The 57,671-nt window shown below is 41.6% G+C and carries 52 protein-coding genes (2 of these 52 only partly in view); 23 read left to right on the top strand and 29 right to left on the bottom strand.

The genetic code is table 11. The features are described 5' to 3' along the window. From Q0R88_RS19385 to Q0R88_RS19395, 3 genes are all read right to left on the bottom strand, one after another. Positions 1 to 1,069: the 5' portion of a sodium:solute symporter gene (locus tag Q0R88_RS19385; RefSeq protein ID WP_295719334.1), read on the bottom strand. Its footprint begins 587 nt before the window's first position; the window shows 1,069 of its 1,656 coding nt (coding positions 1-1,069); the start codon lies at positions 1,067 to 1,069; its stop codon lies off the left edge, out of view. 148 nt (positions 1,070 to 1,217) lie between these two features. After that, a complete protein-coding gene (locus Q0R88_RS19390; protein WP_295719337.1) occupies positions 1,218 to 2,447 on the bottom strand; it encodes an enolase C-terminal domain-like protein in 1,230 nt (409 codons plus the stop codon). 1 nt (position 2,448) lies between these two features. Continuing rightward, positions 2,449 to 3,261, bottom strand: coding sequence for an SDR family oxidoreductase (locus Q0R88_RS19395; RefSeq protein WP_295719339.1), 813 nt, complete (start codon positions 3,259 to 3,261; stop codon positions 2,449 to 2,451). Between the two features lie 362 nt (positions 3,262 to 3,623). Between Q0R88_RS19395 and Q0R88_RS19400 the strand changes: the two genes are divergently transcribed. The 3 genes from Q0R88_RS19400 (at position 3,624) to Q0R88_RS19410 (ending at position 8,279) form a co-directional block, all read left to right on the top strand. Continuing rightward, on the top strand, positions 3,624 to 4,526 hold the full coding sequence (locus Q0R88_RS19400) for an AraC family transcriptional regulator (RefSeq protein ID WP_295719341.1): 903 nt from the start codon (positions 3,624 to 3,626) through the stop codon (positions 4,524 to 4,526). A gap of 606 nt (positions 4,527 to 5,132) precedes the next feature. After that, the gene (locus Q0R88_RS19405; RefSeq protein ID WP_295719343.1) at positions 5,133 to 7,481 is read left to right on the top strand and encodes a glycoside hydrolase family 95 protein; all 2,349 of its coding nucleotides are present in this window, start codon (positions 5,133 to 5,135) and stop codon (positions 7,479 to 7,481) included. Positions 7,482 to 7,562: 81 nt separating this feature from the next. Next, a complete protein-coding gene (locus tag Q0R88_RS19410; RefSeq protein ID WP_295719345.1) occupies positions 7,563 to 8,279 on the top strand; it encodes a DUF72 domain-containing protein in 717 nt (238 codons plus the stop codon). A 61-nt stretch (positions 8,280 to 8,340) separates the two neighbouring features. Here Q0R88_RS19410 and Q0R88_RS19415 read toward each other — a convergent pair whose 3' ends face one another. From Q0R88_RS19415 to Q0R88_RS19445, 7 genes are all read right to left on the bottom strand, one after another. After that, the gene (locus Q0R88_RS19415; RefSeq protein WP_295719347.1) at positions 8,341 to 9,099 is read right to left on the bottom strand and encodes a hypothetical protein; all 759 of its coding nucleotides are present in this window, start codon (positions 9,097 to 9,099) and stop codon (positions 8,341 to 8,343) included. An 18-nt stretch (positions 9,100 to 9,117) separates the two neighbouring features. Next, positions 9,118 to 11,424, bottom strand: a complete 2,307-nt coding sequence (locus tag Q0R88_RS19420) for a family 20 glycosylhydrolase (RefSeq protein WP_295719348.1) — start codon at positions 11,422 to 11,424, stop codon at positions 9,118 to 9,120. 230 nt (positions 11,425 to 11,654) lie between these two features. After that, the gene (gene trxB / locus Q0R88_RS19425; protein ID WP_295719350.1) at positions 11,655 to 12,611 is read right to left on the bottom strand and encodes a thioredoxin-disulfide reductase; all 957 of its coding nucleotides are present in this window, start codon (positions 12,609 to 12,611) and stop codon (positions 11,655 to 11,657) included. A gap of 95 nt (positions 12,612 to 12,706) precedes the next feature. Continuing rightward, positions 12,707 to 13,603: an energy transducer TonB gene (locus Q0R88_RS19430; RefSeq protein ID WP_295719353.1), complete on the bottom strand. Its 897-nt coding sequence runs from the start codon at positions 13,601 to 13,603 to the stop codon at positions 12,707 to 12,709. Positions 13,604 to 13,630: 27 nt separating this feature from the next. Continuing rightward, positions 13,631 to 14,803 (bottom strand): dipeptidase, encoded by a 1,173-nt coding sequence (locus Q0R88_RS19435; RefSeq protein WP_295719354.1) that lies wholly within the window; start codon positions 14,801 to 14,803, stop codon positions 13,631 to 13,633. Positions 14,804 to 14,874: 71 nt separating this feature from the next. Continuing rightward, positions 14,875 to 15,300, bottom strand: a complete 426-nt coding sequence (locus Q0R88_RS19440; protein WP_295719356.1) for a DUF3592 domain-containing protein — start codon at positions 15,298 to 15,300, stop codon at positions 14,875 to 14,877. A 184-nt stretch (positions 15,301 to 15,484) separates the two neighbouring features. Next, the gene (locus Q0R88_RS19445; protein ID WP_295719358.1) at positions 15,485 to 17,113 is read right to left on the bottom strand and encodes an acyl-CoA carboxylase subunit beta; all 1,629 of its coding nucleotides are present in this window, start codon (positions 17,111 to 17,113) and stop codon (positions 15,485 to 15,487) included. Between the two features lie 303 nt (positions 17,114 to 17,416). On the opposite strand from Q0R88_RS19445, the gene Q0R88_RS19450 reads away from it, so the two are divergent. Further along, a complete protein-coding gene (locus tag Q0R88_RS19450) occupies positions 17,417 to 18,187 on the top strand; it encodes a C1 family peptidase (protein WP_295719360.1) in 771 nt (256 codons plus the stop codon). 351 nt (positions 18,188 to 18,538) lie between these two features. Here Q0R88_RS19450 and Q0R88_RS19455 read toward each other — a convergent pair whose 3' ends face one another. Continuing rightward, positions 18,539 to 19,123, bottom strand: a complete 585-nt coding sequence (locus Q0R88_RS19455) for a TIGR00730 family Rossman fold protein (RefSeq protein WP_295719361.1) — start codon at positions 19,121 to 19,123, stop codon at positions 18,539 to 18,541. A 132-nt stretch (positions 19,124 to 19,255) separates the two neighbouring features. Between Q0R88_RS19455 and Q0R88_RS19460 the strand changes: the two genes are divergently transcribed. Then, positions 19,256 to 20,020: a hypothetical protein gene (locus Q0R88_RS19460; RefSeq protein WP_295719362.1), complete on the top strand. Its 765-nt coding sequence runs from the start codon at positions 19,256 to 19,258 to the stop codon at positions 20,018 to 20,020. A 95-nt stretch (positions 20,021 to 20,115) separates the two neighbouring features. On the opposite strand, the gene guaB is transcribed toward Q0R88_RS19460, so the two are convergent. The 3 genes from guaB to Q0R88_RS19475 all read right to left on the bottom strand — a co-directional run bounded on the left by guaB (position 20,116) and on the right by Q0R88_RS19475 (position 24,446). Further along, on the bottom strand, positions 20,116 to 21,585 hold the full coding sequence (gene guaB / locus Q0R88_RS19465; protein ID WP_295719363.1) for an IMP dehydrogenase: 1,470 nt from the start codon (positions 21,583 to 21,585) through the stop codon (positions 20,116 to 20,118). Positions 21,586 to 21,835: 250 nt separating this feature from the next. After that, complete coding sequence (locus Q0R88_RS19470; RefSeq protein ID WP_295719365.1) at positions 21,836 to 23,119, bottom strand: pitrilysin family protein; 1,284 nt, start codon at positions 23,117 to 23,119, stop codon at positions 21,836 to 21,838. Positions 23,120 to 23,210: 91 nt separating this feature from the next. Next, on the bottom strand, positions 23,211 to 24,446 hold the full coding sequence (locus Q0R88_RS19475; RefSeq protein ID WP_295719369.1) for a pitrilysin family protein: 1,236 nt from the start codon (positions 24,444 to 24,446) through the stop codon (positions 23,211 to 23,213). A 132-nt stretch (positions 24,447 to 24,578) separates the two neighbouring features. Here Q0R88_RS19475 and Q0R88_RS19480 point away from each other — a divergent pair, with 132 nt between their 5' ends. Further along, entirely contained in the window at positions 24,579 to 25,031 is a 453-nt protein-coding gene (locus Q0R88_RS19480) for a hypothetical protein (protein WP_295719372.1), read from the top strand. Between the two features lie 293 nt (positions 25,032 to 25,324). On the opposite strand, the gene Q0R88_RS19485 is transcribed toward Q0R88_RS19480, so the two are convergent. Further along, positions 25,325 to 25,669, bottom strand: a complete 345-nt coding sequence (locus Q0R88_RS19485) for a phosphoribosylpyrophosphate synthetase (RefSeq protein ID WP_295719374.1) — start codon at positions 25,667 to 25,669, stop codon at positions 25,325 to 25,327. Positions 25,670 to 25,885: 216 nt separating this feature from the next. Next, positions 25,886 to 27,499, bottom strand: a complete 1,614-nt coding sequence (locus Q0R88_RS19490) for a hypothetical protein (RefSeq protein ID WP_295719376.1) — start codon at positions 27,497 to 27,499, stop codon at positions 25,886 to 25,888. Positions 27,500 to 27,742: 243 nt separating this feature from the next. Between Q0R88_RS19490 and Q0R88_RS19495 the strand changes: the two genes are divergently transcribed. Next, the gene (locus tag Q0R88_RS19495; protein WP_295719378.1) at positions 27,743 to 28,126 is read left to right on the top strand and encodes a hypothetical protein; all 384 of its coding nucleotides are present in this window, start codon (positions 27,743 to 27,745) and stop codon (positions 28,124 to 28,126) included. 93 nt (positions 28,127 to 28,219) lie between these two features. Further along, a complete protein-coding gene (locus Q0R88_RS19500; RefSeq protein ID WP_295719381.1) occupies positions 28,220 to 28,411 on the top strand; it encodes a hypothetical protein in 192 nt (63 codons plus the stop codon). 61 nt (positions 28,412 to 28,472) lie between these two features. Here the strand turns inward: Q0R88_RS19500 and clpB are convergent, their stop codons facing one another. Continuing rightward, positions 28,473 to 31,091, bottom strand: coding sequence for an ATP-dependent chaperone ClpB (gene clpB / locus Q0R88_RS19505; protein WP_295719383.1), 2,619 nt, complete (start codon positions 31,089 to 31,091; stop codon positions 28,473 to 28,475). A 155-nt stretch (positions 31,092 to 31,246) separates the two neighbouring features. On the opposite strand from clpB, the gene Q0R88_RS19510 reads away from it, so the two are divergent. After that, a complete protein-coding gene (locus tag Q0R88_RS19510; RefSeq protein WP_295719386.1) occupies positions 31,247 to 32,572 on the top strand; it encodes a HAMP domain-containing sensor histidine kinase in 1,326 nt (441 codons plus the stop codon). A 141-nt stretch (positions 32,573 to 32,713) separates the two neighbouring features. On the opposite strand, the gene ligD is transcribed toward Q0R88_RS19510, so the two are convergent. Next, positions 32,714 to 35,428 (bottom strand): DNA ligase D, encoded by a 2,715-nt coding sequence (gene ligD / locus Q0R88_RS19515; protein ID WP_295719817.1) that lies wholly within the window; start codon positions 35,426 to 35,428, stop codon positions 32,714 to 32,716. A gap of 208 nt (positions 35,429 to 35,636) precedes the next feature. Here ligD and Q0R88_RS19520 point away from each other — a divergent pair, with 208 nt between their 5' ends. From Q0R88_RS19520 to Q0R88_RS19530, 3 genes are all read left to right on the top strand, one after another. Beyond that, a complete protein-coding gene (locus Q0R88_RS19520; protein WP_295719389.1) occupies positions 35,637 to 36,188 on the top strand; it encodes a dihydrofolate reductase family protein in 552 nt (183 codons plus the stop codon). 58 nt (positions 36,189 to 36,246) lie between these two features. Beyond that, positions 36,247 to 36,630 carry a hypothetical protein gene (locus tag Q0R88_RS19525; RefSeq protein ID WP_295719392.1) on the top strand — a complete coding sequence of 128 codons (384 nt, stop codon included), beginning with the start codon at positions 36,247 to 36,249 and terminating at the stop codon, positions 36,628 to 36,630. Positions 36,631 to 37,142: 512 nt separating this feature from the next. Next, positions 37,143 to 37,466 carry a hypothetical protein gene (locus Q0R88_RS19530; protein WP_295719394.1) on the top strand — a complete coding sequence of 108 codons (324 nt, stop codon included), beginning with the start codon at positions 37,143 to 37,145 and terminating at the stop codon, positions 37,464 to 37,466. Here the strand turns inward: Q0R88_RS19530 and Q0R88_RS19535 are convergent. Continuing rightward, entirely contained in the window at positions 37,463 to 38,356 is an 894-nt protein-coding gene (locus Q0R88_RS19535) for an SMP-30/gluconolactonase/LRE family protein (RefSeq protein WP_295719397.1), read from the bottom strand. The two genes, Q0R88_RS19530 and Q0R88_RS19535, sit on opposite strands and share 4 nt — an antisense overlap. Before the next feature lie 228 nt (positions 38,357 to 38,584). On the opposite strand from Q0R88_RS19535, the gene lysS reads away from it, so the two are divergent. After that, positions 38,585 to 40,306, top strand: coding sequence for a lysine--tRNA ligase (gene lysS / locus Q0R88_RS19540; RefSeq protein ID WP_295719398.1), 1,722 nt, complete (start codon positions 38,585 to 38,587; stop codon positions 40,304 to 40,306). Positions 40,307 to 40,534: 228 nt separating this feature from the next. Beyond that, complete coding sequence (locus tag Q0R88_RS19545) at positions 40,535 to 40,756, top strand: hypothetical protein (RefSeq protein WP_295719400.1); 222 nt, start codon at positions 40,535 to 40,537, stop codon at positions 40,754 to 40,756. 87 nt (positions 40,757 to 40,843) lie between these two features. On the opposite strand, the gene Q0R88_RS19550 is transcribed toward Q0R88_RS19545, so the two are convergent. Further along, entirely contained in the window at positions 40,844 to 41,392 is a 549-nt protein-coding gene (locus Q0R88_RS19550) for a DUF2892 domain-containing protein (protein ID WP_295719402.1), read from the bottom strand. Between the two features lie 72 nt (positions 41,393 to 41,464). Between Q0R88_RS19550 and ung the strand changes: the two genes are divergently transcribed. Next, complete coding sequence (ung, locus tag Q0R88_RS19555; protein ID WP_295719403.1) at positions 41,465 to 42,142, top strand: uracil-DNA glycosylase; 678 nt, start codon at positions 41,465 to 41,467, stop codon at positions 42,140 to 42,142. A 145-nt stretch (positions 42,143 to 42,287) separates the two neighbouring features. Here the strand turns inward: ung and Q0R88_RS19560 are convergent, their stop codons facing one another. Beyond that, complete coding sequence (locus tag Q0R88_RS19560) at positions 42,288 to 42,758, bottom strand: Lrp/AsnC family transcriptional regulator (RefSeq protein ID WP_295719405.1); 471 nt, start codon at positions 42,756 to 42,758, stop codon at positions 42,288 to 42,290. Between the two features lie 129 nt (positions 42,759 to 42,887). On the opposite strand from Q0R88_RS19560, the gene Q0R88_RS19565 reads away from it, so the two are divergent. The 4 genes from Q0R88_RS19565 (at position 42,888) to Q0R88_RS19580 (ending at position 46,450) form a co-directional block, all read left to right on the top strand. Next, complete coding sequence (locus Q0R88_RS19565) at positions 42,888 to 43,541, top strand: metal-dependent transcriptional regulator (RefSeq protein WP_295719407.1); 654 nt, start codon at positions 42,888 to 42,890, stop codon at positions 43,539 to 43,541. Then, complete coding sequence (locus Q0R88_RS19570) at positions 43,538 to 45,442, top strand: Nramp family divalent metal transporter (RefSeq protein ID WP_295719409.1); 1,905 nt, start codon at positions 43,538 to 43,540, stop codon at positions 45,440 to 45,442. Before Q0R88_RS19565 ends, Q0R88_RS19570 begins: the two co-directional genes overlap by 4 nt. A gap of 97 nt (positions 45,443 to 45,539) precedes the next feature. Beyond that, entirely contained in the window at positions 45,540 to 45,992 is a 453-nt protein-coding gene (gene smpB / locus Q0R88_RS19575) for an SsrA-binding protein SmpB (RefSeq protein WP_295719411.1), read from the top strand. A 74-nt stretch (positions 45,993 to 46,066) separates the two neighbouring features. After that, positions 46,067 to 46,450, top strand: a complete 384-nt coding sequence (locus Q0R88_RS19580) for a hypothetical protein (RefSeq protein ID WP_295719413.1) — start codon at positions 46,067 to 46,069, stop codon at positions 46,448 to 46,450. 33 nt (positions 46,451 to 46,483) lie between these two features. Here Q0R88_RS19580 and Q0R88_RS19585 read toward each other — a convergent pair whose 3' ends face one another. The 3 genes from Q0R88_RS19585 to Q0R88_RS19595 form a co-directional block, all read right to left on the bottom strand. Further along, on the bottom strand, positions 46,484 to 47,143 hold the full coding sequence (locus Q0R88_RS19585; RefSeq protein ID WP_295719415.1) for a protein-L-isoaspartate(D-aspartate) O-methyltransferase: 660 nt from the start codon (positions 47,141 to 47,143) through the stop codon (positions 46,484 to 46,486). Positions 47,144 to 47,621: 478 nt separating this feature from the next. Further along, positions 47,622 to 50,111 carry a primosomal protein N' gene (gene priA / locus Q0R88_RS19590; protein WP_295719417.1) on the bottom strand — a complete coding sequence of 830 codons (2,490 nt, stop codon included), beginning with the start codon at positions 50,109 to 50,111 and terminating at the stop codon, positions 47,622 to 47,624. A gap of 123 nt (positions 50,112 to 50,234) precedes the next feature. Next, a complete protein-coding gene (locus tag Q0R88_RS19595; protein ID WP_295719419.1) occupies positions 50,235 to 50,624 on the bottom strand; it encodes a DUF423 domain-containing protein in 390 nt (129 codons plus the stop codon). An 85-nt stretch (positions 50,625 to 50,709) separates the two neighbouring features. On the opposite strand from Q0R88_RS19595, the gene Q0R88_RS19600 reads away from it, so the two are divergent. Both Q0R88_RS19600 and Q0R88_RS19605 read left to right on the top strand, forming a co-directional pair. Then, positions 50,710 to 52,299 carry a hypothetical protein gene (locus Q0R88_RS19600; RefSeq protein ID WP_295719421.1) on the top strand — a complete coding sequence of 530 codons (1,590 nt, stop codon included), beginning with the start codon at positions 50,710 to 50,712 and terminating at the stop codon, positions 52,297 to 52,299. A gap of 139 nt (positions 52,300 to 52,438) precedes the next feature. Continuing rightward, the gene (locus Q0R88_RS19605; RefSeq protein ID WP_295719423.1) at positions 52,439 to 53,878 is read left to right on the top strand and encodes a DUF5723 family protein; all 1,440 of its coding nucleotides are present in this window, start codon (positions 52,439 to 52,441) and stop codon (positions 53,876 to 53,878) included. A 160-nt stretch (positions 53,879 to 54,038) separates the two neighbouring features. On the opposite strand, the gene tsaB is transcribed toward Q0R88_RS19605, so the two are convergent. From tsaB to rpmH, 4 genes are all read right to left on the bottom strand, one after another. Continuing rightward, positions 54,039 to 54,731, bottom strand: coding sequence for a tRNA (adenosine(37)-N6)-threonylcarbamoyltransferase complex dimerization subunit type 1 TsaB (tsaB, locus tag Q0R88_RS19610; RefSeq protein WP_295719425.1), 693 nt, complete (start codon positions 54,729 to 54,731; stop codon positions 54,039 to 54,041). Positions 54,732 to 54,738: 7 nt separating this feature from the next. Further along, a complete protein-coding gene (gene yidD / locus Q0R88_RS19615) occupies positions 54,739 to 54,978 on the bottom strand; it encodes a membrane protein insertion efficiency factor YidD (RefSeq protein WP_295719819.1) in 240 nt (79 codons plus the stop codon). Continuing rightward, a complete protein-coding gene (gene rnpA, locus Q0R88_RS19620) occupies positions 54,978 to 55,379 on the bottom strand; it encodes a ribonuclease P protein component (RefSeq protein WP_295719426.1) in 402 nt (133 codons plus the stop codon). The genes yidD and rnpA overlap by 1 nt, the downstream gene beginning before the upstream one ends. 79 nt (positions 55,380 to 55,458) lie before the next feature. Then, a complete protein-coding gene (gene rpmH / locus Q0R88_RS19625) occupies positions 55,459 to 55,617 on the bottom strand; it encodes a 50S ribosomal protein L34 (protein ID WP_184542896.1) in 159 nt (52 codons plus the stop codon). A 134-nt stretch (positions 55,618 to 55,751) separates the two neighbouring features. On the opposite strand from rpmH, the gene Q0R88_RS19630 reads away from it, so the two are divergent. Beyond that, the gene (locus Q0R88_RS19630) at positions 55,752 to 56,630 is read left to right on the top strand and encodes a ChaN family lipoprotein (RefSeq protein ID WP_295719430.1); all 879 of its coding nucleotides are present in this window, start codon (positions 55,752 to 55,754) and stop codon (positions 56,628 to 56,630) included. Positions 56,631 to 56,782: 152 nt separating this feature from the next. Here Q0R88_RS19630 and mscL read toward each other — a convergent pair whose 3' ends face one another. Beyond that, positions 56,783 to 57,187, bottom strand: coding sequence for a large-conductance mechanosensitive channel protein MscL (mscL, locus tag Q0R88_RS19635; protein WP_295719432.1), 405 nt, complete (start codon positions 57,185 to 57,187; stop codon positions 56,783 to 56,785). 152 nt (positions 57,188 to 57,339) lie between these two features. On the opposite strand from mscL, the gene rpoN reads away from it, so the two are divergent. Further along, positions 57,340 to 57,671: the beginning of an RNA polymerase factor sigma-54 gene (gene rpoN / locus Q0R88_RS19640; RefSeq protein WP_295719434.1), read on the top strand. It continues 1,144 nt past the right edge of the window; only the first 332 of its 1,476 coding nucleotides appear in the window; it begins with the start codon at positions 57,340 to 57,342; the stop codon falls past the right edge of the window.

Genomic DNA, 57,671 nt, shown 5'->3' on the forward strand with positions numbered 1-57,671 from the left:
TCATCAAACCTGATAACAACGCGGCAACCAGTACGCCAATCAATCCTGGCGGGATAAGCTGGGTAATCATCAGTGTATAGATACCCTTACTGTTTACCACCTCTTTACCGTTCACCATACTTTTTAATGCCGAGATATCTAAATGGCCGCTTTGTGCCAGCGTATAGGCAAATAAACCGGGCATCACAAAAATAAAAACGGGCAGTATTTTTATAAACCCGCAAAACAGCGGACCAACCCTTGCATGATTTTCGTCCTTTGCCCCCAAAACCCTTTGAACTATGGTTTGATCGGCACACCAGTACCATATCCCCAGCACCGGGTAGCCTAAAAATACTGCGTACCAGGGCATTCCACTTGCATCACCATGCGGGCGCAGCATGGATAGTTTACTAAGCTGATCTGTATGTTTCAAAACATCAACCATCGGTTCCCAGCCCCCCATTTTAGTGTAAGCGGCAATACTCATGATAATGGCCCCTCCCAAAAGCACAACGGTTTGTATAGATTCCGTTACTACAACGGCAGTTAAACCGCCAACTACCGTATATATAGTAGTAATAATAGAGATCACGATTACGCTGGTGTACATATCAACACCAAACAAGGTATGTAAAACAATACCACCGGCTAATAAGGAGAATGCGATATGGATCAGCACTGCAGATACCACGGATATAATGGCCAGCCAATCGCGACTTGCACGATCATATCGTTTTTCAAGAAAATCGGGCAGGGTTGAAACTCCCGATTTAATATAGAAAGGCGCAAAGAAAAGCGCCAGCAATATCAGCGTAAATGCGGCCATCCATTCAAAATCGCCATTGAGCAAGCCAGTGTCAAAACCGCTTTGAGCAAGACTTACCAAATGCACGCAGGAAATGTTGGTGGCAAACAAAGCCAGTCCTATCATTGGCCAGCGTAGTTTTTTACCTGCCAAAAAGTACTCACCGGCCTCGTTGTTGTTATTTTTTGTTTTGCGCTGATGACGGATTCCCGACCATAAGCCAATAACAAAAATCACAATAATGTATAAGGCGCTAATGACTAAATCGGGTGTATGTATCATATTTTCATTTTAAAAATAACCTTTAAAAGCCAGAGCGAACTCGTGTGGTTTCTCTGTACAGTTTGGAGATTGCTTCGTTCCTCGCAATGACGCGTGGTGTTTTGGTTTTGATTCTTATCTCTTAATTCTTATCTCTTGATTCTTGACTCTAAAGCAATATTTTCAAATCACAGCTGCTGCCCGGTACCTGTGGTGTTTGGTAAACTCCGTTACTTATTTGAACCGGGTTAACAAAATGTTGTTGCAGATGTGGAATATGTTCTAAAAACAAAGCCTCATGCCCTACTGCTATATGGTTAAATAATACCAAATGCTGGTGCAATTGCCCCATATCACCCACGTGGGGAACAACCGGCACACCATACTTTTTACACAATAAACTCACGGTAATAAACTCGCTTACCCCACCTACCCTTACGGCATCAACCTGGATAAATGACGCGGAGCCAGTTTGCAGGTAATTTTTAAAGATGATCTTATTAGGAACATGCTCGCCCAGGGCCAGTTTCAATGGCGATACGGCATCGGCTAAAGTTTTATGCGCCAGTACATCATCCGGATGCGTTGGCTCCTCAATCCAGTAAGGGTTCATGCTTTTTAACTTATTGCAGATAGATATTGCCTGTGGTAAACTCCATTGCTGGTTGGCATCAAGCATAACTTTCACATTATCGCCCGCTACTTCCCTTACAATATGCGCACGGCGGATATCTCTTTCAGGATCTGTCGAGCCTACTTTCAGCTTCATCGCTGTAAAACCTTCGGCCAATGCTTTTTTGCAGTTTTCGCGCACCTTCTCGTCCGAATAATTGAACCAGCCAATAGATGTATCATAACCCGGATAACCTTGCTGCAATATACCTTCGCGGTTAACACGGCTATCTTGCTGCGAACGCAGCATTTGCAGCGCCTGCTCATGAGTCAATTCATCCTCGAGGTATGATAAGTCGAGCGTTGCCACAAGTTGCTCTGGCGACAGGTCTGTAAGCAATTTCCACAATGGCAGCCCTCTCTTTTTTGCCCACAGATCATAGCAGGCATTGGTAACTGAGGCAAGGGCTAAATGCACAACCCCTTTATGCGGTCCCAGCCATCTAAACTGCTGATCGTTGGACAAGTTTTTAAACAGCTCGCCAAAATTGGCCATCGTATCTTCAATATCCCTACCTTTTATCTTATCGGCATAATACTGGGCGGCCTTACAAACCAGGTCGTTTCCCTCACCCAAAGTAAATGCAAAGCCAACGCCTGTGTAGCCGCTGTCGTCAAATAAACGGGTTACAGCGTATGAGTATATCGGATCGGTATGTATGGCATCGCTGCCCGCGCTGCCATCAAGCTTGTACCTGATGTCATCAACTTTTATATTCTTAATCATGTTATATAAGATCTTTTTTTTCCTGGATAGATTGAACAGTTTGATGGATCACCCTGCGATAGCCCAACTCGGCCCCGCCGCTTACCGGCAAAATACAGCCGGTTATGAAACGCGCCTGGTCTGATACCAGGAATAAGCAGGCATCGGCTACCACGTCACCTTCGGGGCAATAGCCCAGCGCGTGTATATCATCCAGGTAATTTTCAATAGAATTAGCATCGGGTTGCTGCTGGCTCCAAACCCTTAACATAGGTGTCCATACCCCAGCCGGGGCCACCGCGTTAACCCGGATGCCATAAGGTGCATAATCAAGTGCCATTGATTTGGTTAATGCGCTTATAGCGCCTTTGGTAGCACTATATGCCGCGTGAATCTCCTGCCCAATTTCGCCCACCAGGCTACCGGTGTTCAGGATATTTCCTCTTGTTTTTTTTAATTCATCAATACCAAAACGGGTAGTATTAAAAACACCTTTTACATTAACATCAAACAAAGTGTTCCATTCCTGTTCTGTAGTTTCATGCACCGCTTTTGATGGGTTTGATATACCGGCATTGTTATGAATAACATCAATTTTGCCAAAATAGCCTACAGTTTCAATAATAGCTTGCTGTATATCTGCCGCCACTGCAACATCGGCCTTTATATATAATATATCATCATTCAGCAGTTTTAAGCGGGCCTCATCAATGCTTGCTTGTGTATTTGATATAATACTGAGCTTAGCCCCAGCCGCATGGTATATTTTGGCGCACTCAAAGCCAATACCTTCGGTACCGCCGGTTAAAAAAATCACTTTATTCTTTAGTAGCATATAATGTTATAGTTATTTAGGGCATAAAAAATTATGCGCCTAAACTTTAGTGTTTAAACCACAGGATTTCAATTAATGAAAAATCAAAAGCCACGGTTATATTGGTTATTACTGAATAGCCAAAAGTAGTAGCATGTTTTGGAGATTATAATAGTTAAAACATTTTTTTTAATGGATTATTCCATTAAAGCATAACCTAAAATAGGTTTTATTGGCATAATGCTGTGCTACGTTTGCAATTGGGTTTAAATGATTGTATTTGCAAATTGTTTTATCTAATATAGCGTTCTAAAAATGGAATGTTATATTAGCGATAATGTAGTATCCCACTATAATACCAATTTGGCCTAATATTAATTTAGATGAGTAACAGCTTTAAAAGACGGCAGGGTTTTGATGGTGAAAAATTTATTAGCATTCCTCAGAAAGTGTTGCGCGACGCCAAAGAGCGCGATCCCCAACTTTTCCATATCTATATAACACATATAGGCTATTTCCCCAAGGCTTCTTTTCATTACCGCGAACGGCGTAAGGGCTGCGAAGACAATATATTGATTTACTGCCTGCAGGGAAAGGGCCATTATATTGTTGATAACAAGCGCTATGAAGTAAAAAGCAATCAATTTATCCTGATCCCGGCTACAGATAAATATATGCGCTACTGGGCTGATAATGAAGATCCCTGGACAATTTACTGGGTACACTTTACCGGCGATAAAATAGATGCGTTTAACAAATCGCTTAATTTAAGTATAAGCCGGGGACCGGTACATATCCCCTTTAATGAAAATGCCATATCCATGTGGCACAACATTTACCAAACACTGGAGATGGGTTACAGCCTGGAAAACATCAACAGCGCGTGCTTTTGCCTGTACCATATTATAGCAACCTTTTTGATGCCAGAGCGCCATATTCAAAATGATAAGGACGACGAGGGCGATATCATCACCAAAACCATCCATAACATGCGCAACAACCTTAGTAAAAAACTGAGCGTTGAAGATATGGCTTGCAAACATAATTTATCAGTATCGCACTTTTCAAACTTTTTCCGTAAGGCTACCGGCATGCCGCCTATTGATTATTTTATCCATCTTAAAATGCAAAAGGCCTGCCAGCTGCTATACGCCAACGGTGATAAAATAAAGGCCGTGGCTGCCGATCTTGGCTATGAAGACCCCTACTATTTCTCGCGCATATTTAAAAAATACATTGGCTCCTCGCCAGAGCAATACCGCATCACAGCAAAAAATACAGGTTGACGATATTTTTATCCATCGTACAATTGGCAGGAAGATCGCTTTAAAAAAAACGACGTCATGCTGAATGATAAAATTTCGCGAAACTCTGAAGATAAAATGACGGAAACTAACCAAGGTTAAGACTCACCCCGTCGAGGCTACGCCCGACACCCCTCTCTTCAACTTCGTTGGAAAGAGGGAGTTGAAACTTAGAATTAACTTTTTTGACCCTCTTTCCGGCGAAGCCGAAGCGGGGCGAGTCGTTGCCAGCATACAGAGCCGATTGCCTGGTATGAAACAAACACGTCATGGGTAATTATTTCGGCACCCCACGTACAAGTAAGCACGGGAAAAGTCTGCAACAAACACGTCGGAGACCTGGCAGGTGTGAATGTCCTGTGGGATGCCGAAATAAATTCGACATGACGTACGCGTTTTAAATTTGGAAAATTTTAAACGCGTTTTTCCATAGTACAATTGTTATTTCCCTGAAATTATCCATCTTAATACAAGTTTCGTCTATTTCTATCCCCTGCTCACAGTTATAATTTTATCCATTATAAAAACCGATGCTTTGCCCGGATGAAGATGCAAAGCCGAAGATCAATTATAACCTGAGATAATTTTATGAATAAAAAACTATTGTTTAAACCGCTGCTGTTTTTAACCTGCGGCTTGCCTTTATGGTCATCGGCGCAAATAAAACCTTTAAAATTATGGTATGATAAACCTGCCGCCCAATGGGAAGAAACCCTTGCACTGGGTAATGGCCGACTGGGGATGATGCCCGACGGAGGTGTAAAAAAAGAGATTATTGTATTAAATGACATCACCTTATGGAGTGGCGCGCCGCAGGATGCCAATAATTACGAAGCCTATAAAAACCTTCCCGAAATTCGTAAACTACTTTTAGAAGGCAAAAACGACAAGGCTCAGGCCATTATTGATAAATCGTTTATATGTAAAGGTCCGGGCTCAGCTGGAGTTAATTATGGCTGCTACCAAATATTGGGTAATTTGTTGTTGAACTTTAATTACAAAGGCGCAGCGGATAGTGTTGTTCAATATGATAACTACCACCGCGAACTATCTATAAACAATGCTATTGCCGCAACTACCTATAAAGTTAATGGAGTAACCTATAAAAAAGAATATTTTACCAGTTTTGATGATGATGTGGATATCATTAAAATAACTGCCGATAAACCTGGTATGTTGAATTTCAGCATAGGCATCAACAGGCCTGAAAGGGCCGTTACCACCACTAAAGGCAATACCCTGCAAATGAATGGCCAACTGGATAACGGTATTAATGGTAAAGGAATGCAATATTTAACACAGGTTAAAGCCCAACTGAAAGACGGGAACATCAGATCAACCACCAACGCATTGGAGGTGAAGGATGCTACCGAGGCAATAATTTATATATCTACCGCAACTGATCTTAAAAACCCCACTTATAAAGAAACAGTGCAGCGCCTTATGACTGCCGCTATGAAAAAGCCTTATACCTTACAAAAACAACGGCATATTACTAATTTTCAAAAACTGTTTAACCGGGTTAATATCAACCTGGGCGGTACAGAGAGCGATCTTTCAACCGATAAAAGGCTTAGCAATTTTCATAAAAACCCATCATCAGATAATAGCTTCCCCGTATTATTTTACCAGTTTGGCCGTTACCTGAGCATTTGCAGCACACGTGTAGGTTTGTTACCGCCAAACCTACAGGGCCTTTGGGCCAACCAGTTAGTTACCCCCTGGACAGGAGACTATCACCTGGATATTAATGTACAAATGAATCATTGGCCGGTAGAGGTATCAAACCTGTCGGAACTTAATTTACCACTTGCCGAACTGGTAAAAGGCATGGTAAAGCCTGGCGAACGTACAGCCAAAGCCTACTATAATGCAGATGGCTGGGTGGCGCATGTGATCACCAATATATGGGGTTTTACCGAGCCCGGCGAATCGGCATCCTGGGGCATTACCAAGTGTGGTTCGGGGTGGTTGTGCGATAATTTATGGCAGCACTATGATTTCACCAACGACAAAGCCTATTTAAAAGATATCTACCCCATTTTAACAGGTGCTGCTAAGTTTTACAACAGCATGCTGATTAACGACCCTAAAACCGATTGGATGGTTACCGCGCCATCGTCATCGCCCGAAAACGGCTTTTACCTTCCGGATGGAAGCGGCAACCATGCGAGCATATGTATGGGCCCAACTATCGATAACCAGATCATCAGGGAGCTTTTTAATAATGTGATAACTGCATCTATAGTACTGGGCAAGGATCCCGAATTAAGGAAAACCCTGCAGGCACAATTAAAAAGGCTGCCTCCTCCGGGTGTGATATCTAAAACAGACGGGCGTATCCAGGAATGGCTGGAAGATTATAAAGAGATTGAACCGCACCATCGTTGCATATCGCATCTTTATGGGCTGTACCCTGCTGCATTGATCACACCCGAAAGCACACCTGACCTTGCCGAGGCCAGCAAAAAAACACTGGAAGCCCGCGGTGATGACGGTCCAAGCTTCTCAATCGCCCATAAAATGCTGTGGTGGGCACGCCTGCATGATGGTACAAGAGCATACAAGCTATTTAACCAGCTTATTAGTCCAACATTGGCCACTAATATGAATTATGGCGACGGCGGCGGCATTTATCCTAATATGCTATCAGCCGGTCCGCCGTTCCAGATAGACGGAAATTTTGGCGGCACCGCGGCCATTGCCGAAATGCTGATCCAAAGCCATGCCGGTTTTATTGACCTGCTACCCGCCATCCCCGATAACTGGAAAGCATTCGGCGAAATTAAGGGACTAAAAGCCCGGGGCAATTTCACAGTAAACTTTAAATGGGAAAATGGGAAGGTGATCAGCTATAAAATTACTTCGGTACAACCACGGTATGTTAACGTGAAGATCAATGGGGTAGTAAGGAAGGTTTTTGCAGCGAAAGCATAAGGAACCGCGGTTTTAAACCAGCAAGGAATTTATTTGCCCAAACAAAACCGGTTACCGCAGCATTTTATAATAAATACAATTATGAATTGGCACATCGGCTGTTCGGGATTTCATTATAAGGATTGGAAAGGCAGATTTTACCCTGAGGACCTGCCCCAGCGTAAGTGGTTTGATTATTATTGTGAGCATTTTAAAACACTGGAACTTAATGTTACTTTTTACCGTTTCCCGCAGCTTTCCTTTTTGCAGAACTGGTACACCAAAAGCCCGGCTGATTTCAGGTTTGCGGTAAAGGCGCCAAGGGCCATAACTCACTATAAAAAATTCGTAGAAGCTGCAGATCTGATCAGCAGCTTCTACGATACCATCAATAATGGTCTGCAGGAAAAGCTTGGCCCTGTATTATTTCAGTTGCCACCAAGCTATAACTATACCGAGGAAAGGCTTGACGGGATAATCAGCAGCCTTAATCCGACATTTAAAAATATAGTAGAGATGCGCCACGCAAGCTGGTGGAACGCCGATGTTTACCAAAGCCTTCGTAAACATAATATCAGCTTTTCCGGTATGAGTCACCCTAACTTACCAGATGATGTGATAAAAAATACGCCGGTTATATATTATCGTTTTCATGGAGTTCCCAACTTATATCGGTCGCCATATTCCATGGAATTCCTGCAAAAAGTGATCGACGCAGTACAGCACGATATAGATATAAAAGAAGCCTGGTTTTACTTTAATAACGATTATGATGCCGTTGGCGTGAAAAACGCGAAAGAAATGATCAGTTTAATTTAGCAGGTTAGAAACAAAAAAAGACGCAAATGATGCGTCTCCTTTAATTTCAATTTAAATCGGGTTAATCCCTATGCCGCCTATGCTTTTTCTTTTTACTTGATTTAGATGAAGAGCTTTTCTTTTCAGATTTGGAAGTGCTTGGTTTGGTTTCAGCAGGTTTGGCAGCCATACTCTCCGTAGCTTTTGAAGCCACGGATGTTGAATCCTTGCTCAATTGCTTAACTGTGAACTCATTTCTGCTTAAGCCGTATTCCAACTGGCGTTTGGCACCGGTTAATTTGGCTTGTTTGCCGGTACCATCATATATCGGAAACTCGCGGATCAGTTTACCATCGCGGATATAAAAATTATCATCGCCGCGATAGCCCTTGCGCTGAGATGAATTCAGCCTGGGGAAATCCAGTTTATTAGCTTTGTTATCATTAAACTCAAACGCGTAGATACTGGTATGATTGATGGTATCTTTTGATTTTGCCTGTATCAATATCTCGGGATTACCATCCACGTCCATATCAGCATTATAAACATCAATAATATTACCATCCAGATCGCCGGTAGTGGTGGTATACTTTATAGCCGATGAATCTGAATGCAGGATCAAAAATGCCCCGGCCTCCTGCGAGCCACGCCCCCAGCTAAATACATCATAGCTCTGTCCCGGCGATACCTCTATCATTTTATGGTAGCGGAACGGGCCCATCAATTGTGTCGCTTTAGAAGCCGGCTGTACACTTGTTGTTTTGGTTTGGTTACCGCCACAACTTGTTATGGCCGCGGCCGCAGCTATTAAAAAAGTTATATAATAAAGTCTCCTGATCATTACTTGTATATAGTTCTGTTAATTTCTCAGTACTTCGGGCGTTAATTCGGCAGCTGTTTTACCGGGTGCAGATATAAATACTTTTAAAGTATTGTTTCCACCGGCATCTACATATTTTAAAGTGAAACGGTGATACCCTTTCAATAAAGGCGCAGCACCAAATTGTTCGTTTATCGCATGCTTACCATCATTATCAACAACTACCTGGTCATCAATTAATAAAACAGATCCATTGGCTGATAGTATAGAGAAGCCATAATTCCCATCAGCCTCAATATTAATAAATCCATTGTAAATTACACCAAACTTTCCTTTACTTTTCCTAAAATCTGCTGTATTAAAGGTTTTAATTACACCGCTATCGGCAACAGGTAAATTAACCAGTTGACTGGTACTAGAAAATGCACCTGCAAATAATTGGAACTTTAGGCCGGGGATATCGCTTGTATTGTTAACGGGTGCAAAAGGCGCTTTATTATAAACCAGTGTACGGGTAACATTGCTCCGTTTACCAGATGGGGTAATTACTAAGGTCTGCAGTTCGCGATATTGATCAATGGGTACATTGTAGGTCATAGGCACATGATACTCCAGGTCGGTTTCGCGAGGGGTATACCCATCAATGGTATAGTATACTTTAGCACCATCAACCGGCGATTTCAGGTTTACAGTTAACTGACTGCCTATCATCACGGTATCTTTAGCTCCTATAGCCACCGGAACATGGTAATTTAAACTATTCCTATCCAACCAGGCCAGGTGCGATGGCAGACGTGTTTCTGAAAAATCTTTAAAGTTTTTATTTGCCAGTGGCGACCATGCTATTTCCGATAGCGCCATCAATCGCGGCAACAGCATAAACTCCACTTTGGCATCGGTTGCTACATACTCCGTCCACAGGTTAGCCTGCACGCCCATAATGTATGTCTTTTGTTCGGGAGTTAAAGCTTCCGGCGTTGGGTCATAGCTGTAGATTTTGGATAAAGGCTCATTACCGCCGATACTCAATGGTTCCTGGCTGGGTTTACCCTGCCCATGGTCGATATACAAGCCGTGGCTGCCAGGCGTCATCACCACATTATGTTTTTGCTGTGCAGCAGCTATGCCTCCTTCTTCCCCGCGCCAGCTCATTACGGCAGCGTTTGGTGCAAGGCCTCCTTCTAATATTTCGTCCCAGCCAATAATGTTGCGGCCTTTGGAATTTACAAATTTCTCAACTCTTTGAATAAAATAGCTTTGCAGCTCGTTCTCATCTTTTAGCTTTAATTTTTTAATAAGCTGCTGGCAGAATTTTGAATTTTTCCATGCGTCCTTAGGTGCCTCATCCCCTCCTATGTGAATATATTTACTTGGAAACAGCGCCATTACCTCTGTAAGCACATCCTCTATAAATGCAAAGGTTTTATCAGACGGGCAGTAGATATCTTTAAATACGCCCCACGTTTCCGCCGGTTTATAGGTTTTGCCCGGATCACAGCTCAATTCCGGATAGGCGGCCAAAGCTGCCTGTGAGTGGCCTGGCATTTCAATCTCGGGCACAATGTTAATATATCTTTCTGATGCATATTTCACCACATCACGAATTTGATCCTGGGTATAAAAACCACCATACGGCGTACCATCAAACTGTTGCGGTGTTTTATCGCGGTAACCTCCTATTAAGGTTTGAGCACGCATACTGCTAATCTGTGTTAACTTAGGGTATTTCTTGATCTCGATACGCCAGCCCTGATCTTCGGTTAAATGCCAGTGAAAATTATTAAGCTTATAGGCTGCTAACAGGTCGATATATTTTTTAACCATCTCCACTGAGAAAAAATGGCGACCAACATCAAGCATAGCTCCGCGGTAACCAAAACGAGGATAATCCTCCACCTGCACACATGGCAATTTAGCGGTGGCAGCCCTTGCGGCAGGGAACAACTGTATCAGGGTTTGTACACCATAAAACAAGCCTGCTCCATTACCTGCAACTGTAATTTGCTGCGGGGTAATGGTTAAGCGGTATCCTTCAGCGGGTAAATTATCGGTACCGGCAGATGTTAATGTAATTACGTTTGAAGCGGTACCAGCTCCCTTTAATACTATTGATTTATTGTATGCCTGGCTATTGGCCAGGTAATCTTTAAAAAACAGCACCGCTTTGTTAGATGGTGAATCGGCCTGAATACTGGTTTCCTTGCTTAGCACAAAGCTGCCGGGTACCTTTTTAAGTGATACAGGTGCCGGGATGATACCTGCATAAGGGTCAGTATCCTGCGCGTTAACAACAATAGTAAATGATGTAAGCAATGCAAACAACATTAAGGTAGCTTTTTTTAACATATTTATTATGAGGTTGGTACTAAGTGGTGAATATAGAAGTTTTTAAAAAAATACAAGAAGTTTTTGATTGTAACAAAAGTATAGCGGTTGCCAAATAATATCAGCCTTCCGCCTTTGCGTTACTGCGTGTATACAGAACTGAACTTAAAACAAAAAAGGCCATTTGTTACCAAATGACCTTTTTAATATCTATAAAAGCCCCCTTATTAGAAGAGGTTTTGAACGAAACTTTATGCTGTTACCACATGCTCTTTAGCTGCCAGGTAACGCTCAGCATCAATGGCCGCCATACAACCTGTACCTGCTGCTGTAACTGCCTGGCGATAGATGTGATCCTGTGCATCGCCGCAGCAAAATACACCTTCTACATTGGTTTCTGTTGAACCGGGATGGGTAATAATGTAACCGGTTTCGTCCATATGTAACCAGCCTTTAAAAATATCGGTGTTAGGGTGGTGACCTATCGCCACAAAAAACCCACTAACATCTAAATCCTTTTCTACGTTGGTTGCGTTATTAATTACTTTAACTCCGGTAACACTTTGTCCGTCGCCAAGAATCTCTTTGGTTTCGGTATTGTATAATATCTCGATGTTAGGTGTGTTCTTTACCCGGTGAACCATTGCTTTTGAAGCACGGAACTCGTCACGGCGAACAATCATATATACTTTACGGCAAAGTTTAGCCAGGTAAGTAGCTTCTTCTGCGGCAGTATCACCCGCGCCAACTATGGCTACATCCTGTCCTTTAAAAAAGAAGCCATCGCAAACCGCACAGGCCGAAACACCAAAGCCACTGTATTTTTGCTCAGATGGTAAACCCAGCCATTTTGCTGATGCACCGGTTGAAATAATAACGGTATCAGCCAATATTGTTTTCACTTCATCAACCACAACTTTATGCGGCAGACTGGTAAAATCAACAGAGCTTACATAACCAAAACGAATTTCGGTACCCAGGCGCTCGGCTTGTTTACGGAAATCTTCCATCATTTCGGGGCCCATGATACCTTCAGGGTAACCTGGGAAATTTTCCACATCGGTAGTTTGGGTAAGTTGTCCTCCGGCTAATAAACCAGTATACATTACTGGTTTAAGATCGGCCCTTGAGGCATATATTGCGGCGGTATATCCTGCCGGGCCCGAACCAATGATCAGGCATTTTACGTGTTCTAATTCTTGAGTCATTCTTTAAAAATGTATGCGAATTTACAAAAAAAGTCAATTGAATGGGTCAGTGACAGGTAAACAATTTAACTCACAGTCCCAATCCTGAGGGCCTATCAATTCATTATATCCACAATCCTCACCATATCCACTATATTAATAGTAAACCTGTAGGTTGACTCTATCTTTTCACCTTTGTATTCCGCCGGTTTCCATTTTGGCGATTCCATAAATGCTTTTACTAAAAGTTCATCAAAATCAATATCAACCGTCTGATCTACTTTTACATCGGTAACAATCCCTTTTTCGCTAATTTTTAAATTAAGAACAAGTGTACCGGCGTGGTCAGGAGTTTTAAAAAGGGGTGCTTTGCGCTTTAAATAGGTGTACAGATCAAATGGCATTACGGCGCTTTTAAAATCACTAACCGCGTTAACATGACTGATCATTTTTCCCTTTTTATAAGTATCCGTATAAAGTTCGGCACCTTCGGGCGTTTTCATACGCCATTCGCCGCTTTTTTTTCCGTTTACGTAATTCCCCTCCAACAAAACAGCGCCGGTGGTTGGTTCAAAAGTTTGGCTTAAGCCATTTGCTATATCGTCTTTATAAGTTTTAAGGTATTGTTTTTTTCCATTCAAAAACTCATACCACTCGCCGGTTTTCTTTCCGTTTAAAAAGTAACCACTGGCTTTAACATGATTCAATGTATCTCCCTGTATATCAAAACCATTTAGCGGCGTCCGCTTTTCATAGGATATATATTTGCCGGTAGGTATGCTTAACTTTTCGTCTTTATAAAATGCCGAGCTGAGGATGGTATCGCGCATATCAAACTCCTTCACCATCCAGGCCGAATCGTCAAACTTTTTTATAACCATGTATGAATTGGCTAATATCTTGTTATCAACCCTGTTGCCGGCTTTATCTATAAACATTAAATAAGGTTGCTGGGCACTTGCATTGAGCGAGATAAACAGGCCAAGAATGGCCATTTTAAAAAATTTCAACATGATAAAGTAAGTTTGGGTCAAATATAATTATTTACCCGTATTAGCCTTCAGCACCCGCAGCACATTGCCGCCTAAAATTTTATTAATATCCTTTTTACTATAATTAAGTTTCAACAGTTCTTCAGTAATTTTGGGATAATCGCTTACGCTGTCGAGTCCTAAAGGGTATGATTCGGCCCCATCAAAATCTGATCCTATTCCTACATAATCTATACCTATCAGTTTTACAATGTAATCTATATGATGAATCAGCAAACTCAAAGGCGGCCGAATTTTATCCGATTCGGCTTTATACATAGCATTCAACCTGATATTGGCCAGATCGCCGTCGTTATAAATTTTGGTAAGCGAATCCAGCTCGACCTTATGCTGTTGTAAAAACACCGCAACCTTTGGCGAATAGGTGCTATCCACAAAACCGCTATAAAAATTCAGGCAAACTACGCCCCCATTTATGGCCAACGCCTTTAATTGATCGTCTTTTAAATTGCGGCGGCTTGGATCAATACTGTAAGCACAGCTATGTGATGCAATTACCGGCTTTGTGGTGGTAGCCAGCACATCGTAAAAAGTACGCTCGCCAACATGCGAAACATCAACCATAACACCCAACTCATTCAGGTGCTTTACTATCTGCTTACCGTAATCTGTAAGCCCCAAATGTTTCAGACTGTCTTTTTTGGTGACCTCGTCGCGTGCAGATGTAGCCCATGAAGTACTATTATTCCAGGTAAGGGTTAAATAGTTCATACCGCGTTTGGCCAGACTATCAATATAATCCATCCTATCTTCAATCATATGTCCACCCTCAACGCCTATCAAAGCTGCCAGTTTTTTCTTCTTTACCGCTTTTTTTAGTTCGGCGCTGTTATGTACAAGGGTTATCCTATCCGGATTACGCTTTATAAGGGCATACAATGAATCTATCTCGCGGTTAGCAAAAGCGAAAGCTCTACCCTTACCATAATTTTCGCCACACCAAATGGAAAAGATCTGTGCATCCAAACCACCCTCTTTAGCACGAACAAGGTCAAAATCTCCCTCACTTTGCCTTTTGCCTAAATTGAATTTAGTGATCAGTTCATTGGATAATACATCGTTATGTGTATCTATCAGGATTGCTTTTTGATGGATTTTAGAAGCATCTTGTGCCGAAAGTTTTAAGGAAAACAACAATAAAAGGAACAGCAGTTTTTTCATGCCTCAAGATATGGAAAGCACAGTAGATACACAAATTAAGAAAAAACCTGGCACACCGGGAGTTTTTTGATTTATACCGCCTGGTATTGATTTAAAATATAGTAAATGAATACTCCTATAATTAATAAGGCCCCTACAGCTATTAATATAACGCCAAGGGCTATACTCATAAAATCATCTATTATGAAATGCTTGTAATCGGCGGGATCGTAAATAACTTTAACAATTTCCCCTTCCTTATAAGTTGAAGGATTGGTACCAACACCATATTTTTCTGTAATCCACTCTTTATCCAACGTTACATACCTTATTACAGGATAATATAATGTCGAAGGTTTTTTACCAAAGCTGGTTAGTTTCTCCAACTGAAAAACTACCCCTTCCACCTTCACCCCCGTTTTTACCAGTTTACGGCGTTCACTTATCTTTCCTATCCCCCAAACCGAAAGAAAAGCACCACCAGCAAGTATTATTAGTTCATCAATTGTGACATTCATGGTTTTGGTTATAGTAACGATTTTTTGTCTGAACCGGGATTAAAACAGATTAAAGGATTACAGGATTTTTGATTAAATTGTATGCCATTTTCTTTCAACACGCAACACGCAACACGCAACACGCAACACGCAACACGCAACACGCAACACGCAACACGCAACACGCAACACGCAACACGCAACACTACGTCTGTATCACCCCAACATTAAATGCTCTTTCAATTGGAGCATGATTGGCAGCCTCTATCCCCATCGAGATTACCTTTCGGGTCTCCAGCGGATCAATGATACCATCAACCCAAAGCCGTGCTGCGGCATAATATGGCGTGGTTTGTGAATTGTAACGATCTGTGGTTTGTTTAAGCAGTTCCTGTTCTTTCACGTCGTCCACCTCTTCGCCTTTTGCTTTTAGGCCTGCGGCCTGCATTTGAACCAATACTTTGGCCGCCTGACTGCCGCCCATTACTGCTATTTTTGCTGACGGCCAGGCATAGATCAGTCTCGGATCATAAGCCTTGCCACACATAGCGTAATTACCTGCACCGTAGGAGTTGCCTATTACTATTGTAAATTTGGGCACAACCGAATTGGCAACAGCGTTCACCATTTTGGCACCATCTTTTATAATACCGCCCTGCTCGCTCCTGCTGCCTACCATAAAACCGGTAACATCCTGCAAAAACACTAGGGGGATCTTTTTTTGGTTGCAATTCATGATAAAGCGGGTAGCCTTATCAGCAGAGTCGGAGTAAATAACGCCGCCAAATTGCATCTCTCCCTTTTTTGATTTGATCACCTTGCGTTGATTAGCTACGATACCTACCGCCCAGCCGTCAATACGACCCAAACCGCAGATGATGGATTGGCCATAGCCCGCTTTATATTCTTCAAACTCCGAATCGTCAACGAGGCGCAAAATGATCTCTCTCATATCATAGGCTTTCTCCCGGTTATCGGGCAGTATACCGTAAATATCTTTTGGATTTAATTTGGGGATAGATGGTTTAATCCTGTCGAACCCCGCCTTGTTATAATCCCCGGTCATGCTCATGATGTTCCGGATAGAATCGAGGCAGGCCTTGTCATTGGGTTGCTTATAATCGGTAACACCCGATATTTCGCAATGCGTGGTAGCGCCACCCAGGGTTTCGTTATCCACATCTTCACCAATGGCCGATTTTACCAGGTATGATCCCGCCAAAAAAACGGAGCCAGTACCCTCTACTATCATCGCCTCATCGCTCATGATGGGTAAATAAGCGCCACCCGCCACGCAGGATCCCATAATAGCCGAAATTTGGATAATACCCATACTGCTCATCATGGCATTATTACGAAATATGCGCCCGAAATGCTCTTTATCGGGAAATATCTCATCCTGCAAAGGCAAGTAAACCCCTGCCGAATCAACCAGATAAATAATGGGCAGGCGATTCTCCATAGCTATTTCCTGCGCACGCAGATTTTTTTTAGCTGTAATTGGAAACCAGGCCCCGGCCTTTACAGTAGCATCGTTGGCTACCACTACACATTGCCTGCCTGATACATAACCAATACCACATACTACGCCACCGGATGGGCAGCCACCATGCTCGGCATACATGCCATCGGCAGTAAAAGCGCCTATTTCAAGCCATGGTTTATCTTGATCTATAAGATAAGCTACACGTTCGCGGGCCAGCATTTTACCCTTTTCTTTTTGCCTGGCTGCGGCCTTCTCACCACCACCCAGGTGTACTTTTTTTAGCCTTGTGTTCAGCTCATAAACAAGCTGTTTGTTTATATCCTCATTAATGTTAAAACTGATATCCATAATTGGTTTTTATAGAAAATGTAATTTAGAGAAAATTACCGGCGCAAAGCTAATGATATTTTTTTTGGCGATTTTAAGTCAGCAGTTCCAGTTAATAGCAGGCAGTCATCTCCTAAATTGAAACTATTACTACAGTGGAGATTTGCAATTCTCTATCAATCGGCCACAGCCTTTTCTATAGAAAAAAAAAACATAATACACACGTATACAGTAGCCTTACGTTTAATATTACGTAAAAACACGTATACTTTTTTAAAAGAAACAGCATAGCTTTACTATATCATTTATTAGCAAACCTTTATTATGATACAACAAACCAAACATTATGGCTGGACACCCGACCTGCCAGATCACCGCGATTTAAGATATGCCCTGGTTCGCCCGGAAGCTTTAGCAAAACCTTTACCCGCGTTAGTTGACCTGCGCCTGCAGTGCCCACCTGTTTATGACCAGGGTAACCTGGGTTCATGTACCGCTAATGCCATTGCCGGGGCTTTTGAATTTGAACTAATGCGGCAAAAACTGTCGGTATTTAACCCCTCGCGTTTATTTATTTATTATAATGAGCGCGTGCTGGAAAATCACGTTAAAGACGATAGCGGCGCCCAGCTGCGTGATGGCGTAAAATCTGTAGCCACACAAGGTGTTTGTGACGAAACTAAATGGCCATATATTGAAAGCAAGTTTGCCAAAAAGCCTTCGAAAACATTATATACAGCCGCCAAAAAAAATCTTGCTATTCAATACACCCGCTTAAATAACACGAATATCAGCGAGTTAAAATCATGCCTTGCAACCGGCAATCCTTTTGTTTTTGGATTTACAGTATACCAAAGTTTTGAAGGCACTACAGTAGCCCAAACAGGAGTACTCAATATGCCCGGCAAAAACGAAAGCGTTGTGGGTGGCCATGCGGTAATGGCGGCAGGCTATGATGATAAGAAGAAAGCTTTTATAGTACGAAATAGCTGGGGCAGCACCTGGGGACAAAAGGGCTATTTTTATATGCCCTACGATTACCTAACCAGTACAGATCTGGCTGATGACTTTTGGACCATAAGTCAGGTAGAATAAGCTTCTTGCGAGCAAGGATTTTGGGAGCAAAGAGCAAGGATTTTTAGATCAAGGATAAAAGACTGGGTATATTCGCTCACACCTTTAATCCTTGAACTTTGCTTTGTTCCATAGGTGTCTGACGAGTTGCTAACGGTTTTTTAATTCCCTCCCAACGGGAGGGGTGCGGTTGTAATGCGCGCGATAGCAGGGAGGGGTTTCGCCGACATGCCATCTACAACAATACTTGAACGCCTGATTTAACCCCTACCTCCTCCTTCCCCGAGGAAGGAATCGCACATTGCCCCTATCTTTTATACCTTTCGAACACCTATAATCCTTTGCTCCATCAATATTTACTCTCCTTTCGGCTTAAGTAAGGTTTCTGTCTTTAAACCAAACTTCATCAGGGTTTGCATTAAAGCTCTCCATCAGGGTTACCAGTTCAATGGCATCGCCGGATGTTATAACCAGCTCGCGGTTGGCGGGTTTAAGAAATTTTTGCTCAACCATTACGTCCAGTTGCTTCAGTAATGAATCATAGTACCCCCCAACATTCAGCAACCCTGTGGGATGACTGTGCAGCCCTAATTGTAGCCATGTTAGCACCTCAAAAAACTCTTCGAGTGTACCTAAACCACCAGGCAGTGTGATGATACCATCGCACAGATCGTTCATCATTTGCTTGCGCTGATGCATGTTCTCTACAATGTGAAGTTGCGTTAAACCGGTATGACCAACCTCTTTATCCATTAAAAACCGGGGGATCACTCCAATCGCTTTACCGCCACGACTCAAAACTGCATCAGCCATTAAACCCATAACCCCAACCTTGCCCCCGCCAAATACCAGGGTTATATTACGGTTAACCATCACTTCGGCTAATTGCTCAATAGCTTGTTTTAATAAAGGGTCGCCGTTAAAATTGGCACCGCAGAATACGCAGATAGCTCTCATATCGCAAATATAAAATTTACAGTAGCCAATTGCAGGGCAAGGCCGTATTATTATCCATTAGTTTGAATGGTTTATCTATTTAAAATGTATTATTACACATCTATATTTACCTAACCTTAAAAAATATATTTCATGAAAAAAATCCTAACCTTGTCTGCCATGTTGATGATGGCCTGTCTCACGTCCCTTGCACAAGTTATTGTTAACCCCAGAGTGGAAAGCAGCGACGACTATAACACGATTATCACTAAAGTAGAAAGTGATGCAAAATTCACCGTTATAAACTTTGAGTACACCGCCAATTCTGATAATTCCTGGGTACAGCTCAATAAAGAGATCTACATTCAAACCGACCAGGGTAATACACATTACAATTATGTAAAATCCGAAAATATAGCCATGGTGCCGGCCAAACACACTTTAGCAAAAGCCGGCGAAAAGCTTTTATTTAAAGTATATTTTCAAAAAATACCACAAGCTGCAAAATCAATTGATATTATTGAACGCGCAGGCCGACGAAGGGATGGTATAAACTTTTTCAATTTTTATAACGTAGATATTACACACTCCTACCCCGGCGAGCAACACGTAAAAATAACTGATGTTGTTTTACTTCCTCCTCCGCCACCTGTTAATATGATGGGTCAACCTTCAACTGGCACAAATGAAATGGCAAATGCCATGAACGCGATGGGCCCAATGTACTCCACATTGGCAAAAAGCATGCTTGATGCACAATTGGATTACTACAAACAGCCGGGTAAGTTAACAGAGCTTGCCAAGTTGACCAAAGAATATTTTGATGCACTTACCAAAGTAGGTTTTACATACGATCAGGCATTAAAAATAATAACTTCCAATAGCTTAATTCCAAAGTCGGGATTAAACGCCCAGTAAAATACCGGTCAAAGCAAAAGCCTGTAAGGTTAAAAGTAAAAACTTATTAACCTTACAGGCTTTGCTATAATTTGTAATGCAGTATTTTAAAAGAATTACCTGGTATAATTAGGAGCTTCCTTAGTAATTGTAATATCGTGTGGATGGCTTTCGCGCATTCCGGCTGCTGTGATACGTACAAATTTGGCACGTTGCAGATCTTCAATATTGGCAGCGCCACAGTAGTGCATACCTGCACGTAAACCACCTATGTATTGAAAAATCACTTCGGCCATATTGCCTTTAAATGGCACGCGACCAACAATACCTTCTGGTACAAGCTTTGTAACTACATCAGTTTCATCCTGGAAGTAACGATCCTTAGAACCTTTCGCCATCGCTTCAACTGAACCCATACCACGGTATGATTTAAACTTACGGCCTTCATATATGATAGTTTCGCCCGGTGATTCTTCCACACCTGCAAATAACGACCCAGCCATGATAGAGCTTGCACCGGCCGCTATAGCCTTCACAATATCGCCTGTTTGTTTGATACCACCATCGGCAATTACCGGGATACCGCGGCCTTCTAAAGCTTTAGCACACTCGTAAACGGCATACAGTTGCGGAACACCAACCCCGGCAATAATACGCGTGGTACAAATAGAACCCGGACCAATACCTACTTTAACAGCATCCGCACCGGCATCAGCTAAGGCAATTGCGGCATCGGCAGTGGCAATGTTACCTGCAATAACCTGCAGGTTGGGGTATAATTTTTTTACGGCTTTAACCATATCAATAACCCCTTTTGAGTGCCCATGAGCTGTATCAACAGTGATAACATCAACGCCGGCATTAACAAGGGCTGTAACCCTGTCTATATTATCGGCAGCAACACCAACTGCTGCACCTACGCGTAAACGGCCAAATTCGTCTTTACAGGCGTTGGGGAAGTTTTTAACTTTTTGGATATCTTTATAAGTAATTAAACCTACCAGTATTCCGTCTTTATTAATTACAGGTAGCTTTTCAATCTTATTTGCCTGTAATATGGCAGCGGCCTCGGTAAGGTTTGTGCCTTCGGGTGCAATAACCAGGTTTGTTTTGGTCATCACTTCGCTAACAGGCACTGTCATATCTTTCTGAAAACGCAGATCGCGGTTGGTGATGATTCCCTTTAGTTTATGATCTGCATCAATTACCGGGATACCACCAATCCTGTATTCTTTCATGATCTGGAAAGCATCGGCAAGCAGGGCATCTTCCAGTAAAGTTACCGGGTCCTGGATCATGCCACTTTCTGATCGTTTAACCTTGCGTACTTCATCGGCCTGCGCCTGTATGGTCATATTTTTGTGCAGCATACCAATACCACCAGCCTGGGCAATGGCAATTGCCAGGCCTGCTTCTGTAACGGTATCCATAGCGGCCGAAATAATGGGAATGTTTAAACGGATGCTTTTTGTTAAAAAAGTACCGGTATTAACATCGCGCGGTAGTACTTCAGAATAAGCGGGGAGTAGTAAAACGTCGTCGTAGGTTAATCCTTCGGCAACAAATTTGGATGGGTCTAACTGCATAGCAAATAATTATTTTGGAGTTATTATTTGCCGGGCAAAGGTAATAAAAATTTAGGTAATCAGAAATGCTTTGTAAAATAGAGGCAAGAATTAGAGTCAAGAATCAAGAATTTTACATTTCGCAGAAAAATGAACTTTGTGAAGCCCATTTGAAGCAATCTTAACTCTTGATTCTTAACTCCTGGCTCTTTTTCAATTGCAGCCCATTTAAAGCTGTCTTAACTCTTGATCCTTAACTCTTGACTCCTTTTCAATATTTGCCTACAATCACTTTATAGAAACTCTCAAAATGAAAATATTTATTAGCCAGCTCCTGTAGCTGTGGGCTTGTGATACTTTTTATTGTGGCAGCATATCTATCGTAGTAGTCATAATCAAGATCGGCAAAATAGATACTTTTAAACTTATCTGCATGCGAAAAAACATTCTCCAGGCTACCCAGCAACGAACCTAACATGTAATTGCGTACCAAATCAAGCTCTTCATCGGGCACCAGTTCGGTTTTCAACAGGTTAATCTCTTTTTCAATTTCAGTAATAGCCGCTTTGCACACATCGGCCCCTACTTCGGTAGCTATAAAAAATGACGCGCTTTGTTTAAACGGCCCCAGGCCCGATCCTATACCGTAGGTATAACCTTTATCCTCGCGAATATTGGCCATCAGTCGCGATCCGAAATATCCACCAAAAACAGTGTTCAAAACCTGTAAGGGCTGAAAATCCGGATGACTTCGCGTAACAATCGGTATCCCTATCCTGATAGCAGATTGCAGGGCATCAGGCTTTTCGGTAAGGTAAAACAAATCTTTAGCCGATTCAATTTCCGGCTGGGTAGTATCGGCGGGGGTATCACCGTTAGTCCATCCTTTATCAAAAGTATTGGTGATGAGCGTTAAAGTTTCCGGCTCAATTTTCCCGGCAATAACAATAGTACAGTTTGATGGCTGGTACTGTTCTTTGTAGTGAGCTATCAAATCATCGCGATGCAATGCTTTATAATTTTCAAAGCTGGCTCCTAAACCATAAATGGTATTGCCGTAAATAGCCTTGTTAAAATCTCTGCGCGCTACTATATCATTTTTTTGCAGGCTAACCTGCAGCTTTTGCTGTTGGTTGCGCTTAAACGTTTCCAATTCCTTATCGGGGAAAATAGAATCGGTAAGCAGATCCATGATGACCGGTAACGTACTATGCAAATGTTTATTTAAGCTATATAACGTAACCTGCGAGTTTTCGTAACCATAATCAACCTGCAAAAATGCGCCATAAAAATCAATCTTATCGGCTATTTGAGCTGCATTTAAGGTACCGGTTCCCTCGGTAAGCATCGAGTTAACCGCCATATTTAGCAGTGGTTTCAAGGCATCAAAGCGCAGGTTTCCAAAAATCCATTCAATACGCACCAGTTCCTGATCGCCGGAGTTAAAGCAATAAATATTGCAGCCGTTATCAAGCTTTTTATGCTCGGGCCTTATCAGGGTTATATTATCGATAGCCTTAAAATCGGGGGCTAATGTTCTATCTAAGTTGGTCATTTGTGATATTTTTCCTGGACCTGAATTATCGAATTAAAGAATGCTGACAATTCCGGTTCAGGCAGATTTAATCCTGTAAATCGTGTATAACTTATTCTGCCAAATAAATCAGCGTTGATGAATTATCTTTTCTAAAAATCTTATTAGCTGCTTCCTTGATCTGTGCCGCTGTTACAGCCAGGTATTTCCCAGTTTCCTGGTTAAGGAGGTCGGCATCACCAAGCAACTCAAACGAGGCAAGGTTCATGGCTTTATCCAGCAATGACATTTCAGAAAACACCATGGTTGATTCTGTTTTGTTTTGCACCTTGGTTAATTCATCTGCCGGAATTTCGGTGTTCTTAACTTTTTCCAGTTCTTCCCATAAGGCTGCTTCCGCCTGTTCAATACTGATGTTCTCCAGTGGTTTACCTTCAAGCACAAACATTCCTTTATCTAAACTGCTGGTAATATAAGCATGTACCTCGCTAAAGATCTGTTTATCCTGCACCAGGCTCCGGTACAGGCGTGATGAATGGCCGCGCGAAAGTATATCGCTCAATAACTCCACAGCGTAATAATCCTCATCTAAACGGGCTCCCATCTGGAAAGCTATATAAACATCGTTTAATGGCACTTTTGCAGTGACTGTTTCGCGGCGCTCTTCGCGCTGATCAGGTTCCTGCGGCAGGTTACGGTTGTATTTTTCACCTGCGGGTATTGGCCCAAACCATTTTTCTGAAAGCGCTTTTACCTCGCTGGTAGTTATGTTTCCGCCCACAACCATAATTGCATTCTGAGGATTATAGTGTTTCTTGAAAAACGCTTTTACATCCTCAATCCTTGCCTCCTCAATATGCTCGATGGTTTTGCCGATAGTAGCCCACTTGTAAGAGTGCTCTTTGTAAACCAGCGGGCGAAGCTTTAACCAAACATCGCCGTATGGCTGGTTAAGATAACGCTGCTTAAACTCTTCAATTACCACATTGCGTTGCACCTCCAGGCTTTTCTCGCTAAAAGCAAGGTTAAGCATCCTGTCACTTTCCAGCCAGAAAGCGGTTTCGATATTGGTTGATGGCAGGGTGATATAGTAGTTGGTAATATCGTTGCTGGTGAAGGCATTGTTTTCGCCGCCTACCCTTTGCAGGGGTTCGTCATAGCTGGGTATATTTACCGATCCGCCAAACATCAGGTGCTCAAACAAATGGGCAAAGCCGGTTTGTTCGGGATTTTCGTCGCGGGCGCCAACATCATACAGAATGTTGAGCACCGCCATAGGCGTAGTATTATCTTCGTGAACAATAACCCGCAGGCCATTATCCAGTGTAAATCGGTTGAACTTAACCATGGACAGTTATATTTAAACAAAAAGCAAATGTAAAAATTTTGTTGGTATTGGTTTGAAGAATCGGGAAGCCCTTTTGTTTGATTATGTAGTAAATTTTAAATTTCCACTGCTATCATTTACTTTTATATCACCATGACCCAATCCGAGCTCATCAAAAAAATCACCAGTATTATTGGTAAACCCAAGGTGCTTGAGCTTAGCAGGATATTGAAGGAACAACAGTTTGCTTTACGCGATTTAATTGATATTACTTTTCAACAGGATAAGGCTGTTGCATTCAGGGCGGTGTGGATACTCGAAAATGTCTTTCTATCTGATCCCGAAATTTATCTTGACGATTTGCACTATATGATCTCGCGGTTTGGCGAAGTGAAGCACCCAGGATGCCAGCGTCATTATGCCAAAATAATAATGCACATCACTGATGCAAAAGCCTCAAAGTCGCTACAATTAAAGCTTAAGGAAATCAACTTTGAACCAGTGGTTGAGCAACTGTTTGATTGGATGATAAATCCCAGGGCAAAAGTTGCTGTAAAAATATTTGCAGCTTATGCCCTATTCAATTTAAAGGATTTATTCCCCTGAGTTAAAGAAGAGCTTACCGCTCAAATGGAGTTTTTAATGCGCAATGGCAGTGCAGCCATACAAGCAGGTGGAAAGAAAATTTTGAAGGAATTGTAGATTTTAGATGTGCAGATTTTAAATTACAGATAGGCAGATGATTGTCTGAACCAGAATTCATCGAATTTGTAGAATTCTTTGAATTTTGAAATTCTGTTAATTTATTAATTCGATAAATTCGGGTTCAGACATTTACCTATCTAAAAATCATCTGAAGCACATCTGTAATTTAAAATCTGCATATCTAAAACATCTGATTACGCGTGCGGCCTGTCCTGGCCGTGCAAATTATCGCTTACCTGGCCATGGCGCAGCTTGGCATGTATGGCTGATGAGCTATCATCTGCATAAGTGCCATAGGCATTCACCAGCACTCCTTTAAGGTTATATTTTTGCGATGATACAGCATAAACTATTGACATATCATCGGGATTACTGGCGCCTTCAAAACGGTAAAACTCATCAATTACAAAATCTTCTTCACCCATATGTATACCCTGGGCTTTATCATCTATTGTATCACCTTCCAGGCTAAGGTTAGCTGTGTATCCTCTTGTGAAAAGATCATTAGTGGCGTCTATTAAACTTTCGTAAGTTTTCATAATGGTGATGTTTTGTTTAAGTGTGAGCAGTTGATAATTCACTGCTTTGATATAACTGTTGAAGTATGAATCTTGTTTCGATTTAAAACTGATTATTAAAAAATACCGGTTTAACTGCATACTCTTTGAATCAAATAAAAACGCCCCGATACTACAGTAACGGGACGTTTTTATTTTCAAAGCATTTTCTTAGTAGAATACCTGGTGCAAGGCTATTTATTGCGCCTTAGCCAACCACAACGAAGCATTTAAATGCAAAGCCGGGTGCGAAGTATAGCCAGAAGGCGCATCGCCAGACCATCCATTAAACAAACTATCGTTGGTATCGCCTGTACCATCATCAGCCGGTGAGCTATCACCAATAAATACAACGCGACCAGAGCCATATGTTGCTAAAAGCGCCATGGCATTGGCTGTACCACCATTAGTAGCGCTGTTACGCCAAAATAAGCCCTGTACACTTGAGTTGTCTGCAGGGTATAAAGTGGCGGTTGATCCGTTATAAAAAGCCAGTTTTGAAGCTGTGCCAGCCGCGCCATTTAATACTATTTGCGCGTTGGTGTTAGTACCTGTATAAACATTAGTTGACGGCCCTTCGCTGATATCAACATAGTTGATATTGAAACCAAAAGGATTGCTGTTATTGATACCGTTATTGGTCATCAAATCGTTCCAAACGCGTGGCGAATCGTAACCATCACCGTCCCTGTCAGATGGGTTATAGCCATTGGCATCAGTACCGGCAGTTGTAGCTGCGGTATGATCGGCTATCATAAATAAGCCTCCACCGTTGGCAACAAAGTTCATTAGGGCTGTTTTCTCGGCAGCTGTAAATAAACGGTTGGGCTCAACAACTACAAATACATCATAATTACTCAAATCCTGTGCACCTGCAGTGCCGTAGGTAATTGTTGATCCGCTTGGCAATGACTCAACCAGCTCACCGCGTTTTACCAGTTCAACTGCCCATGAAGAAATAGCGCCTTTCCAATAGGTTTCGGCAGTAGTAGCTGTAATACCTGTGTATGATGGTGTTGGTATACGCTGCGCTTTTGTTTCAACAGTTGTACCACCTGTATACATAGGTACATTTTCGGTACCATCGGCATCAATCTGCCAATCGGCGCTGCCTGCATTTTCAAGGTGACTTGCATCAAACAGGAATTTTTTACCTGTAAGTACAGTACCGCCACCACCACCTGTGCCACCATCATTTATGGTGACATCATCTATATCAATACGGTTGGTACCGCCGGTTAATTTACGAATCTCTAACCGTGCTGTACCAGTTACACCACTAATAGTAAACGTTGAAGTAGTAAGTGTTGTGGTAGTAGTTATAGTCGAACCTGCCTGCGCCCAGCTGGTGCCTCCGTTAACAGAATAAAATAAACCCCATGTGCTTGCCGCATCCGAGCCATAAGTGCCACTTTTTATAGTAACGCTACTTATGCCAGTAGTAACATCAAATAACATGGTAATTTTCCCGGTGTTACGAATACGGCCTGCCCATGAACCAGCTTTTAGATCGCCGGCCAGGTTGCCTATTAACGCATCATACATATTCCATGAGCTGCCGGATAAGGTTACGTTATCGCCACTGGCCGAGCCTGTAGGTGACACATCATAAGCCGTTTTAGGACTGGTTGCACCAACCTCAAACCCTTGCGTAAGTGATACCGTCTGAATTTTAAGTTTTGTTACCGATACAGCTTTGTTATCGGCAGCATTTTGAACGGGCTGACTTGAATTTTTTTGACATCCTGAGGTTAGGGCTCCGGCAAAAGCTAAGGCAGCAAAAAGCAGCCTCGAATTTGTAAATTTTAGCATAGTGATTTTTTAGGGTGTTTTATGTATAAGTTTATGTTTATTAACTGTATGTCAAACTTCAATAAAAATACATGGCTATATATTGCCAATATATTAACTTATTATTAAATATAGACGTTTTAGTTAATAGTATTAATTGGAATTAAATTTTATCAGTTGCCTGGTACCGCAACGGATAATCCATATAATCAATGAGATTTCAATAACAGTAATTGATTATATTTACACGTGATAAATGGCAACATGATGTTTACTAATTTGAAAAAACAGGCAAGGCAGAGCTTACTGGCATTTTCCTTATTGATCAGTTTTTTCGCCGTATCCGGTTATGTAAGCAGTAATCTGCCAAGCAGCACAACTACCAATACAGAAGTGCTGGCGGCTAATTCAGTCGCCTTAAAACATGGCATAAGTTATAAAAGAGCGTTCTGCTCTTTTTATAGGATCAGGCTACTCAATATTCAACTCAGCAATAATTACTATCAACGGGTATTATTGCATAATAAGCTTACCATAAGCAGATACCATCATTTGGCGCAACTTTTTTCAGCTTATAAGTCCGCTCCTGATTATCAATTCATGAACATTCCCCGTGTTTCCTATCCAGATGCAGGCCTGATAGGTTAACGAACCCACAATTCCCAATTTATTGAATTAAGTAAAATTTATTTAACGGTTTAACTGTGCCTTAAAGCCAGCTAAATGTTTATTGCCTGCTACATGAAAAAGCTTAAAAAGCTATTGAGGCTTATTTGCCTTGCTGTATTTTTATTATTGGCCGTAACCGGAATTTCCATAGCCGGGGCCGCCCCTATTCTTGCCAAAAACGAAGAGCGTTTTAATAACACTGAAAGCCCCGTAGAGATGGTTGACAAGAAGAAGGAGGAGGAGGAAAAAGATGATGTTTTTTAAGTTCAAAAAAAAAAGAGCGGCCCGGCGGGTCGCTCTTTTAATTATATGATGGAGTTAAATATTATTTAACAGGTTCAGAAACCACCTTAGGTATGTTCAAAAACACAAAATTATTATCAAACACATCAACCTTGATGGTGCTATCCTTATCTACCTTGCCAGCCAGGATCTGCTTCGATAACTCGTTGAGGATCTTTTTCTGGATGACACGTTTTAGCGGACGGGCACCAAACTGAGGATCGTAACCTAACTGGCCCAGCCAGTCAAGCGCTTCGTCAGAAGCTTCCATGGTAACGCCCATTTCGGCCAGGGTTTCTTTCACATGATTAAACTGCAGTTTCACAATATCATGAATCTCATCGCGACTAAGCGGGGTAAACATGATGATCTCATCAATACGGTTCAAAAACTCCGGACGAATAGTTGCCCTTAACAGGCTAAATAATTCGTTCTTTGTTTTAGCAATCAGCTCATCACGGTTTTCATCCTCCAAAGTCTGGAAGTTTTCCTGGATAATGTTTGATCCTATGTTTGATGTCATGATGATGATGGTGTTCTTAAAGTTTACCACACGGCCTTTATTATCGGTCAGCCGGCCATCATCCAACACCTGCAACAGGATATTAAACACATCCGGGTGTGCCTTTTCAATTTCATCAAGCAGCACTACACTGTATGGCTTACGACGCACAGCCTCTGTTAACTGACCGCCTTCATCATAACCCACATAGCCCGGAGGCGCTCCTATTAGTCTTGACACAGCATGACGTTCCTGGTATTCGCTCATATCTATCCGCACCAATGCGCCTTCGTCATTAAACAGGTACTCGGCCAATGCCTTTGCCAGCTCGGTTTTACCCACCCCGGTTGTACCTAAAAATATGAACGATCCAATTGGCCTGCGTTTATCCTGCAAACCTGCGCGGCTGCGGCGTATAGCATCGCTTATAGCTTCAATCGCTTCCTGTTGGCCTGCTACTCGTTTATGCAATTCATCTTCCAGGCTCAGCAGTTTTTCACGTTCGCTCTGGATCATTTTACTAACCGGGATACCTGTCCAGCGGCTTACTACTCCGGCAATATCATCGGCAGTAACTTCTTCTTTCAGCATGCGGCTGTCACTCTGATTTTCCAGCAGGGCAGCTTTTAGCTTCTCAACTTCGGCCTGTGCCTCTACAATGGTACCATAGCGTAGTTCGGCTACTTTACCATAGTCGCCTGCACGCTCCGCCTGTTCAGCTTCCTGTTTGTAGTTTTCTATCAGTTCAACTTTTGTGTTGATACCGTCAACAAGATCTTTCTCACCTTTCCATTTGGCTCGTAATGAATCGCGCTGGGCCGATAGATTGGCAATCTCTTCGCTTAAATCGGCAACCTTCCGGTCGTCCTTTTCACGCTTAATTGCTTCACGCTCAATTTCCAGCTGCATAATACGGCGTTCCAGTTCATCCACAACCTCTGGCACTGAATCCATTTCAAGGCGCAATTTTGATGCGGCCTCATCCATCAGGTCAATAGCCTTATCGGGCAAAAACCTATCAGCTATATAACGTTGCGACATTTCAACCGCTGCGATAATAGCCTCATCTTTTATCCGCACCTTGTGGTGTGTTTCGTAACGTTCCTTTAAACCCCTTAAAATTGATATCGCATCGGCAGTATCCGGCTCTTCAACCATCACTTTCTGAAAACGGCGTTCAAGAGCTTTATCTTTCTCTAAATATTTCTGGTATTCATTAAGCGTGGTAGCGCCTATTGATCTTAATTCGCCACGGGCCAAAGCAGGTTTTAATATATTAGCGGCATCCATAGCACCTTCGCCGCCACCGGCACCTACAAGGGTGTGGATCTCGTCAATAAACAATATGATCTCTCCATCGCTTTGTGTTACTTCTTTGATAACTGCTTTCAAGCGTTCTTCAAACTCGCCTTTGTACTTGGCGCCTGCAATGAGCGCTCCCATATCAAGCGAGTAAACCACCTTGGTTTTCAGGCTCTCGGGCACATCGCCCTTGATGATCCTGAAAGCTATACCCTCGGCAATGGCGGTTTTACCAACACCAGGCTCGCCTACCAGTATCGGATTGTTTTTGGTACGGCGCGAAAGGATCTGGATAACCCTGCGAATCTCCTCATCCCGGCCAATAACCGGATCAAGCTTGCCCGATTCGGCATACTCATTTAGGTTACGGGCATATTTATTAAGGGCATTGTAGGTAGCTTCGGCGTTTTGATCGGTTACCTTGCTATCACCGCGTAAGCTGATGATCGCTTTTTTAAGGTCACTTTCGTTCACCCCAAAATCTTTAAGGGCTGTACTTACCTTGCCGCCTGCTGCCAGTAAGCCTAATAATATATGTTCAACAGATACAAACTCATCTTTAAATTCCTTTAAATATCCCTGTGCTTTTTGCAGGGCCGAATTGCTATCTGAAGATAAATAACCATTGCTGCCGCTTACTTTAGGGAACGACGCAATCTGCGTATCTAAAGTATCGTTTAGGCGTTTAAGGTTAACATTTAGTTTTTTTAATAAATACGATATAACATTTTCATCAACCAGCAACAAACCCTTTAACAGGTGCGCTGGTTCAATTGCCTGTTGCTGGTTACCAGTGGCAATTTCCGAAGCCTTTTGAACGGCTTCCTGGGCTTTTATTGTAAAGTTGTTAAAATTCATAGTGATTTATATTAGTTAGATCCAGTCAAATCCCTTGCCAGTTGTTAATACATGTTAAAAAGTCATGCAAGAATAAATTAAAACGCCATTTTGACACCACCCGCATGATTCTTAGTAATTTTTGATATTTTTGATGAGCCCTAATAAGTTCAATTTTGAATACTCATTTCTTTTTTAATAGCCTGCCTGTAAAGTACCGGGCATTATACAGGGATTTTTACACCTATCAAAATTTAGTTGCCATAAGGGCAGCCAGCATCATTTTTTTATTACTTAACGTAATCATAAGGGCAGTATACCTTGCATTCCCGGCAAGCCTTACCAAGGCTCAAAATTTTCCTGAATTTAATACAAGCAACTGGGTATTTATATGCATCACTCCTATTTTTCTGATAATTAGCAACGTGCTTATTGCCGATTATAAAAAGCGTAAAAAAGGCACCCAGTTAATGGCGTTTGTTGTGTTTTTATTTTCACTATACATTATTACATGTGGCATGTATTCCAGTTTTATTGCCACATCTGATCCAGGCGACGCCCTTATCCTTTACCTGATTGCTTTATGCCTTATTAGCGCCATTTGCGTATTTGAGTACTATGAAACCATTATATTAATTATTGTTATTGAATTGTTTTTTACGGCATTGCTGTTATATAGCCAAACATCGCCAACCCAAATGCTTTATAACCAGCTTACATCATTAATACTGCTATCGGCCTTTTATTTAACATCGCGGTACTTTTTCACTTTTAAAGGCAATAGTTTTAACCAGGTTATTCAAATTAAAGAAAAAAACGAGCAGATTGAAAAAGCAAATGGGTTTAAAAACCAGGTACTGGGCATGGTAGCTCATGACCTGCGTAACCCAATAGCAGCCGTTGAATCCATTGCCATGATAATGGAATTGGATGAGATAAATGAAGATACCCGCGACAACCTGGAAATGGTAAAAGCCTCATGTGCAAAAGCCCGGTCAATAATTGATGATTTACTGGAGGCCGCCCGCAATGATAACAACAATGTGATGGTTACTGAAAGAACCGAACTGAACCAGCTACTTAAAACAGCGGTACAAAGCTGGAAAACCCAGTTAAAGGCCGATGTATTATTCACGAGTAGTGTAAACCCCGTTTACGCACTGATTAACAAAGAAAAATTCTACAGGGTTATTGATAACCTGGTAAGCAATGCTGTTAAATTTTCAAAGGATAATGAACGCATTGACATCAGGCTTAGCAAAATTGCTAACGAAATAGTGATTGAGGTGCAAGATTACGGCATGGGTATCCCCGAAGCTATTTTACCCGAAATATTTACCCGTTTTACAAAAGCCGGCCGTACCGGTACCAGGGGCGAAAAATCAACCGGTTTGGGCCTTAGCATCGTTCGGCAGATAGTTGAAAGCCATAATGGCACTATCAATGTTGAAAGCAATGAAGGCAAGGGCTCTATTTTTGTGGTTAAACTGCCTGCGGGATAATATTAACTGCAGGGCTCAGCAACAAACTTGTCATAGTAAATGTCCAGATCACTATGTAACGTTCGCGATTGCCGCGCTGCGCTCGCAATGACATAAGGGATAATTGCTAATTGCAAACTACCAACTGCGAACTGCGAACTGCTAACTAAACACCCCCTGCGCCTTTTTAATAGCTTTCTCCAAATCAATGGCTTTACCTAAAACGCCTTTAAAAAGGTCACCTTCAGTTTTTAGCCTGTCGATAGAGTTAAAAATAGTAAAATGCTTCATGGTAAGGCCGGGTTTAACTTCATCCCAATGCAGTGGCATTGATACTGTGGCGCCTACCTTTGGCCGCAGCGAGTACGGACCGGCAATAGTTGCACCGGGGCGATTTTGTAAAAAATCCAGGTACATTTTCCCCTTACGTTTGGCTACCATGCGTTCCAGGCTGGTAAAATCAGGAATTTGTTTGTGCACAATATCTACAATGATACGGGCAAACATTTGTGTTTGGTCATAACTATATGCTGCATTCATTGGTATATAAATATGCATCCCGGTGGAGCCGGAAGTTTTGCAGTAAGAAGGCACATCAATAGCATCCAAAACCTTTTTTACCTCAAGCGCGGCTTCTATTACCTGGTCAAAAGTATTTTTGTCAGGGTCCAGGTCTATCACACAGTAATCCGGGTTATCCGGCGATTGCACACGACTGAACCAGGGATTCATTTCTATGCAACCCAGTGAAGCCATCCATAACAAGCTGGCCTCATCCGTGCCAACTAAATATTCTTTATGCTCACCCTCGCCGTTGGTGTAGGGGAAAGTTTTAGCCCAATCAGGCGCTTTGTCTTTTACATCCTTTTGGTAAAAGCTTGGCCCATGGATTCCGCCGGGAAAGCGGTTAAGTGACATAGGCCGATCTTTAAGGTAGGGTAAAATATACTCAGCAACCTGGTAATAATAATTAAACATGTCGCGCTTTGTTACGTTATCTTCGGGCCAATAAACCTTGCTCAGGTTGGTAAACTTCAAATCGTGACCGCAAATTTTGCGCACCTGCGTTTCGTCGGTTGGGTTTAGCAAGGTTTTTCTTTCCTTACCCTTTGGCGGCTTAATTGCTGTTGCATGTACATCTTTTTGTGCATCTGGTACGTCCTCAACAGCTGCTTTGGTATGTTCGGCTATCTCTCGTACCACATCTTTTGCTTTTTTGTCGATCCGCATACCCTGGAAAGATGGATGCCTGAAAACTCCATCACTCGTAACTTCGGCAAATGCCACCTCACAAACCAGCTCGGGTTTAAGCCATGTAGCTTTTGCTTTGGGTGGATTTGGCCTGAAACGTGAAGGCTTGTTTACATCGGGTATCAAATCAAACGGACTTTTATCAGTAATAAGCGGCTTAAACTGTTCCATCATTTCCTTTTGTACTTTATCAGAAAATCCTGTACCAACTTTACCCACATATTGAAGAGCTTTGTCTTCATAAACACCCAACAATAAAGAGCTGAACTGTTTTGAAGTATCTTCATTTTTGGTAAAACCCGCAATTACAACTTCCTGCCGTTTGTGCACCTTGATTTTAAGCCATTCTTTCGATCTGATATTTGCCGAGTAAGTACCGCTGGCTTTTTTGGCTATAATACCCTCCAGGCCCATTCTCTCGGCGGCCTTAAAAAATTCAGTACCGCTGGCATTAAATACTTTGCTTACGCGGATGCGATCATCATCAGCAGGTAAAACATCTTTTAAAATAGCCTGGCGCCCGGTAAGGGGGATATCCATGAGGCTTTTACTATCGTACCAAAGAATATCGAACACATAGTAAATCAGTTCGCCATCGGCCTCGCTGCGCCAGTTTTGCAGGTTGCCGAAGTTGGAGATCCCTTTATCGTTCAAAACCAATATTTCGCCGTCAAGCACAGCATTAATCTTCCAATCCTGCAGCAGTTTATAAATAGGGTAAAATTTTTCGTTAAACGTTTTGTTATTGCGGGACAATAGCTCCACCTCGCCCTTATTGATAAAAGCAAGCGCGCGGTAGCCATCCCATTTCACCTCGTAAACCCAATCAGCGTCATCAAAAGGCTCATCAACCAAGGTCGCCAACATAGGTTTTATCCCCGTTGGAATTTTGGCTTTGGGTGCTTTTTTCAACAGGGCGGCAGTATTTATATCCGCTGGTTCAGCTATGCTTACTTCGGGTTCAACCGGTTCCGGTTTTTTTTCTTTTGATAAAGTTTTTTTAGTTTTTCCAAGCTTCTCTTCGTGCCCATCTTGCCAAACCTTTTCACCCGTTTTCTCCATATTTTCGATAGTTTTGCCGGATATCACTGATTTGTCTTCCCTGTTGATATCTTTTTTAGATGCAAAATCATCATCGTGTTTAATCAAGAGCCAGGCATTATCGCCCATGCCATGGGTTTTAACCAGCGCAAACTCCCCTTCCAGTTTTTCGCCATGTAGCTTTATTTTGAGTGAACCCGATTTAAGCTGTTTTAACAATGCCTTTTCCTGTTCTTTTTTGCCTTTTATTTCTTCAATAGGCTCATAGGTACCCTCGTCCCACACAATTACAGTACCGCCGACATATTCGCCCTCCGGAATGATGCCCTCAAAGGTGCGGTAATCATAAGGGTGATCTTCTACCATCATAGCCAGGCGCTTGGTTTTAGGATCTGTGGATGGACCTTTGGGCACCGCCCAGCTTTTGAGCACGCCATCCATTTCCAGCCTGAAATCATAATGCAGCCGGGATGCGTCATGTTTTTGAATAACAAAAGTCAAGCTGTTTTTGTCCTTGCTTTTTCCCGCTTTTGGTTCGGCGGTTTTGTTAAAATCCCGCTTTTCTACATATTTTTCCAGGCTCATGGTAAATGATGTTTTGTAGGATAACATCGCCATTGGATGGAAAGTTTTAGAAAAACAAAGCTTCGGGCTTCTGTGAAAATGTTTTATAAATGATCGATAAACTACAATAATTTTCAAAAAACGATCAATTCTTTAAAACCCGTTGTCCAATATTTGTTATTTCATTTGATATAGGTGTAAAAGTCAAATTTTAAAACATCTAAATATCATGAGAAAATTAACCGCATTCAATTTTGTAACCTTGAATGGTTTTTATAAAGATGCCAACAACTCCACCGCATGGCACATACACGGCGAAGAGGGCGCAAAGTTTTCCGAAGATAATATGCAGGCCGGTAACATTTTACTTTTCGGGCGTATAACCTATGAAATGATGGCCGGTTTCTGGCCTTCGCCAATGGCTATGGAAAGCATGCCCGGAGTTGCCAAAGGAATGAACGAGGCCGAAAAAATTGTTTTTTCGAAAACCTTAAAAAAGGCAGACTGGCAAAACACCACGGTTATCAATAATATGGTTGCCGAGGTAAAAAAACTGAAACAAACACCCGGCCATGACATGACCATATTGGGCAGCGGCAGTATCATTACCCAACTGACTAATGAGGGCTTGTTGGATGGCATCCAGCTTATGGTTGACCCGGTAGCGCTGGGCGCCGGCATACCGATATTCGGCGGCTTAAGTAAACAGCTCAACCTGAAGCTAAGGGATACCAAAACTTTTAAAAGCGGGGCTGTAATGCTTTCTTATCAATTGTTGTAGATTAGTGCATTAAACCAATCGTTAAAGCCCAAGTCATACCAGCACAAAATCATAAAACATGAAAAAGTTACTATTTACAATTATGCTTTTAGCCGGTTTAGGCCTGTTTGCAAATGCGCAAAACAAAACTCCCATAACTCCTGCATTAAAAGCCGCAAAACAAACCAAGGAGTTAACCAAACAACTAAGCCTAACCAATAGCCAGATTACAAAGGCAAACGCTGTGTTGCTGGAACAGGATAAAAGCCTTGATAGCTTAAAAGCGCTTAAAACAACCAATGATAAAAAAGAGCAAAAATACGCGCATAAGCTGATCCGCGATAAGGCTGATGCCAAATTAAAAGCGATACTTACTCCCGAGCAGAAAACTAAGTATGATGCCTTAATAACAGCTAAAAAAGAAAAAAAAGCGGCCAAGAAAAAAGCTGAACCGGCCAATTAGTACCAGGTTAATTAGTTTTCCTGTTAAATAGCCGCAAATAAGGCATATCAAATCCTGTAAACTTTGTAATATTTTTTATAAAGTTTGCAGGATTTTCAATTTTACAAACTTTATTGGTATCATTTTTGCCTTGCATAAATATATTGATATACAGGCATATAACATGTTATAACAACATTTATTTATTTACCAATATCGCATATAAATACTTTTTAAATTATCAAATTGTTAATATTTGATAATTTAACTTAAAACATTTGCAAAATAAAAGATGTGTTGTATATTTGTAGTGTAATAAATGTAAGGCGCTGAACGGCAGCACCAGATGGTTCGAGACCTCCCTTACAGCTCTTCTCATAATTTAGGTTTATAATTGGTTAGAACGCGCCCCTGCCCATCAGAGGGCGCTTCTTGTTTCTATAGGTTTTTACAAAACACCGCGAGCCAGGCAGAATACAATTTTTCACAAACAAAGCCGCCAGCACATTGTATTATCATGAAAATAATACTTTATGAAAAATCCGGTTTATTTAGCTTTGAAACACGCTGATGGCAGCTTACGGAACATTATTATTGAACCGGTTTTAAAACACGATTTAAGCGATAAAGGAATTTACAAAATATATAAAACAAGCATCGATAATGAATCGGCATTATTTACCGAAACTTTGGAAATAGACGAAGGGCAATCCAACCTGGCCGATAAAAACAATCCCGACTATTTAGGCACCCTCACTTTTGGGCAGGCCGACCATCAACAATGGCAATACGAGGGCGATCTGTTAACCCGCAATGAGCAAAAACAAATAGCAAATTACCTGCAGCAAAAAACTTAGTCTACCCCTTTAACTTTCATTTGAAGAGTATAAACCGCCTTAGATGCGGTAATAAAAAGCATATCCTTGTTTTTACCACCAAAGCAGATATTGGCTGTCCAGGGTTCATCTATATCTATATGGGCAACTTTTTCGCCCTTGGCATTAAATATGGTTACACCTTTTCCTGTAAGGTAAACATCTCCTTTTTCGTCTATCGTCATCCCATCAGATCCTTGGGCTGTAAAAAGGGTCCTGTTGGTTAATGATCCATCTTTATTGATATCATAACGGTAAGTTTTGTTGTCGCCAATATCGGCCACGTACAAATATTTGCCATCGGCAGTACCTACAATACCATTGGGTTGTTTCAATTTATCGTCAACAATAACAGCTTCATGTTTCCCTTTGGGCAGGTAATATAATTTTTGACCATCAAGATCAGATTTTTTACGGGTCCAATAATCGCGTTGGTAATATGGATCTGTAATGTATAAACCACCATCCGGGCGTACCCAAACATCGTTAGGGCCATTAAATTGCAGGCCCTTATAATCTTTCAACAAAATTTCAATTTTTCCTTTTGGGCTGATAGACCAAAGCTGGTTCTTCGCATCGGCACAGCTAATGAGGTTGCCTTTCCTATCAAAATACATCCCGTTACTGCGGCCTGCGCTATCTAAAAAAACAGATAGCTTTCCGTCGGTATCGTACTTCCAGATTTTATCATTAGGCTGATCGGTAAAAAAAACATCACCTTTTTTATTAACTGCCGGCCCCTCTGTAAACAGAAATTGTTTAGATACCAATACCGGCTTGGTTGCAGCACCATATAAGGTGGCCGCATCCTGGCTAAATACTTTAAAGGTTGCTGCTATCAGGCATAATAAGATCAAAGAAAGTTTTTTCATGGTTAGGCATAAATTGGAGAGCTAATGTAAGTTGTTTTTTGGGGAATACAAACAGCCCGGCTAAATACTCCCCCTCCATATAAATACGCAATATTTTGTGTCTCAGCATACAAATACCATCACGCAAATTTCCGCTGAACAGACGAAGACGCAAAATATTGCATCTCTACAGCCTACAACTCATTAAAAACGCTATTTTTGCACCTTTATTAAAATACCGTTCAAAACATGAGTATTGCACTATCCGAACAGGAAATTATTCGCCGCGAATCTTTAAAACAATTAAGGGCACTGGGCATTAACCCATACCCTGCCGAAGCTTTTGATGTTAACGCCTGGGCACAGGATATTACCGATAATTTTGCAAATAAACCCGAGGCCTACCAAAATGTAGTTATCGCCGGCCGTATCATGACGCGCCGCATCATGGGTAGTGCATCATTTGCCGAGATCCAGGATTCAACCGGGCGGATCCAGATCTACCTGAAACGCGATGATATTTGCCCTGATGAAGATAAAACTTTATACAATACCGTATTTAAAAAATTGCTTGATCTGGGTGATTACGTAGGTGTAAAAGGCTACGTTTTTTTAACTCAAACCGGCGAAATTTCTGTTCACGTACGTGAGCTGATCGTACTTTCAAAATCCTTGAAACCCCTACCTGTTGTAAGGCGGGATGATGAAGGGAATATATATGATGCATTTACCGATCCCGAAATGCGTTATCGCCAGCGTTATGTGGATTTGACGGTTAACCCGGCATACAAACAAATTTTCGTCAACCGCTCCAAAGTTATCAGCAGCATGCGTAACTATTTTAACGCGCAGGGCTGGATGGAAGTGGAAACCCCAATATTGCAGCCGGTGCATGGTGGCGCAGCGGCCCGTCCGTTTGCTACGCATCATAACACGCTGGATATGCCGCTGTTTTTACGCATAGCCAATGAGCTTTACCTTAAACGCTTAATTGTTGCCGGTTTTGATGGTGTATATGAGTTTGGTAAAATGTTCCGTAACGAGGGTATGGACCGCACCCACAACCCGGAATTTACTGCCATGGAAATTTATGTGGCCTATAAAGATTATATCTGGATGATGGCTATGGTTGAGGAATGCCTGGAAACTGTTGCCAAAGCGGTTCATGGTATCCCGGTTGTACAGGTAGGTAATAACGAGATCAACTTTGCAGGCCCATACGAAAAACTATCTATGTATGATTCCATCCTGAAATACACAGGTATTGATGTATCTGCTATGGATGAGGCGGCATTGCGTGAAACCTGTGCCGAACTTAAAATAGAGGTTAACCCAACCATGGGTAAAGGAAAACTGATTGATGAGATCTTTAGCGCTAAGGTGGAGCATAACCTTATCCAGCCAACATATATTACTGACTACCCTATAGAAATGACCCCGCTGGCCAAAAAACATCGTACAAAAGATGGCTTGGTTGAGCGTTTTGAGCTGTTTGTAAATGGCAAGGAGATAGCTAACGCGTACTCAGAATTAAATGACCCTATTGATCAGCGTGAGCGTTTAGAGGAGCAGCTGGTACTGGCCGGCCGTGGCGATGATGAAGCTATGGCGATGGACGATGACTTTTTACGCGCACTGGAATACGGTATGCCACCAACGTCGGGCTTGGGTATCGGTATCGATCGCCTGGTGATGCTGATGACCAATCAAAGCACTATACAGGAAGTATTGTTTTTCCCGCAGATGCGCCCCGAGAAAAAAGCCAGGGTTGCTACCGCAGATGACTTCATTAATGCAGGTGTACCTGCAGAATGGGTGCCTGTACTAAATAAAATGGGCTTTAACACCGTTGAAGAACTAAAAGCCGGCAATCCCAATAAAGTATTTAATGACCTGGGCGGAATGCGCAAAAAATTAAAACTTGATATTACCATGCCTGCTAAAGAAGTGGTGATGGCTTGGTTTGAGTAAGAAAAATTCATCTGAAACCGGAATTTATCGAATTAAGGAATTTATCGAATTGAAGTTATTCATTCTGTTAATTCTTTAATTCGATAAATTCCGGTTCAGACAATTCATAGCGTAATCAACGCAAATACCCTGCATCATCGGTAACAATTTGTTAATGAAAGCTTAAAGCAAATACTACTTTGGGTTTAATAATGATGGTTATACTTGTAATAAACAATAATTACAAAAATGATGACGAATTCAATTCTGGAGATTACCGAAAATGAATACTTGATAAAGCTGAACAGGAGCAATTTTAACCTGTCGTTTATCAGGAGTTTATTGAAAATGGTTGAAGTGTCAAACCCAACCGAAGAAAACGATTACACCTATAGCGACCATGTGGTAGTACACCCCTACCAAAATCATTCGGCCACTGCTGATTATTTTAGCGCTATTGACGAAAAATAAAAGGGACCCATTTTTGGGTCCCTTTTATTTTTTTGTTCTTTTATCCTTATCCCGGTATCTTTCCTCAATAAGCCTGTAGTTCTTTTCTTAGAACTGGCGATATCCGCCTCTTACTACCTGCTTATCCATCTGTGCCAACTGGCCTTTCATCATCTTTATCTGATCGGTAAGTAATTTATTCTTATCATCTTTTGATGCTTCGGACAGGTACATTTGCGCTTCACGTTTATTCCGTTTTGCCATGGAGATACCTGCCAGGCTCAATTTAGCCAAAGCTATATTGTGCGACATTTTCATGCCCAGCTGTAATGATTTCTTGAAATATTTTTCAGATTTCATCGGCGCTTTGCGCGATTCGATTAAACCGATCAACAGATTATAATAACCATGCTGATTTTTGTGTAATTGCTTTTCGTAATCGGTTATCTTCAATAACCACGCTTCGGCTTTAGCCGAATTCTCTTTACGCAGAAAATACTGCGATATGATCATATTCTCATTAAAAAAGAAGCTTAGCAGTATGATACCGCCAAACAACAATACCAGGATGCCCCAGCCCCAAAAGCTAAAAGCACAAAGCGCAACCGCTGCTCCGAAGAATACACACGCTACAATTAAACGAACTATATTTGACATAATTTGTGATACATATATTAACTGCAAATATCTGTTTATTTGCACGCTAAACCAACATCTATATAAATATTTATGGCGAATGCATTACACCCATCATGGCTTGCAGTATTAGAGGAAGAATTTGGCAAACCGTACATGGTAAAACTGAAACATTTTTTACAGCAGGAGAAAGAAAGCGGGCAGGTAGTATACCCCAAAAGCGCTGATATCTTCAACGCTTTTAACACCACGCACTTTGAGGATGTGAAAGTGGTGATATTAGGGCAGGATCCCTATCCTGGCGCTCACCAGGCGCATGGCCTCTCGTTCTCAGTACAAAAGGACATTGCGATACCGCGGTCGCTTAAAAACATCTATAAAGAGCTGGAGGCCGATATTCCCGGTTTTAAAACCCCAGCCCATGGCAACCTGGAAGAATGGGCCAAACAAGGCATACTATTATTAAATTCAACACTCACGGTAAGAGCCGGCGATTCGGCCTCACATCAAAAAAAGGGATGGGAAGAGTTTACAGATGAGGTGATTAAAACCATATCTGATAAAAAGGAAGGAATTGTATTTATACTATGGGGTAACTTTGCCCAGTCAAAAGCCGTCTTGATAGACGAGAAAAAACATTTCATCATCCGGTCGGCCCATCCATCCCCCTTCTCTGCCGAAAGAGGCTTTTTTGGCAGTAAACCATTTTCAAAAACCAATGAAATATTAAGAAAAGAAGGCAAGGCAGAGATAGATTGGCAAATAAGTTAAAAAAGAGTTAAGAAATTAGAGTCAAGAATCAAGACACCTTCAAAAACAAAGCGCGAAAGATTTTGATCTTTCGCGCTTTGACCCAAAGTCAAAACAAGATGGATTTCTCTTAATTCCTGACTCTAATTTCTTGATTCTATCTTACCTAATACTCTAACGGTACAATCGGCTCTTTTTTACTGGTCGACATGATCATCATCGTCTGGAATGTTTTTACCACGGTGATGCGGCTTATTTTTTCCATGATCAGTTGCTCGTATGATTTAATGTCGCGAACATAAACCTTAAGTAAAAAATCGCACTGGCCGGTTACGTGATGACACTCGGTAACTTCTTTGATAGTTTTTATTTCATCCAAAAAGGTTTGGATGGTATTTTTTTGATGAAAATCAAGCGAAATCTGGATAAAGGTTTTTATGCCCAGGCCCAGTTTCTCCTCATCCACCAACGCATGATAACTTTTTATATAGGCCGCGTTTTCCAATTTACGCACACGCTCAAGCGTTGGTGCCGGTGAAAGCCCTATTTCGTTTGATAGTTGAAGGTTGGTTATTCTTCCGTTTTCCTGTAAAATCTTGAGTATCTGTAGGTCTATTTTATCTAATTCAGCAGCCATAGTACTTGCAAATATAATATTTTCCGCATTTCACGAAATTAAATTTCACTTAAAACGCGTAAAACAAAAATATATTTCCTAACACTTCATATTTTAGATAAGTCTAAATTTTTTATTAGATTTGTATAAATGAACACATTAGCCGAGGAGAACTATTTAAAGTGCATTTATCACCTGGCAATTGATGCCGGCGTAGTGAGCACCAATCAAATTGCAGCTTCCTTAAATACCAGGGCTTCTTCGGTTACAGATATGCTGAAAAAGCTGGCTGATAAGGCTTTAATTAACTACACGCGTTACCAGGGCGTAAGCCTTACAGATGCTGGCGAGAAGATTGCAATAGGCATTATCCGCAAGCATCGCCTTTGGGAATACTTTTTGGTTGAAAAACTTAATTTTAAATGGGATCAGGTGCATGAAATGGCCGAAGAAATGGAACACATTTCATCAGAGGAACTGATTGACAGGCTTGACGAATTTATGGGCCATCCCAAACATGACCCCCACGGCGACCCGATACCTGATTGTAACGGCAATTTTAAATCAGTGGAGTTAAAACCTGTCTCGGCTTTAGCAATTAACCAATGCGGCGTTATCTCGGGCGTACGCGATCACTCATCTCCTTTTTTGCAGTATCTCGAAAAACAGCAACTAACCATTGGCAAAAAAGTGACAATAACCGATATTATTGAATACGACCACTCCGTGGCCTTAAAAACCGAAACCGATAAAGAAATATACATCAGCCGCGAGGTTGCCAATAATTTACTGATATCCTTATGAATACAAACGAACATAACCCTTCATTAGGTAACGTACATAGCTCAGTTAACCCCGAAAATAAAACCGGTTGGCGCAGAATCATGGCCTTTTTGGGCCCGGCGTACCTGGTTAGCGTAGGTTATATGGACCCTGGTAACTGGGCCACAGATATTGCCGGCGGCAGTGCCTTCGGCTACAAGCTTATTTGGGTACTGTTTGCATCAAACCTTATTGCCCTGCTGCTGCAATCATTGGCTGCAAGGCTGGGTATTGTGCGCGGGCTCGATCTTGCACAGGCCTCTAAGCGTGCCTACCCGCGCTTTGCAAACTTTTGCCTGTATATGCTGGCCCAGATAGCCATTATCGCCTGTGACCTGGCCGAGATCATCGGTATGGCTATCGGTTTAAAATTATTATTTAACCTGCCGCTCATCTGGGGCGTGTCCCTCACCATAACCGATACCGTGCTGATGCTTTACCTCATGAACAAGGGTATGCGGAAACTCGAAGGCTTTATAATATCGATGATTTTCATCATCGGCATATCGTTTTTGGTAGAGATGTTTATAGTATCGCCCGATGTAGTAGATATAGCGAAAGGTTTTATCCCATCCAACCTGTTTAAAAACGATGCTATCAGCCGGCAAATGCTGTATATAGCTATTGGTATAATTGGGGCCACCGTAATGCCGCATAACCTTTACCTGCATTCATCGCTGGTACAAACCCGCAAGATAACCCGTACAGATGAAGGTATGAAATGGGCCATCCGGTTTAACCTGTTTGATACAGTAATTGCACTTAACCTTGCTTTTTTTGTAAATGCTGCTATACTCATCCTTGCTGCAACCGCGTTTTTCAAAAACGGTTATTTTCAGGTTGCCGAGATCCAGGATGCTTATAAACTCCTGGAACACATTTTTGGACGAATTGCCCCGGTGCTTTTCGCCATTGCGCTAATAGCGTCCGGCCAAAGCTCCACAATTACGGGTACCCTGGCCGGGCAAATCATCATGGAAGGTCACATTAACCTGCGTATTGAGCCATGGTTAAGGCGTTTACTTACCCGTGTGCTGGCCATTGTGCCCGCCGTGTTTACTATACTTTATTATGGCGAAGATGCATTAGGCAGCCTCATTATATTAAGTCAGGTGGTGCTAAGTCTTCAATTGGGCTTCGCGGTGATTCCGCTTATTCATTTTACATCTGATAAAAAAAGGATGGGAAATTTTGCCATCAGTCTTAAAGTAAAAATAGTGGCCTGGGCCAGCGCTATATTGATAGTAGGACTTAATGCTAAATTGGTATATGATCAAATTGGCGATTGGTTAAAGGAAAACAAGCAATCGGATATATACATCTATATTTTTGTGGTACCCATAGTACTTGGCATTTTTGTGTTACTTATATATGTTTTCCTGAGGCCGCTGCTTTATAAACATACTACCCAGGTTGCCTATGTTGTTCCGCATGGTATTGCAACCGCCATTAATGAGCTGGATGCCATCACGTATAAGCACTTAGCAATTACCATTGATTTTTCAAAGAATGATAGCGATTGCCTTCGCCATGCCATTATGCAGGGCGGCAAACACGCGCATTATACACTCATCCACGTTGTTGAAACCGCCGGCGCACGCTATTATGGTGGGCAAGTGATGGATAACGAAACCCAAAGCGACGTTGATAATTTAGATAAATACGTTGAAGTAATGAAAAAGCTTGGCTATAAAGCCAAAGCGGAAATTGGTTACGGCAACCCAGCCAGTGCCATTGCCGACATAGTGAATAAAGACGGGATAGATTTTATAGTGATGGGCTCGCACGGGCACAAAGCTATTAAGGACCTTATATTTGGCACAACCGTTAATTCGGTGCGGCACAAGGTGAATGTTCCTGTACTGATAGTGAAACCGCAATAGTCCAAAGTTAAAAAGCGGAGGTCATGCCGCCCCCTCCCTGGTGATTTAGCGGGGGCCAATTTTTTATGTAAGTTTGCAGCTTTAGCAGCAGAATATAATGGCCGAGGATAAAATATATATTAAGAACAAGAAAGCTTATTTTGAATACCACGTACTGGATAAATACGTTGCCGGTATTAAATTGCTGGGCACCGAAATTAAATCCATCCGTGAGGGTAAAGCAAATATCAATGATGCTTTTTGCACCTTCATTAATAACCAGCTTTTTGTGCGTAACCTGCACATAGCCGAATATTCTTACGGTTCGTTCTATAATCATGAAGCCAAACGCGACCGCGTGCTGCTGCTCAACAAAAAAGAACTCAAAAAACTATTAACCCGGGGCGAAGAAAAAGGATTGACCATCATCCCCCTTGCCCTATTCATCAGCGAACGCGGTTTTGCCAAGCTGGAAATAGGCCTTGCCCAGGGTAAAAAGACTTTTGACAAACGCGATACCATGAAAGAGCGTGATACCAAGATAGAGATGGACAGGGCGATGAAACGGTAGAGCCCCTCAATCTTCTAAAGAGAAAGCTTTTTTATTCACTCTGCATTTCTTAAATTTGATATTATCTCAATTATATGATCTACAGGGAAAAAGCTAAAATATATAAGCCTCAAACAGCAAAAGTAGTTCCCTGGGAAGGTATAGAAAAATTTTACGCTGATTTAGTTTCCAACGGTTTAAATTTCCAAGACATGCTTTTATTGATAAGATTTATCAGAAACAGCGGACTTGAGAAAAAACTATTTGGTTACACATCTGTACACAAACTTGTAATTACAATATACGACTCTCCGGAATGGAACAGGGAAGCCTTACATATTGAGTTTAATCATGATATCCAAAAATTCCATTTTGCATATCGTCCAGAACCATATGCTCCAGTAGAAATGGAGAGGCATTATCCTGCAGAAAATATCAGCACCAAATTTACCCGGTACATTGGGTGGTTAAGGTGGTAATTCAAAAACTCCATTCAGGGGGCTGGGGCCCCTCTACCAGGCCTTATCCCCTACCAAAGGCACAAACCTAAACGTGTCCAGCACTATCTTTTCGTAATCGTGCTCGCCAACTTTAAGAATGGTAACCATTTTCTGGGTGTCTTCATCGCCTACCGGTATAACTAATATACCGCCAATATTCAATTGTTTTAATAACACATCCGGTACTGTGGGGGCGCCGGCAGTCACAATAATTTTATCATATGGTGCATGTTGCGCTATACCTATGGAGCCATCACCACAAAAAAAGTGGGGCTTATAACCCATCTTTTCGGGTAGCACATATTTAGTTCTTTCGTACAGCTTCTCTTGTCGTTCGATGGTGTATACGGTAGCACCCATTTCTAATAAAACACAAGTTTGATAGCCCGATCCTGTACCAATCTCCAGCACCTTATCGCCCTTGCGGATATGCAATAGCTCGGTTTGGTAAGCAACAGTGTAGGGCTGTGAAATGGTTTGACCCTCACCTATCGGGAAGGCAATATCCTGGTATGCCTTGTTCCAGAAAGTTTCAGCAAAAAAGTAATGGCGCGGTATTTTCCCTATTGCCCTCAGCACTTCTTCATCCCGGATACCTTTTTTTTCCAGAATATCCACCAATCGCTTACGGGCACCTTTTTCGCGATAATTATCAATATATTTCTGAGCCATTACACAGTAAAGTTAGCAGGATTTTGGGGATTTTGGGAGAGCTTTCTTACCTTGAACGGATAATCCATTAACTGTTAGCAAGAAAAAAACTTTAAGCTGTTATAATCCGTCGGTTAACAAAAAAACCGTCATCGCGGGTGATAAAATTCCAGGAAACCCTGAAAAGGAAATGTAATTTTAAAAAGTTTGTCATCGTGAGTTTTAAAATCCGCGGCCTCTGAACATGGAAATGACAAAGCGATTTAAATCTAATGTCGTGCTGAACTTGTTTCAGCATCCCACTTGCTAAGTATATTACATGTGGGCTACCTGTCCTGTGGGGTCCTGAAACAAGTTCAGGATGACTTCATTTTTATAACTTGTCATAGGTAGAAACGAAGGATCTATTCGCAGACTTTACAGGGCGAAGAAGCATGGCGAATAATAGATCCTTCGTTCCTCAGGACGACAGACCTTTAAAAGGATTCAGAGAGCAATATCAATAAGGATCCACATCAGGCTGTACAATACTGCCCTTGCTCAGTTTGGTAGTTTGAAATTGTACAATCACATCTTTTAAAATAGCTTTAGCTTTTACAATGGAGATGCCATCCTTTTCAAACTTAAGCATGATAGATTTGATGTAGAAGTTACGGATCCTGCTGATCAGGGGTGCTTCCGGGCCAACCACCCGGTCGCCAAAATGTTTGCGCAGTTCATTGGCCAGGTATACAGCCTGGTTATACAACACTTCGGGATTTTTATGCTTAATATCCAGGTTGATGATGCGGTAAAATGGTGGATATTTGAAGCTTTTACGCTCGGCCATTTCGGTAAAATACAAATCGCTGTAATCGTTTGCTATTACCTGTTTTATCACCCGGTGAAAGGGATCATAGGTTTGGATAACCACTTTCCCCTGCTTACCCCGCCTGCCAGCCCTGCCACTCACCTGCGCCAGCATCTGGAAGCTACGTTCGTTGGCCCTGTAATCAGGAAATTTAAGCAGGCTATCAGCATTAATGATACCGATTAGGGTAACATCGCTGAAATCCAGGCCCTTGGCAACCATTTGTGTGCCTACCAATATATCTATCTTTTTCTCTTCCAGATTATTCAATATAGTTTGCAGCGAATTACGTGACCGTGTAGTATCCAGGTCCATGCGGGCAATGCGGGCCTCTGGTAATAAAAGGCTTAGCTCATCTTCTATTTTTTCGGTACCAAAGCCTTTGTACTCCAAATGGGTTGAACCACAGGCCGGGCAAATGGAAGGCGAATCTTCTTTATAACCACAATAATGGCAATGCAGTTTACCGCTGCTTTTATGATAGGTAAGGCTTACATCGCAATTGATGCATTTAGGCGTGAAAGCGCAAATTTTACACATCAGTACCGGGGCATAACCACGGCGGTTTTGGAAAAGGATCACCTGCTCTTTGTTGGCCAGTGCCTCGTTTATACCAGCCATCAATACACTGGTAAAATGCGATTGTATGGTTTTTTGCTTGGTTTCTGTAGCTATGCTCACTACCTCAACATTGGGCAGCTCTACTCCGCCAAAACGTTCAGTTAGTTCGGCAAAACCATATTTGTGAATCCTGGCATTATGATAACTCTCAAATGATGGCGTGGCCGAACCTAATAATACCTTACCCTGGTGTGTATTGGCCAAAAAGATGGCCGCATCGCGGGCGTTGTAGCGTGGCGCAGGATCAAATTGTTTGTAGGAGGTTTCATGCTCTTCATCTACGATGATCAACCCCAGATCATTAAACGGCAGGAACAATGATGACCGGGCGCCCAGTATCACCTTGTAATCGTTATTCAAAACCTTTTGCCAAACCTCCACCCTTTCGTTATCATTAAAACGGGAATGATAAACACCAATATCGGCACCGAAATAAATCCGCAGCCTTTCTATAATATGGGTGGTTAACGCAATCTCTGGCAGCAGGTAAAGCACCTGCCTGTCGTCACGCATCATTTCTTCAATAAGCCTGATATAGATCTGCGTTTTCCCGGATGAGGTTACGCCATGCAGCAGCGTTACATCCTTCTCCTTAAACTGGGTACGGATACTTTCCAGTATTTGGGTTTGTTGTTCGCTTAAATCAAAATTGGTAATGGCATCCGGGTCCTCCTCAAAATGCAGGCGACTAACATTTTTTTCTTCTGCCAACAGAATATCTTTTTCAAGCAGCGCTTTAATGCTTGATTCCCCTGCACCGCTTTCCTCAATCAGTTCGTTTTTGGTAATTGCCTTTTGATGCCGTGATAGCTTGATATAGGCCAGCAAAGCATCAGCCTGTTTGGGCGCACGTTTTTCCAGTATCGGGAAAAGCTCGCGCAGGTTTTCGGGATTATTATAAACCGGGTTAAGGGTAATAAATGTGCGCTTACGTGGTTTGTAACGCTCGCTCACTTCCTCGCTGATGTGAATGAGGTTTCTCTCAAACATCACCTTTAAAATAGGCATCACTATTTTTTGGCCAAGCAGCTTGGCTATATCACTTATAGTAAGTTCGGGCTGAATATCCAGCGCCTCTACAATCAAAAATTCCTTATCATGTAGGGCCGACCGATCTATATCAAATTCCTTATTAAGTTGTATGCGGGTTTCGCTGGCCAGTTTAAGGGCTGCGGGTAGCGCGGCATTCATCACCTCGCCAATGTTGCACATATAATAATCTGCAACCCATTGCCAAAAGTACAACTGATGCGGTGTAACCACCGGGCGATCATCCAGCACCTCAATAATATATTTGGCCTCATATTTTTCCGGGGCCAGGGATGTGATCTCTTTTATAATTGCCGTGTACAATTTGCTTTTACCAAACTGTACCACCACCCTTTTGCCTACAGCCACAACATCGTTTTGCTCAAAGGGTACGCGGTAAGTATAGTTTTTTGAGATAGCCAACGGTAAAATCACTTCAACAAAAAGCGTTTTACGATCGGTGTACTCAAATTCGGCAAACTCTAACATGGTGTATTTTTAAAAGAATTAAGAATTAAGAGTCAGGAATCAAGATTAAAAACTTATGATATTGTCAATTAAATCCAAACTCTCCGGTTTTGATTCTGGGCTCTTCACTCTAATTTAAAACTCCTATTTATATCTAAAAGCGGCAATGGCCAGCATCAGCCAGCCTAAAATGAATAGCAGGCCACCCAGCGGAGTTATCGGCCCCATGTAGATTAGCCAATCCCAGCCAATAAGTTTTCGGCAGCTTAGCAGGTATAATGATCCCGAAAAAAATATGATGCCAAAGGTGAACAGGTAATAAGAGGCTGAAATCAACTTACTTTTTGTAGTATCCTTAAAGGTTGAAAGGAACAGTAAAGCAAATACGTGATAAAAGTTATACTGTACAGCTGTATGCCATACTTCAAGCTGACTGGCAGATAAAACCGCTTTTAACCCATGCGCGCCAAATGCACCGGTTATAACAGCCAACATACCTAAAACCGAAGCGGTGATGATTATTTGTTTGTTCATGCAGATATAAAAAGCTAAGTTAACCAATTGAAAGTATTACTTTAATGGCGCAGGGTAAAATTCTATCTTTGTAAAGCAAACCGCAATGAAACGACTGATAGTTACCACCTTAATTTTACTTGTTGCCACTGTATTCATTACGGTTGTTTATTTTAAAAATTTAAGTCCGCCGGGCGTACGCAACAATCAGGTGATGCAAACCATCCCCGATAACGCTGTTGCTATATTTGAGTTTAATAACGAGAAAGGGTTTTACGATATTTTTAACGGCAATCAACTGTTAAGCGGTGTTATTGGTAAGAGTAAATTAAGTGATCTTGATACCCTGCGAAAGCTATTACTATCATCTCCGTTCTCTGATGGATTCTTTTCCGGGCAAAACGTTTTTGTGTCCGTCCACCCCACTAATACAGATGACGTTGACCTGTTGGTGACTACTACTGCGGCTACAGGTTTTGAACCAGATGCCTTTGCCAAAATAAGTAAGCGGCCTAAAAATGGCCTTACTTTAATTACCCGACATAACGCCATCGGTTTGGAGTATGATATATTGATAAAAGCTATCAACAAACACTTTTACATCATTAAAAAAGAGGATAATATTTTTGTAGGCAGTTTTTCAAGATCGCTGATCAATCAAAGTATATTGTACCGTAACGATAAAGGGAAAAACATTTTTGTTCCACTTCCAGATCAGCAAAACTCCAACTCCCTGGCAAATCTATATATCAATTACAGGCAATTGTCGCCCGTGTTCGATCAGTTTTTCACCAATAAGAATACAGATATTTTTAAAAGTTTCCGGCTGTTGCCTGCCGTTGCGGCGCTTAGCTTAAACTACAAAAACGATGCGCTGATGTTTAACGGCACTACCAGCTTCAATAGCCATACATTTAGCTATTTAAACCTTTTTGCCAACCAACAACCGGTTATTAATCAATTGAAAGATATATTTCCTGCAACAACAGCTTACAGTATCAATTTCGCGGTATCTGATCCACAAAAATTTGCTGCAGATCTTTCCCAATGGCATAACAAAGCTGGGGTGAGCAAAGAAAAGGACCTGCTATTTGGTAAAATAAGGCAGGAAACCGGCATGTTTTTAAAACCCGAGTTTGAACATTTATTAAGCAACGAATTTGCTATAGTAACCACCCGTTACCAGGAAAAATATGCCATAGTATCTGTTAAAGATGGATCAAAACTATTGCCGTTAATGATGAACATAAGCACCATGATAAATGATAATATGGGGCAGTTTAATTATGAAAAATTACCGTTTTTTTTATTGGGCGATGCTTTCAGCATTTTCAGGAAACCCTACTTTATGATCATTGATAACAACCTGGTACTGGCTGCCACTCCATCAGAACTGGTAAGTTATACTGATACTTACATCAATCGTAAATTCATCAGCAAAACAGCACGGTATAATGAGTTTAACAATTTGCTGGCCGAAAGAAGCAATGTGGCATTCTTTATGAACTTTAAAAATGCCCAGCCTATACTGAAGCGTGATCTTAAAACCTCCGTTTATGATGCCTTTGAAAACAATCAGCCCGGCTGGAAGAACTTTTATGGAGCTGCCTATCAATTCACATCGTCGGACAGAAACTTCTATACTAATTTTTGTATGCAGTTAAACAGTGTGGATACAACAAGGGTAAATAAGTAAATAATTTGTACCATTACACAACTACATTGCACTTAAATACGTTAAAACTGCTGATTAATTTATTCTTTTTTATTGATAATCAATTTTACATTTTATCTTTAAAAAATCAAAGAGGCTAAGGCCAGGCGAAATATTATATATGAATAAAATTTACATCGTTTTTTGCTTATTGATCCTTTCCTTCTCGGTTTCTGCCCAGCAATTTTCACAGTACAACACGGGTACGCTTTATGATTCGTTTGAAAACCCTTCGGTAAGGTCATTCATCCCTGATTCAAGCAAGCAATACGCATTCAATTTTTTTATACCAAACTTTAATGCCAACGCATACCTCACCGGCGATATCCAACAGAGTGTTAAAAGCAGGCTATTTTCCACTATACCCTCATACTATTCTGATAAGGTAACGATAGGCAAAGGGAAGATAAATCATTTCAATGCCAACGTAAATGCCTATGCTATTATGCTTAAATCATTTACCAGCCTTAACGGCGACGTTGAAATGGGATTTTCGTACCAGACAAAATTAGAATCGCGCGGAACGCTCACCGATGAAACCGCAGCCCTGCTTGATGGTGGTACAAAATTCGCAGATGGCGCTATCTATCAGAATATTTTCAATAATCATCTTTTGATGCAATCCTACAACCAGATAGGCTTTTCATACCGCGAGCGCATCAATAAACAGTTTGCGTTTGGTTTTAAGCTGAGTGCATTATTGGGTATAAAGTATTCAAAATTTGATATAGAGGGCTCGCAGGCTCAATTTAATCAACTTACCAGTGAGGCACTGATTACCATGCGAGGCCGTTATTATTCAAGTTATATACCGGGGGCAGCATCTGCCCGTGATTACTTACCAACGTTTCGTAGCCCTGGTGCATCCATAACATTAGGCACATCATACATCACAGATGATAAAATAACCATACAGGCTAATATTAAAGACCTTGGTTTTATTCATTGGAGCAGCCGATCAACAATATCTGATTTTAATAATACCGACCTTTATACAGGCCTTGCATCAACTGATCGTGAGGACAATATTTATGATCACAGCCTCAATATATTCAAAAGCAACGGAGCTATAGGGTCATTTACTACAAAAACAAATGCTAAAGCTGAGTTAAGCGCGGCAAAAACATACTGGATAGATTACGATAACAACTTTAAATACACACCGACACTTGTGGGTTCAAAGGAAGTATGGTTTACCGGCTTTACAGCGGCTCTTGTTAATCATGTGCAATATCACAACTATACAGGCAGTATTATTGCCAGTTATGACGATTTGAAGCTATTTAATGTCGGCGCGCAATTTATGTACAAAACCCCCAACATTGAATTTTACATAGGCTCGGAAAGATTATTGAATACCGGACGACTTACAATGGCCGCGTTAGGCAACCAAACACAAATAGACCATTACGGCCCCTATTCAGGAATGGATATATATTTAGGATTTTCGATGAAATTTGGGTCGGTAATTGAGCATCCCATGAACGCCAGCTATATCCCCATGGGCGAAAAAGGCTTTTTTGGAAGATTATGGGGTCGAATATTTAAAACTGATAAGTAATTATTTTAGGAGAGTCGAGAATCAAGAGTTAAGAATCAAGACAAAGAATGCATGATGGCTAACTTTTGTTTTAACCACCTTTTCTGCGATACCCTAATTATTCACCAGACTTTTTCTTGACTCTTAACTCTTGATTCTTAACTCTTGACTCTTCCTTCTATTACAAAGCTTTCTTGCCGGCAATAAAATTTTTCAGATAATAAGGTTCAAAGTAAGCCACATCTTCAAAATCACTATTCTTGAATTTTTCGGCGGCCCTTTGGGTAAGGTAAGTAGCCGAATTTTCAAAACTATTTATGAACAGCGCATTGGGATTGGAGCCCAAAGCAACCTGGCATTTATCGGCGCCATCGCCAAAAAACAAAACCTGATGATCTTTCAGCAGTTCGCTAAAGCTATTTTCATCAATAATATCTGCAGCCGTTGCTCTTAGTTTTTCGCCATCGGTATTAAACACAGCGCAATAAACTTCCATGCGGCGCGCATCTATCATGGGGCATAAAAGCGTGCCTTTGCTAATTACAATATTGGGATCATTGATAATGCCATAAGCCATAGCCTCAAGCGTTTCAATTGCTATAAGGGGCTTATCTAATGCAAAACACAACCCTTTAGCCGTTGATATACCTATGCGCAAGCCAGTATACGAGCCAGGGCCGCAACTTACCGCAATGGCATCCAAGTCGTTATAGGTAAAACCGGCATTGGTTACAAGTTCTTCAGTAAATAAAGTGATTACTTCGGCGTGTTTGTTGCGCTCATTTACCTGCTTAAAAGCCAAAACTTTGCCATCAGCCGCCAAAGCAACTGAGCAGGATGTAGTTGCAGTTTCAATTTGTAAAATGAGGCTCATATTAATTTTATGGTACAGGGTCATGGCCATGCCCACCCCAGGGGTTGCAGCTGGCAATCCTTTTTATGGTTAACCACCCACCTTTAAAGGCACCGTATTTTTTTATGGCTTCTACACCATACTGGGAGCACGTGGGCGTATACCTGCATGATGCACCCGTTAAGGGCGAGATAAAATATTGATATATTTTTATAAGCAATATAAAAATACCACCAATAAGTGCTTTAATCAACCTTACCAGCCCCATCATACAACAGTATCATTGGTTGCCACTAATTGTTGCGCAAGCTGGGTTAGCAGCTTCAGCATCTTTTTCTCCATCAAACTATAAGGAGCAATCTCCTTACCAATATACCCTATCGATAGCACAATTGTTTTATCGGCAGCTTGCAGCAAATGGTAAAGACTTTGTTGCTTGTGCAACCTGTACGCTTCACGCATACAGCGCTTTATTAAATTACGATCAACCGCGCGCTTATAGCGCCGTTTGGGTACCGCAAATAATACCTGTACAGGATACTGCTGTGGCTCGACATTATACAACCAGGACACCTTAAAAGGATAACACAAAAAAGAAGAGCCGCTATGAAAAAGCTTATCAATAAGCCTTTTATTACATAACCGTTCTTCTTTTTTAAAAGTATACATAGTTGCCTTATTGGAACCGGAGTTTAAGCAGGTAATCGGTATCCATTGGTTTACCTACTGGCAAACCATCGCAACCGGTTTATGCTTTGTGACTACCCTCGTCAGAAACTGATAATCTTTTTCTGCCTTTAGCTCTTCTGGCTGCTAATATTCTCCTACCGTTAGCAGTTGACATGCGTTCACGGAATCCGTGTTTATTTCTTCTTTTTCTTTGAGAAGGCTGAAACGTTCTTTTCATGGCTATTTTATTCTATTCGTCGTTTTAAAAACAAGAGCGCAAATGTAGTAATATTTTGAAACTTTTCAAACACTATTTTTCTTATTTGTCATTCTGTTTTTGTTGGTGTAAATTAAACGTTTTAAAACCATAATATGAAATCAGCCGGCATCCTTTTACTTATCTGCCTACCTTTTATAACCACGGGGCAGGAAATAGCCGCTTCCCACTATAAAATATATAACACATCAACTCAAAAACAGGCAACAATTAGTGATATTATTAACAGTATGAACAAAGCTGATGTATTATTTTTTGGCGAAGAACACAATGACTCCACAGGGCATATATTGGAATTTGAGCTATTTAAAGAGCTAGAACAACAATATCCACATAAAACGGCCTTATCTATGGAAATGTTTAGCACCGATTGCCAACTGGTGTTAAATGAATACCTGGCAGGCCTCATCCGCGAGAAAAACTTAATCAGCGATGCCCGCACCTGGCCTAATTATAAAGATTACAGACCGCTTGTTGAACTTGCCAAACAAAGCGAGGCTCCCGTTATAGCAGCTAACGCACCCTCCCGGTATACCAATATGGTTACACGCGGCGGTTTAAGCAGCTTACAGGAATTGGATGCCCAGGCCAAAACCTACCTTGCCCCGCTACCTATTGATACAGCTACAGGTTTATATTATGATAAATTTGTAAAAGTTATGGGTGGGCACAGCGCCATGGCGGGTATGCAAATTTATCAATCGCAAAACCTTTGGGATGCTACCATGGGCTGGTCAATTGCCAAATTTTATAAAAACCATTCAGGTTTTAAAATACTGCAGCTTAATGGTGGTTTCCACAGCGAAGAAAAACTGGGCACTGTGGCCCAGCTAAAAAAATATGCACCCAATGCAAGGTCAATCACCGTAGCAGCCTATGCCGATGACAATTTTAACAACCCCGATTGGAGCAAATTTAAACAACTGGCAGATTACATTATTTTAACCGATCCGAAGCTGCCACGGAGCTTTTAGATTGGGGTTCGGTGCGGGTATCGGGGTTCGAGGTTCGAGGAGCGGGATGCGAGGTTCAGGGGATTGATATTTAAAATATTTTTATTTCATCTGCCGCCCCTCGCAACACGCAACACGAACCTCGCAACACGAACCCCGCCACCCGCAACAGATTATTTTTTTACTGCTAACAGATCACGGATCTCGGTAAGTAAAACTTCTTCTTTTGTTGGTGCAGCTGGTTCTGCCGGGGCAGCTTCTTCTTGTTTTTTAAGGGAATTTATTCCTTTAACAATAAGAAATATACAGAAAGCCACAATTACAAAATCGATTACATTGTTGATAAACAAACCGTAGTTGATAGCGGTTTCCGGGACTTTATCCACTGCTGGTTTAAGTACATACTTAAGGTTTTTAAAATCGATGCCGCCGGTCATCATGCCAATGGGAGGCATAATAATATCAGTTACCAATGACGTCACAATTTTACCAAAGGCCGCACCGATAATAACACCCACTGCGAGGTCAACAACGTTGCCGCGCATAGCGAATTCCTTAAATTCTTTTACGATAGCCATAAGATTTATATTTAGTTTATCTAAGGTAATAAATAAATTTTTATCGTATTCAAACAAATTATTTCATTCGGTATTTAACTTCATTGTCCCAATTACTATAAGTTATTTTAAAGTTAATGGTAATTGATGTATTTTTGAACACTTAGTTAACTATGCTTAAACAGAATCTTCAACAAAAACTTTTACAAAAGCTTTCGCCGCAGCAAATACAATTTATAAAATTGCTGCAGGTGCCTACCGTTTCCCTTGATACCCGTATTAAAGAGGAGCTGGAAGAGAACCCGGCACTCGAAGATCTTAGTTTAACTAATTTGAATGACCCTGTTGAAGAATACCCCGACCGCGACCCCGACGAAGACACTTTTAACGGTGACGAAGAAAAGGGAGAGATGGATGAATTTAACATTGACGATTACCTGCAGGATGATAGCGTGAACGATTACGGTTCCCGTTATGATCAAAATGGTGATGATGAAGATGAGCG

The sequence above is a fragment of the Mucilaginibacter sp. genome, from assembly GCF_025362475.1.
Taxonomy (GTDB): Bacteria; Bacteroidota; Bacteroidia; order Sphingobacteriales; family Sphingobacteriaceae; genus Mucilaginibacter.

Coding starts and splice junctions, on each gene's coding strand:
- Q0R88_RS19455 (WP_295719361.1), bottom strand. CDS start 19,123: ATGAGAGCTATCTGCGTATTCTGCGGTGCCAATTTTAACGGCGACCCT.
- Q0R88_RS19630 (WP_295719430.1), top strand. CDS start 55,752: ATGAAATCAGCCGGCATCCTTTTACTTATCTGCCTACCTTTTATAACC.
- Q0R88_RS19570 (WP_295719409.1), top strand. CDS start 43,538: ATGAATACAAACGAACATAACCCTTCATTAGGTAACGTACATAGCTCA.
- Q0R88_RS19440 (WP_295719356.1), bottom strand. CDS start 15,300: ATGAATGTCACAATTGATGAACTAATAATACTTGCTGGTGGTGCTTTT.
- ung (WP_295719403.1), top strand. CDS start 41,465: ATGGCGAATGCATTACACCCATCATGGCTTGCAGTATTAGAGGAAGAA.
- Q0R88_RS19390 (WP_295719337.1), bottom strand. CDS start 2,447: ATGATTAAGAATATAAAAGTTGATGACATCAGGTACAAGCTTGATGGC.
- Q0R88_RS19600 (WP_295719421.1), top strand. CDS start 50,710: ATGAAACGACTGATAGTTACCACCTTAATTTTACTTGTTGCCACTGTA.
- Q0R88_RS19495 (WP_295719378.1), top strand. CDS start 27,743: ATGATGTTTACTAATTTGAAAAAACAGGCAAGGCAGAGCTTACTGGCA.
- Q0R88_RS19435 (WP_295719354.1), bottom strand. CDS start 14,803: ATGAAAAAACTGCTGTTCCTTTTATTGTTGTTTTCCTTAAAACTTTCG.
- Q0R88_RS19395 (WP_295719339.1), bottom strand. CDS start 3,261: ATGCTACTAAAGAATAAAGTGATTTTTTTAACCGGCGGTACCGAAGGT.
- Q0R88_RS19480 (WP_295719372.1), top strand. CDS start 24,579: ATGACCCAATCCGAGCTCATCAAAAAAATCACCAGTATTATTGGTAAA.
- Q0R88_RS19580 (WP_295719413.1), top strand. CDS start 46,067: ATGATCTACAGGGAAAAAGCTAAAATATATAAGCCTCAAACAGCAAAA.
- mscL (WP_295719432.1), bottom strand. CDS start 57,187: ATGGCTATCGTAAAAGAATTTAAGGAATTCGCTATGCGCGGCAACGTT.
- Q0R88_RS19585 (WP_295719415.1), bottom strand. CDS start 47,143: ATGGCTCAGAAATATATTGATAATTATCGCGAAAAAGGTGCCCGTAAG.
- Q0R88_RS19545 (WP_295719400.1), top strand. CDS start 40,535: ATGATGACGAATTCAATTCTGGAGATTACCGAAAATGAATACTTGATA.
- Q0R88_RS19450 (WP_295719360.1), top strand. CDS start 17,417: ATGATACAACAAACCAAACATTATGGCTGGACACCCGACCTGCCAGAT.
- Q0R88_RS19595 (WP_295719419.1), bottom strand. CDS start 50,624: ATGAACAAACAAATAATCATCACCGCTTCGGTTTTAGGTATGTTGGCT.
- Q0R88_RS19485 (WP_295719374.1), bottom strand. CDS start 25,669: ATGAAAACTTACGAAAGTTTAATAGACGCCACTAATGATCTTTTCACA.
- Q0R88_RS19500 (WP_295719381.1), top strand. CDS start 28,220: ATGAAAAAGCTTAAAAAGCTATTGAGGCTTATTTGCCTTGCTGTATTT.
- Q0R88_RS19415 (WP_295719347.1), bottom strand. CDS start 9,099: ATGATCAGGAGACTTTATTATATAACTTTTTTAATAGCTGCGGCCGCG.
- Q0R88_RS19525 (WP_295719392.1), top strand. CDS start 36,247: ATGAAAAAGTTACTATTTACAATTATGCTTTTAGCCGGTTTAGGCCTG.
- clpB (WP_295719383.1), bottom strand. CDS start 31,091: ATGAATTTTAACAACTTTACAATAAAAGCCCAGGAAGCCGTTCAAAAG.
- Q0R88_RS19400 (WP_295719341.1), top strand. CDS start 3,624: ATGAGTAACAGCTTTAAAAGACGGCAGGGTTTTGATGGTGAAAAATTT.
- rpmH (WP_184542896.1), bottom strand. CDS start 55,617: ATGAAAAGAACGTTTCAGCCTTCTCAAAGAAAAAGAAGAAATAAACAC.
- guaB (WP_295719363.1), bottom strand. CDS start 21,585: ATGCAGTTAGACCCATCCAAATTTGTTGCCGAAGGATTAACCTACGAC.
- Q0R88_RS19405 (WP_295719343.1), top strand. CDS start 5,133: ATGAATAAAAAACTATTGTTTAAACCGCTGCTGTTTTTAACCTGCGGC.
- priA (WP_295719417.1), bottom strand. CDS start 50,111: ATGTTAGAGTTTGCCGAATTTGAGTACACCGATCGTAAAACGCTTTTT.
- rnpA (WP_295719426.1), bottom strand. CDS start 55,379: ATGTATACTTTTAAAAAAGAAGAACGGTTATGTAATAAAAGGCTTATT.
- tsaB (WP_295719425.1), bottom strand. CDS start 54,731: ATGAGCCTCATTTTACAAATTGAAACTGCAACTACATCCTGCTCAGTT.
- Q0R88_RS19475 (WP_295719369.1), bottom strand. CDS start 24,446: ATGGTTAAGTTCAACCGATTTACACTGGATAATGGCCTGCGGGTTATT.
- Q0R88_RS19470 (WP_295719365.1), bottom strand. CDS start 23,119: ATGACCAACTTAGATAGAACATTAGCCCCCGATTTTAAGGCTATCGAT.
- Q0R88_RS19530 (WP_295719394.1), top strand. CDS start 37,143: ATGAAAAATCCGGTTTATTTAGCTTTGAAACACGCTGATGGCAGCTTA.
- Q0R88_RS19605 (WP_295719423.1), top strand. CDS start 52,439: ATGAATAAAATTTACATCGTTTTTTGCTTATTGATCCTTTCCTTCTCG.
- lysS (WP_295719398.1), top strand. CDS start 38,585: ATGAGTATTGCACTATCCGAACAGGAAATTATTCGCCGCGAATCTTTA.
- yidD (WP_295719819.1), bottom strand. CDS start 54,978: ATGGGGCTGGTAAGGTTGATTAAAGCACTTATTGGTGGTATTTTTATA.
- Q0R88_RS19550 (WP_295719402.1), bottom strand. CDS start 41,392: ATGTCAAATATAGTTCGTTTAATTGTAGCGTGTGTATTCTTCGGAGCA.
- Q0R88_RS19490 (WP_295719376.1), bottom strand. CDS start 27,499: ATGCTAAAATTTACAAATTCGAGGCTGCTTTTTGCTGCCTTAGCTTTT.
- Q0R88_RS19560 (WP_295719405.1), bottom strand. CDS start 42,758: ATGGCTGCTGAATTAGATAAAATAGACCTACAGATACTCAAGATTTTA.
- Q0R88_RS19445 (WP_295719358.1), bottom strand. CDS start 17,113: ATGGATATCAGTTTTAACATTAATGAGGATATAAACAAACAGCTTGTT.
- Q0R88_RS19410 (WP_295719345.1), top strand. CDS start 7,563: ATGAATTGGCACATCGGCTGTTCGGGATTTCATTATAAGGATTGGAAA.
- Q0R88_RS19420 (WP_295719348.1), bottom strand. CDS start 11,424: ATGTTAAAAAAAGCTACCTTAATGTTGTTTGCATTGCTTACATCATTT.
- Q0R88_RS19565 (WP_295719407.1), top strand. CDS start 42,888: ATGAACACATTAGCCGAGGAGAACTATTTAAAGTGCATTTATCACCTG.
- ligD (WP_295719817.1), bottom strand. CDS start 35,428: ATGAGCCTGGAAAAATATGTAGAAAAGCGGGATTTTAACAAAACCGCC.
- smpB (WP_295719411.1), top strand. CDS start 45,540: ATGGCCGAGGATAAAATATATATTAAGAACAAGAAAGCTTATTTTGAA.
- Q0R88_RS19520 (WP_295719389.1), top strand. CDS start 35,637: ATGAGAAAATTAACCGCATTCAATTTTGTAACCTTGAATGGTTTTTAT.
- Q0R88_RS19535 (WP_295719397.1), bottom strand. CDS start 38,356: ATGAAAAAACTTTCTTTGATCTTATTATGCCTGATAGCAGCAACCTTT.
- trxB (WP_295719350.1), bottom strand. CDS start 12,611: ATGACTCAAGAATTAGAACACGTAAAATGCCTGATCATTGGTTCGGGC.
- Q0R88_RS19460 (WP_295719362.1), top strand. CDS start 19,256: ATGAAAAAAATCCTAACCTTGTCTGCCATGTTGATGATGGCCTGTCTC.
- Q0R88_RS19430 (WP_295719353.1), bottom strand. CDS start 13,603: ATGTTGAAATTTTTTAAAATGGCCATTCTTGGCCTGTTTATCTCGCTC.